At 48.7% G+C, this 43,074-nt stretch carries 35 protein-coding genes and 1 pseudogene; 30 read left to right on the forward strand and 6 right to left on the reverse strand.

Annotated elements, in window-relative coordinates; genetic code table 11:
• Positions 1 to 204, forward strand: a pseudogene (locus tag A6049_RS28515) (amino acid ABC transporter ATP-binding protein); the annotation flags it as partial.
• A gap of 175 nt (positions 205 to 379) precedes the next feature.
• A complete protein-coding gene (locus tag A6049_RS28520) occupies positions 380 to 718 on the forward strand; it encodes a DUF4190 domain-containing protein (RefSeq protein ID WP_063567824.1) in 339 nt (112 codons plus the stop codon).
• A gap of 127 nt (positions 719 to 845) precedes the next feature.
• Here A6049_RS28520 and A6049_RS28525 read toward each other — a convergent pair whose 3' ends face one another.
• Together A6049_RS28525 and A6049_RS28530 are read right to left on the reverse strand one after the other, a co-directional pair.
• Complete coding sequence (locus tag A6049_RS28525) at positions 846 to 3,032, reverse strand: YhgE/Pip domain-containing protein (protein ID WP_063567825.1); 2,187 nt, start codon at positions 3,030 to 3,032, stop codon at positions 846 to 848.
• Positions 3,033 to 3,112: 80 nt separating this feature from the next.
• Entirely contained in the window at positions 3,113 to 3,691 is a 579-nt protein-coding gene (locus tag A6049_RS28530; RefSeq protein WP_063567826.1) for a TetR/AcrR family transcriptional regulator, read from the reverse strand.
• A 385-nt stretch (positions 3,692 to 4,076) separates the two neighbouring features.
• Between A6049_RS28530 and A6049_RS28535 the strand changes: the two genes are divergently transcribed.
• Entirely contained in the window at positions 4,077 to 4,376 is a 300-nt protein-coding gene (locus A6049_RS28535; protein WP_063567827.1) for a hypothetical protein, read from the forward strand.
• Positions 4,377 to 4,650: 274 nt separating this feature from the next.
• On the opposite strand, the gene A6049_RS28540 is transcribed toward A6049_RS28535, so the two are convergent.
• On the reverse strand, positions 4,651 to 5,202 hold the full coding sequence (locus A6049_RS28540) for a CGNR zinc finger domain-containing protein (RefSeq protein WP_063567828.1): 552 nt from the start codon (positions 5,200 to 5,202) through the stop codon (positions 4,651 to 4,653).
• Positions 5,203 to 5,293: 91 nt separating this feature from the next.
• Here A6049_RS28540 and A6049_RS28545 point away from each other — a divergent pair, with 91 nt between their 5' ends.
• The 20 genes from A6049_RS28545 (at position 5,294) to A6049_RS28640 (ending at position 32,178) form a co-directional block, all read left to right on the forward strand.
• Positions 5,294 to 6,202 (forward strand): arginase family protein, encoded by a 909-nt coding sequence (locus A6049_RS28545; RefSeq protein ID WP_063567829.1) that lies wholly within the window; start codon positions 5,294 to 5,296, stop codon positions 6,200 to 6,202.
• A gap of 158 nt (positions 6,203 to 6,360) precedes the next feature.
• Positions 6,361 to 6,570: a tautomerase family protein gene (locus A6049_RS28550; RefSeq protein WP_063567830.1), complete on the forward strand. Its 210-nt coding sequence runs from the start codon at positions 6,361 to 6,363 to the stop codon at positions 6,568 to 6,570.
• A 56-nt stretch (positions 6,571 to 6,626) separates the two neighbouring features.
• Positions 6,627 to 7,544: an ABC transporter permease gene (locus A6049_RS28555; RefSeq protein WP_063567852.1), complete on the forward strand. Its 918-nt coding sequence runs from the start codon at positions 6,627 to 6,629 to the stop codon at positions 7,542 to 7,544.
• A 12-nt stretch (positions 7,545 to 7,556) separates the two neighbouring features.
• Positions 7,557 to 8,435, forward strand: a complete 879-nt coding sequence (locus tag A6049_RS28560; RefSeq protein WP_063567831.1) for a carbohydrate ABC transporter permease — start codon at positions 7,557 to 7,559, stop codon at positions 8,433 to 8,435.
• Between the two features lie 42 nt (positions 8,436 to 8,477).
• On the forward strand, positions 8,478 to 9,515 hold the full coding sequence (locus A6049_RS28565) for a response regulator transcription factor (protein WP_063567832.1): 1,038 nt from the start codon (positions 8,478 to 8,480) through the stop codon (positions 9,513 to 9,515).
• Positions 9,512 to 11,350, forward strand: a complete 1,839-nt coding sequence (locus tag A6049_RS28570; protein ID WP_063567833.1) for a cache domain-containing sensor histidine kinase — start codon at positions 9,512 to 9,514, stop codon at positions 11,348 to 11,350. Before A6049_RS28565 ends, A6049_RS28570 begins: the two co-directional genes overlap by 4 nt.
• A gap of 30 nt (positions 11,351 to 11,380) precedes the next feature.
• Positions 11,381 to 12,148, forward strand: a complete 768-nt coding sequence (locus A6049_RS28575) for an SDR family NAD(P)-dependent oxidoreductase (RefSeq protein WP_063567834.1) — start codon at positions 11,381 to 11,383, stop codon at positions 12,146 to 12,148.
• Positions 12,149 to 12,182: 34 nt separating this feature from the next.
• Complete coding sequence (locus tag A6049_RS28580) at positions 12,183 to 14,552, forward strand: DUF4962 domain-containing protein (protein ID WP_063567835.1); 2,370 nt, start codon at positions 12,183 to 12,185, stop codon at positions 14,550 to 14,552.
• 134 nt (positions 14,553 to 14,686) lie between these two features.
• Positions 14,687 to 16,237, forward strand: coding sequence for an extracellular solute-binding protein (locus A6049_RS28585; protein ID WP_205412052.1), 1,551 nt, complete (start codon positions 14,687 to 14,689; stop codon positions 16,235 to 16,237).
• 23 nt (positions 16,238 to 16,260) lie between these two features.
• On the forward strand, positions 16,261 to 20,607 hold the full coding sequence (locus tag A6049_RS28590) for an alpha/beta hydrolase fold domain-containing protein (RefSeq protein ID WP_240321572.1): 4,347 nt from the start codon (positions 16,261 to 16,263) through the stop codon (positions 20,605 to 20,607).
• Positions 20,608 to 20,834: 227 nt separating this feature from the next.
• Entirely contained in the window at positions 20,835 to 22,820 is a 1,986-nt protein-coding gene (locus A6049_RS28595) for a CotH kinase family protein (protein ID WP_063567837.1), read from the forward strand.
• A 105-nt stretch (positions 22,821 to 22,925) separates the two neighbouring features.
• Positions 22,926 to 23,570, forward strand: coding sequence for a Vat family streptogramin A O-acetyltransferase (locus tag A6049_RS28600; RefSeq protein ID WP_063567838.1), 645 nt, complete (start codon positions 22,926 to 22,928; stop codon positions 23,568 to 23,570).
• Between the two features lie 248 nt (positions 23,571 to 23,818).
• Positions 23,819 to 24,265 (forward strand): hypothetical protein, encoded by a 447-nt coding sequence (locus A6049_RS28605; protein ID WP_063567839.1) that lies wholly within the window; start codon positions 23,819 to 23,821, stop codon positions 24,263 to 24,265.
• Between the two features lie 33 nt (positions 24,266 to 24,298).
• On the forward strand, positions 24,299 to 25,537 hold the full coding sequence (locus A6049_RS28610; protein ID WP_063567840.1) for a sensor histidine kinase: 1,239 nt from the start codon (positions 24,299 to 24,301) through the stop codon (positions 25,535 to 25,537).
• Complete coding sequence (locus A6049_RS28615) at positions 25,537 to 26,223, forward strand: response regulator (protein ID WP_063567841.1); 687 nt, start codon at positions 25,537 to 25,539, stop codon at positions 26,221 to 26,223. Before A6049_RS28610 ends, A6049_RS28615 begins: the two co-directional genes overlap by 1 nt.
• A gap of 203 nt (positions 26,224 to 26,426) precedes the next feature.
• The gene (locus A6049_RS28620) at positions 26,427 to 28,238 is read left to right on the forward strand and encodes an ABC transporter substrate-binding protein (RefSeq protein ID WP_063567842.1); all 1,812 of its coding nucleotides are present in this window, start codon (positions 26,427 to 26,429) and stop codon (positions 28,236 to 28,238) included.
• A gap of 89 nt (positions 28,239 to 28,327) precedes the next feature.
• Positions 28,328 to 29,338, forward strand: coding sequence for an ABC transporter permease (locus A6049_RS28625; protein ID WP_063567843.1), 1,011 nt, complete (start codon positions 28,328 to 28,330; stop codon positions 29,336 to 29,338).
• 1 nt (position 29,339) lies between these two features.
• Positions 29,340 to 30,176 (forward strand): ABC transporter permease, encoded by an 837-nt coding sequence (locus A6049_RS28630; protein WP_063567844.1) that lies wholly within the window; start codon positions 29,340 to 29,342, stop codon positions 30,174 to 30,176.
• A 4-nt stretch (positions 30,177 to 30,180) separates the two neighbouring features.
• Positions 30,181 to 31,317, forward strand: a complete 1,137-nt coding sequence (locus tag A6049_RS28635) for an ABC transporter ATP-binding protein (RefSeq protein WP_090807848.1) — start codon at positions 30,181 to 30,183, stop codon at positions 31,315 to 31,317.
• A gap of 60 nt (positions 31,318 to 31,377) precedes the next feature.
• A complete protein-coding gene (locus A6049_RS28640) occupies positions 31,378 to 32,178 on the forward strand; it encodes an ABC transporter ATP-binding protein (protein WP_063567845.1) in 801 nt (266 codons plus the stop codon).
• 271 nt (positions 32,179 to 32,449) lie between these two features.
• On the opposite strand, the gene A6049_RS28645 is transcribed toward A6049_RS28640, so the two are convergent.
• Both A6049_RS28645 and A6049_RS28650 read right to left on the reverse strand, forming a co-directional pair.
• Positions 32,450 to 32,722 carry an HU family DNA-binding protein gene (locus A6049_RS28645; protein WP_053783990.1) on the reverse strand — a complete coding sequence of 91 codons (273 nt, stop codon included), beginning with the start codon at positions 32,720 to 32,722 and terminating at the stop codon, positions 32,450 to 32,452.
• Positions 32,723 to 32,856: 134 nt separating this feature from the next.
• A complete protein-coding gene (locus A6049_RS28650; protein ID WP_062320808.1) occupies positions 32,857 to 33,057 on the reverse strand; it encodes a cold-shock protein in 201 nt (66 codons plus the stop codon).
• A gap of 169 nt (positions 33,058 to 33,226) precedes the next feature.
• On the opposite strand from A6049_RS28650, the gene A6049_RS28655 reads away from it, so the two are divergent.
• Positions 33,227 to 34,153: a tyrosine-type recombinase/integrase gene (locus tag A6049_RS28655; RefSeq protein WP_063567846.1), complete on the forward strand. Its 927-nt coding sequence runs from the start codon at positions 33,227 to 33,229 to the stop codon at positions 34,151 to 34,153.
• A gap of 66 nt (positions 34,154 to 34,219) precedes the next feature.
• Here the strand turns inward: A6049_RS28655 and A6049_RS28660 are convergent, their stop codons facing one another.
• Positions 34,220 to 34,741: a hypothetical protein gene (locus tag A6049_RS28660; protein WP_063567847.1), complete on the reverse strand. Its 522-nt coding sequence runs from the start codon at positions 34,739 to 34,741 to the stop codon at positions 34,220 to 34,222.
• Between the two features lie 217 nt (positions 34,742 to 34,958).
• Between A6049_RS28660 and A6049_RS28665 the strand changes: the two genes are divergently transcribed.
• The 6 genes from A6049_RS28665 to A6049_RS28690 form a co-directional block, all read left to right on the forward strand.
• Positions 34,959 to 36,578: a response regulator gene (locus A6049_RS28665; protein ID WP_063567848.1), complete on the forward strand. Its 1,620-nt coding sequence runs from the start codon at positions 34,959 to 34,961 to the stop codon at positions 36,576 to 36,578.
• Positions 36,575 to 38,392, forward strand: coding sequence for a cache domain-containing sensor histidine kinase (locus A6049_RS28670; RefSeq protein WP_095206243.1), 1,818 nt, complete (start codon positions 36,575 to 36,577; stop codon positions 38,390 to 38,392). The genes A6049_RS28665 and A6049_RS28670 overlap by 4 nt, the downstream gene beginning before the upstream one ends.
• Positions 38,379 to 39,599 (forward strand): sugar ABC transporter substrate-binding protein, encoded by a 1,221-nt coding sequence (locus A6049_RS28675; RefSeq protein WP_161490653.1) that lies wholly within the window; start codon positions 38,379 to 38,381, stop codon positions 39,597 to 39,599. The genes A6049_RS28670 and A6049_RS28675 overlap by 14 nt, the downstream gene beginning before the upstream one ends.
• Before the next feature lie 121 nt (positions 39,600 to 39,720).
• Positions 39,721 to 40,782, forward strand: a complete 1,062-nt coding sequence (locus A6049_RS28680; protein WP_063567849.1) for a galactose ABC transporter substrate-binding protein — start codon at positions 39,721 to 39,723, stop codon at positions 40,780 to 40,782.
• A gap of 74 nt (positions 40,783 to 40,856) precedes the next feature.
• Positions 40,857 to 42,362: a sugar ABC transporter ATP-binding protein gene (locus A6049_RS28685; RefSeq protein WP_063567850.1), complete on the forward strand. Its 1,506-nt coding sequence runs from the start codon at positions 40,857 to 40,859 to the stop codon at positions 42,360 to 42,362.
• 15 nt (positions 42,363 to 42,377) lie between these two features.
• Positions 42,378 to 43,074, forward strand: a 697-nt coding sequence (locus tag A6049_RS28690) for an ABC transporter permease subunit (RefSeq protein ID WP_063567851.1), incomplete at its 3' end; no start/stop codon positions are given.

Genomic DNA, 43,074 nt, shown 5'->3' on the forward strand with positions numbered 1-43,074 from the left:
CGCGTCATCAAGCAGCTGGCACAGGAGAATATGACGATGATGATCGTCACCCATGAGATGAGCTTTGCCCGCGATGTTGCGGATCGCGTCTTCTTCATGGATAACGGAGAAATCGCCGAGGCGGGACCGCCGGAGCAGATCTTCGGTAATGCCAAGCTGGAGCGCACGCGTACGTTTTTGCAGCGGGTGGAAGTGGAAGGGTAGAGGTTAAGACGAGTTAAGATATGGATTTAACGAGATCCGGATTCGTTAGATCGACGAAAGTCGACGATGAATCCGGATTTTTTTAATAAAATCGGAATATTTACAAATAATGGAGCATATTTTTCCAGTTAATCAAGTATAATAAGACTACTTAATAAACAGGGAGGATTTACCTTTGGATCAACGTCACAATGATGTGGATCGTTATTATAGCGATCCGCTTCCGCCACCACCTTATGTAGTACCAAAAACCAATAGCAAGTCTATCGCAGCTCTTGTCTTGGGGATTTTGTCAGTGATAATTCCATACTTGGGATTTCTGATAGGTATTGTTGCTATCGTATTTGCATCTATTTCTCTTAAAGAAATCAAGCTTCGTATGGAACAAGGAAGAGGACTCGCTATTGCTGGTCTCGTCTGTGGCATCATCGGCACGGCGATTTATGCAATTATCATTTTGTTCATCCTGGCTGCCGCCTTCTTCTACGTTAGCACCGATATATCTACATATTAGAATGATAAGGATAGTGGATAAAAAATTGCCTCTTTACTAAAAAAGCAAGGCCGTGTATAAGCAAACACCCGCTGTTATTGAAGCGAGGGCGTTGCTTACAACAGGCCTTGCTTTTTATGTTTCCATCCTACACGTGAAGCACTGCTTCTCTACTTACTTCCTCGCCTTCATTCGTACGATGCACCATGAAATACGTAAAGGTAGCCGCCAGACCAATCACGGCAAAGAGGCACAAAATTCCGATCTGATCCCAAGCCACACCGAACTGTCCACTCGAAATAACAGCTTTATACCCGGTGACCGAATAGGTCATTGGCAGCCATGGATTGAAACCTTTCAGCCAATTCGGAATGAGCTCCAATGGGAATGTACCCGCACTGGTGGTCAGTTGGAAGATTAACATGAGGATCGCCAGGAAGCGGCCGGGATTCTCCAACCAAGTAACCAGAGCCTGAATGATATACATGAAGGTCAGGCTGGTAACGAAACTGAATAAAAGGAACAAAGGCACGCTTTGAACTTCCAGACCCAAGCCGGACAAGACAAGCCAGGAAGCGAGTAGGGATTGCACGGCACTCATGATCGTGAAAGCCAGCGTTCTGCTCACAAAACGATTCCAGCTGCTCGCATCGGCAACCGAGCTGCCGCGTGTGGGTACAACCAGCGTTGCAATCAATGCCCCGACAAACAGCCCCAATGATAGGAAGTATGGCGAGAATCCTGTTCCATAGTTGGGCACCTCATTATGTTTATGTTCATCCACCTGAACGGGCTCTGCATACATCGTTACAAGTTCATCCGTCTTTTTCACACTGCCCGTTTGATCGGCGGCATCATTCAGTTTGGTGGCAAGCTCACCAGAGCCATCGCTCAATTTGGCGGTACCTTCTTTTAAATCTCCTGCGCCGTTATCCAGCTTGCGGGAACCATCGGCAATGGTGGTGATTCCGTCTGAAAGTTGGTTCAACCCATCAACCAGTTTCCCTGCACCTGCGTTTAATTGACTAGAACCCTCTGAAAGTTTGGCTCCGCCAGCGGCAGCTTCAGACAACTTGGAGTTGAACTGCTGGAGGCCAGTCCCAAGCTGTACCTGTCCAGCGGATAATTGCGATGCTCCTTCTAGAAGCCGCTGCTCACCCTGCACTAACTGGCTGCTGCCTTGGTGCAGCTGCTGTTGAGCAGCTTGCAGGTTTTGGCTGCCTTCGAGCAATTGCTGTCCACCTTGATATACCTGTTCGCTACCAGCGGCAACAGCCTGGCTTGCTGCCAGAAGTTGCTGTACAGCTGGGTTAGCAGCTAACTCTGGACTAGCTTCAGCTAATTGGGCAAGACCTTGCGCAACGGCCTTGGCACCTTCACTTACTTTGCCACTGCCTCCGACTGAAGCCTGCAATCCAGCGGTCAGTTTGGCACTGCCCTCCTCAGTTGCTGCCAGTCCAGCATCCAATTTTGCGACTCCTTCCTGAGCAGATTGAATCCCAACCTGTAACTTTTTGCCGCCAGCTTCAGCCTGTGCTGCTCCGTCACCAAGCTTCGTACCTGCTGCCGCCAATTGGGACAAACCATTGGAAAGGGAGCTGGCTCCTGTATGAAGCTCATCAATACCCTGAGCTAAGGTGTTCGTGCCTTCTTTTAACGGGATAATGCCTGTTTCTAGTTTGTTGGTTCCATCGGCCAGTTTGGATAGGTTCTCTTTCAGCTTGGAGGCACCTTCATCCAGCTTAACCGCACCCTCGTTGATCTGACCTGCGCCGTCTCCGGCATCTGCCAAACCGCTAGAGATTTTCTCTACCTGATCCAGCAGGGTTTCCGTATATGATTCCGTCACTTTCGCAGAGACTTTGGATTTAATCTGTTTGACCGCTGTCCCGCCAATCTGACCCGCAAGGAAGTTGTATCCTTCATTGGGTTCATAGATCAGCTCTGCCGGTTGTGGATGGTCATCCATCAGAGTGGTTGCTTTCTCGGAAAAATCCTCCGGAATAACAATCGTCATGTAATATGTGTTGTCTTCCATGCCTTGCTCGGCTTCTTCTCGGGTCACAAATTGCCAGTTGAAGTCATCACTTTTTTTCAATTCATCGACCAGATTCTGTCCGACTTCCAGCGATTTGTCATTGTAGGTTGCCCCCTGATCCGTGTTGACCACGGCAACAGGCAGTTCATTCATTTTGCCGTAAGGGTCCCAGAACGCATTGAGGAACAGACCGCTATACAGTACCGGAATGAACAGCACCACGAGAATCGGAATAAATACTTTTGGTTTCTTGAAGGCGGATTTCAAATCCTGCCCAAATACAGTGAATGATTTCATCATGTTCTCTCCCCATCATTACGCTACTCGGTTGCTATATCTATCTCTAATCGATAAAGGATTCATATTCACATCTTTCTTTATGTAGGGGATAGTCCACTTTTGAGAAAGAGGCCCACGAAATCCTTGATCTGATCCTTATGCAGCGAAGGATGCGCTTTGTTCCAATCGGAAGTTAAGGTAACATACAGCTTCAGCAGGACAAAAGAGACCAGTCTGGGATCGTCTTCACGAATCTGCTCTAGTTCCATGGCGCGCTGAACTTGGCGTTCCAAATATTCGAGAATCGCGGTCTCTACTTTCTGCAAACCTTCCTTCGCCTGAGGCGTGCCAAACTCGTTTACTTCCTGAAACAGCTTGATCAACAGCTCATGTTCCTCTCTATACTCCAGCAAAGCGTCCATGCTCTGGTGTACGTTCTCAAGAAATGGTTTGTCGTCCTGTACAGTTTGTTCCGTAATCCGCTTCATATCAGTAATGATCGAGTGGAGGATCTCTCCGAACAGTTCTTCCTTATTCTCGAAAAAAGTATAGATCGTACCTTTGCCCACATTGGCCAGTCTCGCAACTTGCTCCATTGTGGTGGCTTTGTATCCAAACAGCGCGAACGATTTCTCAGCAGAGTCAATGACCTGCTGCCTTCGATCGATAGTTTTCATGGCATATGCACCTCCTGATCGTATGCAATGATAAAAGACAACTCAGAGTTGACCGAATTACTTATTTGGTCAATTGGTCGTAAACAAATGTATCATTGAATGGGGAGGAAGGAAGTGATGTTTATCATAATGTTGGATAAAAGCTTTTGAGGGGGATTAAGTGAAGCTAGTATGTATTCAGACAGGTGCTAACGAAAAAAAACGAGTTTTTGATAAGTAAGACTTTTTTTGTTTCAGAGAAGGATAAGATCTAGGGGGAAATGCCGATAACTGAAATGCATCTTATTTTAAACTATGATGGTTAAGAATCACAGATGAAGAATCGATAGATGAAGTTAAATATTATGCATAGATCTCTAAAATTAATTTGATGGTGTTAGATTTATTGGAAGGCAAAACAAAGGTTTTAGATGAATATGTATCATTTATTCTGCAAAGTAAGGAAGAGTTGATTACTGGGCTCTTAACGCTACTTGAAGCAAACCGATTAAGTGGGTTACCAATAAAAGAATATGAAAGTTTATTTGAAGAAAATATACAGATCATTGACTGGAAGAACATTTCAGATACTGATGCCTCATATTATCTAAAATTCTGCTATGAACTGGCGATGTATTACGGAAGGAGTGGGAGAAGCACCCAAGCAGTAAGAGTATTATTAAACTGTACTGTAAGTCATACGTAGTTGAAATATCATGTTTGTCTAGGTTGAATAAGGTTTTTAAATAGAATAAATAACGTGGCTGAGTTACACTTGGCTTTGTAGGTGACGATAAAAAATGACTTTTATTGATTAGAGATTAACTTTAGTTTTATGTATGACTCATAGCGCAAGGATAACGCTTGTCGATTTTCAATGAAGGCCGCGTATTAACTGAGTATCTGTTCGCCCTCCATACGGAGAGCGAGCAGAAGGTCTTATAACAGTTAAAAGAAAATTTCATAAACCAATAACTACTTCACAGATTGCCGAGCTGTCTGTGTTTTTTGACATGATATCGGGTGGAGCAACGTTTACTACAGAAGCGTTGCAGCCCGTTTTTGGAATGATCCATAAATATTTCCTCGCAAGGTGCAGAAGCACACGCTTTAAGGCGTGATCTACCGTATTCGGTTAATTCCATCCCTAATACCAATGAGCAGATGGAAAGCAGTGAATCGCTCAACGAATATCCTTTTCCTTCCGGTTGATCATATACAAACAAGAATTGCCCATCCGTAGTTGTAGATATGCTGGATTGGATTGGGGCACGTAAGAGATGTGTGTTTAGGAAAAGAGAGAGTTCTTCGTCCGTTGCCGTTCGAATAAGATCACGAAAATTATCGCGATACTCATGTACAGCTATTAAATCTTTCGAGGCAGGTAACTTGGTTGAAAGCAACCCATGTTTACTCAGAAGTTCTGTGAGTAGAGCCACGCTACCGAGTCTTTCGGGTTCTTCGTAAAAGGGATCATAGGTGTTGATTAGTTCAAATGTGAAAGAAAACCATGCTTCGTTGTAAGACTTCATATTTGTTTGACTCCTTACATATTTCATTATATAGTAATGCTTAAATTATGTTTAAGTACTTACATAAAGTCAAGTGAGGAGATAGAAATCGATGAACAAAACCATTCAAATGATACATGCACCTACGAATCTGGGGCTCCGTAAACATCCAGATGGACGTGAAAGAGGTTGTGACAAGCTTCCAGATACACTTGAGCAGTTGGGCTTGCATTCAGCTATTGATGTGAAAGTTACTCAACGAATATCCAAGCCTGAGCATCCTATCGAAGAAGTTTTCGATGAAGGAACATTAAATGGCCGACAAGTGGCTACTTACTCCGTTAATTTAGCTAATGTGGTCCAAAAGGTAATAGAAGATGACGATTTTTCATTGGTATTGGGTGGGGATTGCAGTGTCCTGGTGGGGAGCGCTCTTGCCCTCTCGCGGAAGGGGACATATGGATTAATTCATATCGATGCTCATCCGGATTATTATCATCAGGGGAACAGAAAACAGGCTGTTGTTGGCGGAATGGATCTGGCAATCGTTACTGGAACGGGGACAAAGTTTCTTACCAATTTAGAGGGAGGAGCTCCTTATATTCAACCAAAACACGTTCTTTCGATAGGTTACCGAGAATCTGATCCTGAACAGGACATTATAGAGGAAGCCACAATAGCTGGTATTTCTTTTTGCAGTGCAGAACAGATCAGGCGGGAGGGGCTAGAGAAGACGACAACGTTAATACAGAACTATATGAACCGAACCAATGAAGTTGAAGGTTATTGGCTTCATCTGGATGCAGATGTGCTGGATGCTTCGATTATGCCTTGTGTGGATTGCCCGGAATCCAATGGTCTTACCTGGCATGAACTGGAGCACATACTCCAGACGATTTTGGCTTCCAATCTAATTATAGGGATGACGGTAGCTATTTTGGACCCCGATTTAGACTTTACTCAAGAGGTTTCTCGAAAATTTTGCAATCTGCTTATTAAAGTGCTGCAAGGCAAAGAGTAAGCCCATCCGAAATATTAGTTATTAGCCCTCTCACCATCATCCCCACCTAAAGAAAACACAAGTGAACGAAAAGACAGTCCATTGTTGCTCTCTCACAGGAACGCTAAGATGAAGTTGTTGAAGCGTTTACATTATATGGTGAAGGGAGCTTAACTCGGATGCCAGAAATTACGATCAGGCTGTATGAAGGCAGGACGGATGAGCAAAAGCAGGAGATCGTGGAGGTGTTCACACGCGAGCTATCTCGTATTATCGACCGTGAGCCGGATTATATTTCCGTTGAATTCAATGAAATCCCATGGGACGAGAACGTTCCTGATAATTTGAAAGCCATGCAATCACAGAAGCAAGGAGGGGAGAAGACGTGAAGCCGGCGGACATTGCGCCGCCAAGCCGGGGAACAGCCAGACTTAACTCGTCTGGTCTGGGCACTCGGCTCGGAGATGCGGGACGTTATCTGTGGCGATACCGGATACTATATCTGCTCTCCGTACCGGGCATTTTGTATTTTTTCCTTTTCAAATATGTGCCTCTGTTCGGCTCGATCATTGCTTTTCAGAACTACAACATTTTTAAAGGCATTACCGGAAGTGATTGGGTAGGCCTGGAGCATTTCCAGAAGATGTTCAGCCATTATGACTTTTTACGAATTCTCAACAATACACTTCTGCTCGGACTATATGATCTGGTGATTGCATTCCCGGTTCCGATCTTACTGGCCATTCTGTTGAATGAAGTACGCATGATTGTGTTTAAGCGTTTGTTGCAAACGATTGTTTACATGCCTCACTTTCTGTCCTGGGTCGTCATTAGTGGTATCTTCATGGGTATTTTCTCGATGGATGCCGGGGTGGTGAACAAGGCACTTGGATTTCTGGGCATGCAACCGATCTACTTTCTTGGAGAAGACTCGTACATTCGTTCCATTCTGATCGGTTCCGGGATCTGGCGTGACTCCGGTTACGGAACGATTATTTTCCTGGCTGCCATTGCGGGAATTAATCCCGATCTGTATGAGGCGGCAGAGGTGGATGGAGCCGGACGTTTGAAGCAAATATGGTCGATTACCCTGCCATCCTTACTGCCGACGATTATGATCCTGCTACTGCTGCACATCGGAAAGTTCCTTGATCTGGGCTTTGAGCGTGTGTTCGTATTCCTGAATCCGCTCAATCTGGAATCTGGAGAAATTCTCGATACGTATATTTACAAAGCTGGCCTGCTCTCACAGCAATACAGCTATACAACGGCTATCGGATTGTTCAAGTCGGTCGTGGGTTTGATGCTTGTTCTACTCGGTAATTTCTTCAGCAAAAAAACAACCGGCGAAAGCCTGTATTAGGAGGCGAGATAGATGCGTACCCCCAGTGTCCGTTACCGTATATTCCGCATTGGAAATCTCGTTTTTCTTACGCTGCTCTCGTTGACGATGATTCTGCCTTTCATTAATGTGCTGGCTCAATCTCTTAGCAGCTCGGAAGCGATCATGGGCGGAAAGGTCAGCTTCTGGCCTGTTGCTTTTACCTGGATCAATTATGAATATGTATTCGGCGATGCTTCGTTCTGGCGGGCATTTGCGGTATCGGTTGGGGTGACGTTGTTCGGGACGCTGGTCAATCTCGCTGCAACGGCATCGCTGGCGTATCCCGTTTCCCGTCCAGAGTACAAGGGGCGCTCCCTGGTTGTCATGTTTGTCCTAGTGACCGTTGTGTTCTCGGCGCCGCTCATTCCGAACTTCATCTTGATGAAGGAACTACATCTGGTCAACAATCCGCTGGTACTGATTGTGCCAGGAGCGATTAATGCCTTTAACTTTTTCGTCATGCGCTCGTTCTTCGCACAGCTGCCGGGTGAACTGATCGACGCTGCCCGTATTGATGGCTGTGGGGAATTTGGCATCATCTGGCGTATCGTCATTCCATTGTCCAAACCGGCCATGGCATCACTCGGCATTTTCTATGCGGTGGGCCACTGGAACGCCTATTCCACCGCGCTTTATTATCTGAATGATCCGGCCTGGTGGCCGATCCAGGTAACACTCAAGAAGCTGTTTGAGAGTGACGATATTTCCGTCGATCCAGGTTCTGCCGTCTATAGCACCCTTGCACATACATCGCCGGAAGGCATCAAAATGGCAACCATCATCATCGCCACCTTGCCGATTATTATCATCTACCCTTTCCTGCAAAAGCATTTTGTAAAAGGAATCATGGTCGGCTCCGTCAAATCTTAAGTACAAGAAGCATACAGATCTGACGGAAACGGGGGAATGGCGATGTTCAGAATCTTGATTACGGACGATGAACCGATGATTCGGATGGGTCTGGCAAAAATGATCAAGCAAGCGGGGCTGTTCGACTGTGAGATAAGACAGGCAGCGCATGGGGAAGAGGCCCTTCAGGTGGTAGAGGCCTTTCGGCCACACATCCTGTTTACGGATATCCGCATGCCAACGATGGATGGTATTGAGCTGTGTCGACGTTTATCCGAGCAAGGCAGTACGATGCGCATTATTGTGGTTTCCGGTTATTCGGACTTTGAATATGCAAGAGCTTGTATGGATTATGGGGTAAAGCGATATCTGCTGAAGCCTGTGGGACGACAGGAGCTACATGAACTGCTGCTCAAATTGCTGGCATCCGAAGAGGATAAACCTACGGTGTCCCTTGTACCCGTGAGGGAGCTGAATGATTGGGCGATGCGTCTGGAAGAGGCTATATGGGAGCTGAGACAGTCCGATGTCACGGAGCTGCTCGCAGCATGGTCTGGTCGCTATCCGGCATATTCGTTAATGCCTGAGCAGACAGCGGAGCTTTTTCAGGAATTGCTGGAATTGATTGTGGCCCGAATGAATGCACGTGGCAACGGAACGATGAGTACATCCTGCGAGATAAATGAAAACGCTTCCTCAAAAGAGTGCTTCGAGGCTTTGGGCAACGAGATCCACACTTTAATGAAGACGATCAAGGAAAAGCGTAGTGGCAAGCGCAAACATCCGGTGGAAGAAGCAAAAGCCTATCTGGAGAAGCACTTGCGCCGTGAAGTTTCACTGGACGAGATTGCTGCCAAGCTGGGCCTTAACCCGTCTTACTTCAGCCAGCTGTTCAAGCAGACGACAGGCCAGACCTTTATCCAATTCCGGATACGCAGCAAAATGGAACTGGCCAAACGCATGCTGGAACAGCCGGGCAACCGGATTACGGATATTTCCTACGAAGTGGGGTATGCGGATCATCCCCATTTTACGAAGACATTCAAGAAAATTACCGGACTGACCCCGTCCGAATATCGTAGCAAGTTGGGCATTGAATGATGAAGCGCAGCCTGTCCATCCGTCTGTTCTTTCATTTTGCCGTCGTGATTACGTTGTCACTGTCCGCCATCGGCCTGTTCACCTATACCTATGCCTCGACTGAAATGAACGACCAGCTTGCGGACAACATCGCCCAAACGATGCGCAATACGGCGTACCAGACCGATCTGTATTTGCAAAATTATGATCGTGCGACCTACTCCATTCTCTCGAACGGAAGTGTGAAGCATTTCCTCGATATGAATTCGGAGGACAGTTATGCCTATTACGAGTACAGCCGTCAGATTAAGACGAACGTGTTCCCGCCTGTTTTTATGTTATACCCACAGATCAAGTTCCTGTATGTTATCGGGGATAACGGGCGTGTTGTGATTGATGACAACCAGAATTCAGCTGGTATACCGGAAATCGACGCGGCACAGCAATATAAGGAGTTGCTGGCTGCAACCCCTGCAAATGGAGAATCGACGTTGCTTACCCGCAGTATTCGCAGTGGACAGAGCGCCAATGTGATTACGATCGCTCGCCGGATTAGAGGGGTATCCTCCTATACGCCAAACGGAGTACTGGCGATGGAAGTAAATGTGCTGGAGCTTGACAAAATATGGGGAGAACTCGACCTCGGTCAAGGTGGGTATCAGTATGTGATGGATCAGAACGGAACTGTAATCTACACACCCGGGGACGAAGAGGCGCAGACAGCGATGCCGTCCAACACTGTGAACAGGCTTATGCACATGGATGCAGGATCACTGGAACAGAACACGGATGGCACCAAACGGCTGCTCATATCGGAGCTTTCTGCATATTCGGGTTGGCGTTTTGTCGCTTCCGTGCCGCTGTCGGAGCTGCAAAGACCGATTGCAACGATCCGTTCAGCCACATTATGGGTTGGTGCAGGGACCTTGCTCGCCGCGCTTGTCGTGGCCTACCGGATCGGAGCATCTCAAGTGGAACCTATTCGTGTGCTGATGAACGGAATGAGACAGACGGAGAAGGGAATCTGGAACAAGGTGGAGATGAAGGAAAGGCGCGATGAAATTGGTGTGCTGATCCGCAGCTATAATCTGATGGTCAGCCGCTTGTCGGACATGATTGAGAGTGTATACGAGTCGGAGCTGCGCCGCCAGAAGTCGGAAATCGAGCTTCAGCAGGAGGCGCTGGAACGGCACCGTGCGGAATTTCAGGCGCTTCAGTTGCAGATCAATCCGCATTTTCTCTACAACACCCTGGAAACGATCAAATGTTATGCCGTCGTACAGGACTCCGAAGAAATTGCACAGATGGTGGAATCCATGGCTCATATGCTCCGTTATTCCATTCAGACCAATCTGGAGGAAATTACGGTTGCTAATGAGTTGAAGCATGTGCTGGCCTACCTTTCCATCATGAAACATCGCATGGATCGAGAGCTTGAAGTTGAGGTTATCATTGCGCCGGATCTGTTGTTGGAAAAAATGGTTCGACTCACCCTTCAGCCACTGGTGGAAAATGTGTTACAACACGCATTTCCGCGAGGCATGGAGCCCGGTCACTTTATCCGCATTGATGCTCGGCGCCTGGAAGATCGCTTTCTTGTCATCGTCCAGGATAACGGCATGGGCATGAGCGAGGAACGCCTAGAGAAGCTGCGTGACCGTCTGGAATTGAATCGTCTGGCAGGCGAAGATTCCGATGATGTCTACCATCGCGGAGGTATCGGACTCATGAATGTCCATCGGCGGATTCAGCTTGTATTTGGAGAAACGTATGGCTTGATGATTGAGAGTGAGCGAGGCTTGGGAACGACCATTACGATGGCGCTTCCCGCAGATCAGCATAGCAAACGGATTTAATTGAACCTATAACAGGGAGGAAGATAGAACATGAATATTAACTTGCAGAACAAAATTGCGCTGGTTACCGGCTCCAGCGGAGGAATTGGTGCTGCCATTGCTGGGGCATTGGCTCGTTGCGGAGCAAAGGTGGCTGTGAATGGCCTGCATAATATGGATCGGGCGGAGGAGGTCGTGGCCGCCATCCGGGATGCTGGCGGTGAAGCAGCTGCATTTCAGGCAGATGTGACCGATACGAATGCCATAGAATCAATGGTTGGGGAGATTACGCTCCGCTTTGGCGGTCCGATTGATCTGTTGATTAATAATGCAGGGCATCTGGTGGAACGAAGCCCCATTGAAACGATGAGCGAGGAGCTTTACAGCCGAATTATGGATGTCAATCTGAAGAGCGCCGTATTTGTCTCCAAAGCGGTCATTCCTGGTATGAAAGCGGCTGGAGGCGGCCGAATTATCAATCTGACCTCGGTAGCGGCTCATAACGGGGGCGGTCCGGGTGCAGCTATTTACGCAGCCTCCAAGGCGGCTGTCATTGCGTTAACCAAAGGACTTGCCAAAGAACTGTCTCCTGGCGGGATTACAGTTAATGCCCTATCACCGGGCTTCATCGGGCAAACGGCATTCCACGCAACGTTCACCTCGGCGGAAGGTCGATCTTCTGCGGTAAGCAGCATCCCGCTTGGACGGGAAGGGACTCCCGATGATGTCGCAGGAGCGGCGCTGTACCTGTGTTCCGAGCTGGGTTCTTTTATAACCGGAGAAACGATTGAAATCAATGGCGGAATGTACATGCGTTGATGCTACACCATTGCGATAAGGAGGGGACGATACGATGGAAGTGAAGCGGAAGCTTGCAGAAAGACCGTTGTACCAACCAATCAGCGGGCCGTTCCATGTGGACTATGCTCCTGATGAACATACCGTTCTGGCAGAGAATCCGCCGAGATTTACCTGGATGGCGGCGCAGCAAGAGGATGAAAATGCCTATCTGCTGCAGATTTCGGTGGGGCCTTCTTTTCAGGAAGAAGGGACGATGACCTTTGCGCCGCTCTCGTATAACTTTTTCACGCCTGATCGGGTGTTTGAACCTGGGGAGTATTATTGGCGATATGCGCTGCTTGTAGATCAACCAGTGCAGCAAGATAGCGAAGCCAAAGCGGACGCTGTGCTGGGTAAGCAGCAGGAAATGTCGGCATGGAGTGAGGTGAGGCGGTTCACGGTACCAGCGGGATTACCCGAGACACCGATACCTTCTCGGGCACAGCGATATGTTGCCACGGAAACGTCTCACCCTCGGCTATGGCTCGGAGAGAGCGGGCTAACGGAACTTGCGGATGCCATTGCGTCAGATGCTACATATTGCGGCTGGGATGTGTTTATGGCAAATTCCGTGGAGCCGTGGGCCAATCGGGAACTGATCTGTGAACCGCTGCCTTACCCGGAGAACAAACGTGTCGCCCCGCTCTGGAGGCAAATGTACATTGACTGTCAGGAAACGTTATATGCGATTCGTCATCTCAGCATCGCAGGGCGGGTCCTACGTGACGAACGGTTGCTTGAAGCAGCCAAAACCTGGCTGTTGCATGTGGCGGCTTGGGATACGGAGGGAACGACCTCCCGTGATTATAACGATGAGGCGGCTTTTCGGGTCGCCGCCGCGCTCGCTTGGGGCTATGACTGGCTGCATGATGAGTTGACCAGTGATGAGCAAGAGGTGGTAAGGCGCAGCTTGCTGCGGCGGACAGAACAGGTGGCCCAGCATGTGATGGTTCGCTCGAAAATCCATCATGTGCCTTATGACAGTCATGCTGTGCGTTCATTGTCTTCCGTGCTTGTGCCCTGCTGTATGGCCTTGTTGCATGAGGAGCAGCAGGCTGCAGAGTGGCTGGATTATGCGATCGATTATTATGCTTGTCTGTACTCCCCTTGGGGAGGAAGTGATGGAGGTTGGGCTGAAGGTCCGATGTACTGGACAACAGGCATGGCCTATGTGACCGAAGCGATAAATTTGTTGCGAAACTATGCGGGCATCGACTTCTTCCGTCGGCCGTTCTTCCAGCGTACCGGGGATTTTCCGCTCTACGTGTACCCGCCCGATGCTCGGCGCGCCAGCTTTGGAGATCAGTCTACGCTGGGTGACCCGGTAAACTTGAAAACAGGCTATCTTGTCCGCCAACTGGCGGGTGTTACAGGCAACCGCTGGTACCAGTGGTACTTTGAGCGTGTCCGCCAATCCGATCCGGGGACAGAGGGAGCTTTTTATAATTACGGTTGGTGGGACTTTAACTTTGACGACTTGGTATACCGCCACGATTATCCGCAGGTGGAGGAAGAGTCGCCTGTGGACATTGAGCCGCTCAAGTGGTTCCGTGATGTGGGGTGGGTAGCCATGCATCACCGGATGGACGATCCGGATGAGCATATTATGCTTCTTCTCAAATCGAGCCGTTATGGTTCCATCAGCCACAGTCATGCGGATCAGAACAGCTTTACCCTGCATGCATTTGGTGAGCCGCTTGCGGCGGATACGGGCTATTATATCGCGCACGGCAGCTCCTTTCACCGGGAATGGCGCAGGCAGACACGCTCCAAAAACAACCTGCTGATTGGCGGAGCAGGTCAGTATGCCGAGAACAACAAGGTGCTGAACATGGCTGCCACCGGGCAGATCGAAGAGGCCTATTGGCGGGATGGCGATGGGTATGTGCGCGCGGTAGCGACCGATGCCTATGCCAGCACCGTACCCCATGTGAAGCGTGTTGTACGGGAGATTCATTTTCTGCAATCCTCCTATTTCGTCATTGTGGACCACATTGATCTGGAGAAGCCGGACAGCGTTCAATGGCTGTTCCATGCACTGCACCCGCTACAGCTGAAAGGGCAGAGCTTCCGTCTGAACGGTAATAAGGCGGGGCTTGAAGGGACGTTTGTATATGCTTCCTCCGGTGAGTTGTCGCTCAGCCAGACGGATCAATTCGCAGAGGTGGACCCGGCAGAGTACGAAGGGTTGGAAAGACATTATCATCTGAGCGCAGAAACGCGGCCTGCCTCAAGCCATAGAATTGTAACGCTGCTTGTGCCATATAAGATCGAGGAGCCGAAGTATATCCCTTATTTCATTGATGACCAGGATCACGGCATTCATCTCTATTTTACCGACAACGGTGTAACGAAGAAGATCGAGGTATCCAAGACGTACTAGGGAGTGCTGACCTAAAGAAAACGCAATCTCATCTAAAACATCCCCATTGTTGCAGGCGGTGGGGATGTTTTAACATCTATTTGAAAGCGCTTCACCAATGAGTAGTACCTAATCAGGATGAAAAGAGGGGTAGCATGAAAAAGTGGATGGTCTCAGGCATGGCGCTATTGCTGGCGGCAGCTGTCATGACGGGGTGCAACAAAGGGAGTGGGGCAACATCCGGTGAGGGCGGGGGAGACGGCAAAACAAAATTCTCCATTTCACTACGGACGCTGGCGTATACCTATGTGGAGAAGTCACCGGACATTAACAAGGATCAATGGGTGAAGAAACTGGAGGATCTGACCAATACCGATCTGAAAATTGTCCTGGTGCCCCATAAGGAATATGAACAGAAAATGGTCCAGATGTTTGCCACAAATGATATTCCTGACGTGGTGCAGGGTGACGGCGGCGTCAACGGCAAAGAGATGGCCGGCTCGGTCGAAGCTGGAGTATTTCAGCCGCTGGATGAACTGTTACAGCAGTACGGGCAAGATTTGCTCAAAGCCGTGCCTAAGGAAGCCTGGGACCAGGTAACTCATGACGGCCATATCTATGCCATCCCTGAATATTTATCCAATCCATCCCGCCGGGCAACCTGGATTCGCAAAGATCTTCTGGATCAAACGGGACTACCGGTGCCAACTACAGTTGAGGAAACGATGGACGTTTTGCGCGCCTTTAAGAAGCTCGGCGTGGAGAATCCCTATATGGGACGTGAGGATTTCAAATATGCAGACACCTTTTTCGGTGCCTATGACGTACAGCAGTTCCTGTCCATGATGGAGCAGCAGGGCGACCAGGTTGTTCCGAAGTTCATGGATAATGAGAATATGCAGCAAGCCCTAACTGTCTATAAGACGATGTACGAGGAAGGGCTGATCAACAAAGAGTTCGCGACCATCAATTCCACCGTATTCAAAAATACAATTCTCTCAGGCAAGGCGGGCATGTGGTCCATGAATGCCAACGAACTGATCCAATGGGAGAAGCAGATTAAAGCGTCGGTTCCCGATGCCAAAATCGAGATTATCCCTTCCCCTGTCGGCCCGGACGGAAAGGGCGGTTATTATTTGTACGGTCCGGTGACACGTGCCTACTTTATTAATAAGGATGCGGCTGATCCGGCTTCCATTATCCGTTTCTTTAACTGGATGGTGTCTGACGAAGCGGAGAAGTTCTTCACGTACGGTACAGAAGGAGAGACCTATACAGAGGATAATGGCGTGATTTCATATACAGCTCCAACAGACTCTGCTGGCGTGGACGAAGAGCGTTACCGTCAGTCGTTCTTATGGTTCGTACAGGACACGACGTACAATAAAGGCTCGTTATCGCTGACAGAAGAAGGCAGAAAGCTGATGAATATTTACGATACCATCTTAGCCAAAGAAGGTAGGGATGGCATCAACTTTGATCCGCGTTTGGAAGCTTTTGTACAGAATCCCGATATTGCTCCCAATTCGGATACACCTCCTCAGGTATTGCTCACACACATGATCAAGATGGTTTATGGTAAGGAGCCAATTTCCGATTGGCCGAAAGTGGTAGAGGAATGGAAATCCAAGGGCGGCGATCAGGCAATCGAAGAAGCCACGGAGAAATTTAAAAAAGGTGAAGGCGTGTCCGCACCTCGTCGCTAACTAAGCGGGATGGAACCAGTGTAGTGAGTCAGCTGAATACGGAGGGGATACAAGTGAATGACGTGTTCAAAACGTGGAAGAAGCGGGTTGTACTTGTTGCCATGTCTGTCATACTCATTAGCGGTATTACCGTTCCCGTGCATGAAGTCCGGGCGATGGAAGACGCTGATCCTCATTCTATTTTAAATACTACGCAGGAAGAAAATATCCCAGATCCAGAGGGCCCAGAGCTGGAGATTTACGCGGAAAACTTTGATGACCCGGACAATTTTGGCTCTACAGGCGGAATTGCACTGAGAGCTCCCTGGCTGCAGGAAGGAGTAGGTGGAAGCAAGGCCAAAACATCATCTTCCACAACTGCACCCTCGCTGCCCAACATGATCAAGATTGACGGAACCGATGCACTCGCGCTGCCACTTGATCTGACTGGATACGGAAATATTCGGCTGAGCTACTACACACGTGCGTCGTCCTATATAAGCGGAAGCATCATTATCGAATGGTCGAAGGATGGAGGCAGTTCCTGGGCAACGCTGGAGACATTTGAACTTCCCCCAGGCACTCCAGATGTGAAGAACAAGGAAGGGAATACGCTAAAAAGCTGGACGCTGGGTTCGGAAGCGAACAATAACAGCACGGTGAAAATTCGTTTTCGGACAGGAGATGCCATGCAGGCCAACATGTATATCGACAATGTTGCCATTTATGGTCAGGCTATTCCCGGTATAACGCCTGCCCCATCGCCAGTTCCGCCTGGAGAGGAGAATACTGAATTTACGCCACCACAAGGAGTGACTTTATACGAGGATGTGGAGATTGGCACGGCTGGTGGGCGAGCAATCTATTCATCCATTGCTGTTCCTGAGACAGCGGCAGCTGAACCGATGCCGGTCATGGTCTATATCCATGGAGGTGGATGGAATCACGGGGACCGAAAGCAGGCATTGAACTCCATTTGCAATTATGTACTCAAACGCGGTTACATCGGTGTATCTCTGGACTACCGGCTGACGCCTGAGGCGCCTTTCCCTGCCCAGATTCAGGATGTAAAGCTTGCTATCCGATATTTGCGGGCAAATGCGGCGCAGTACAACCTGGACCCGAGTCGTATAGGCGTCTGGGGATCATCTGCGGGCGGCCATCTGGCTGCATTGCTCGGTACAACAGGGGACATTGTGGCTGGTGACACTGTAATGCTCGATACAGGAGTGACGGTAGATGCACCTGATCTTGAAGGTTCTGGCGGATGGCCTGAGTATTCCGACAAAGTGCAGGCGGTCGCAGACTGGTACGGACCCGCTGATTTTACGACGACATTTGCCAATAATTATAGCTCGGTCACAGCTCTGCTTGGCGGGCATCGTGCGTTCGATGTTCCGGAGCAGGCCAGACTTGCCATGCCGGGCACGTATGCTTCACCGGATGATCCACCGTTCTGGATTCGGCACGGTTATGCTGATGCCACCATTCCCTATACCGACAGTGTTACTTTCGCAGGACAGCTTCAATCTGCGGGTGTCCCGATAGTGGATATGAAAGTCGTACCTGGTCAGGGCCATGGATTTACAGGGACGGCTTCCGAGGTTGCCAATGCGGAGGCATGGGCCTTTCTTGATGAACATGTGAAGAACCGGATCGTTACGGAGCCCATTATGTTCAAAAACAATCCCGAAGACACTTCGCCTGGAGCCGAAGAAGAAAAACCGTTGATTGAAAAGGTCATCGCCAGCAAGCTGCCAAGTGACGATGCGGCGATTGACAGCAGCAAGCCTGATCTGAATTTCAATCAGGCAACGGGCTCCAGCACCGGATTACTAAGCATCTCTTCCACTTCATCGACCAAGAAATATGTGTATTTCAAATTTGATATGTCCGGAAATGAGCCCGAAGGAGATCGGTATCGACTACGGATTGCCGCCAAAAAAGGCACATCAAATATCAATACAGAGTTGTCTCTTTACGGTTTGAATTCAACAGACTGGAGCGAATCATCGTTAACCTGGTCGAATGCTCCGGTCCAAAGTCTCAGCGAAAGTTCGCTGCTTGGCAAATTCCAGGTCACGGCAGATCGTAGTGGAAGCCCGGCCGTCTATGAAGTGGATGTAACCGATGTTGTGAAGAGTCGTCCAGATGCGGGGCAGGTTGCATTTTTGCTCGCAGATGCGGAATCAACAGGTGTTTCCGTGAACGTATACACCAAGGAAGCCAACGGAACGAGCAATCCGCGTCCACAGTTATCGGTCATTGCTTTAATCGAAGAAGGCAGTGATGCGCAGTCACCAGAATGGGAGCAGGGAGCTATACTTGAGATTCGCAACTGGGGAACGGATTTTGCGGAACTGAGATGGCCCACTGCCAGCGATGATACAGCTGTATCTGCATACCGGATATATCGGGATGGAGTTTTGCTGGCTGAACAAAGTAAGCAGTCATTTCGTGACAGCGGACTTGCAGCCGGAACATCGTACACGTTTCAAGTGAGGGCGATTGATGAAGCTGGCAACGTCAGCAGTGCCCTATCATCCGATTTGACCACCCTTACCGTTCCGGTATCGTCCCTGCCTGTTGCCTCCGTCTCGGCAAGCGGTAGCGACGGCAACCTGGCGACTAATACCATCGACAATAACAGTTATACACGCTGGTCTGTTGCCGGAGAGGGGCAATGGATCACATTTGATCTGGGGCAGGCACAGCAAGTGGGCTATGTTGGGATTGGTTTTTACAAAGGGGATGTCAGGAAGACCTTTTTTGAAATAGAAACGTCTGTTGACGGTGATCATTGGACCAAGGTATATGGCGGCGAAAGCAGCGGGGATACAACAGAAATGCAGGCATTTGATATCCCGGATACTTCTGCACGTTATGTACGGATCACCGGACAAGGCAATTCTGATTCAAGTATTTATACAAGTCTGACCGATGTGCATTTGTATGCTCCTTTTGCAGGGGGAGGGACGCCTGTTGCCCTGATTCCATACATTGAGCCTCAACCACCGGAGGGAACAGAGCCCTTTATCGCTCCAGGTCTGACGGAGACAGATGGAACACCACATGCAGTCCATCCTCCTCATGCTGTAACCGGACGTACGATTGATGTACGGGATTACGGAGCAGATCTGGCTGATAATACGAGCGATGACCGACCTGCAATACAGGCTGCCATTGATGAGGCCGGCGTTGGTGATGAAGTATTTTTGCCTGATGGAGTGTACAATTTGTTGTCCGGGCCGGATGGAACTACCAACCTGATGCTCAAATCCGGGGTGAACCTGAGAGGAGAGAGCAGTGGAGGGACCGTGCTCAAGACATCGTTGGATCAGGTGACGGGCAGCGCCGTCCTGAAAGCATCGGCTCAGCACAGCATTCTCGTATCCAATATGACCCTAACTTCATCCTGGTCTGGCAGTTACACGACCGATCACAAATCCAACAATCCCTCCGCAGGGGGGCCGGATAGCATGATTCACATCGCTAACTATGGTGAGGAACCATCGTATGACATTACGATCGACGGTGTAATTGTGGAGAAATTCAAACGAATGGCTATCCGCATCGAACACAGCCGAGATGTCTTTGTGAAGCATGCAACATTCCGTAATGCAACAGATCTGGGCCCTGGGGGTTCAGGCTACGGAATATCCATTCAGGGAACGGCCAAGACTGATCGGCTCGGCTTTGACAATGATACGATATGGAATGTGGTGGAGGATAGTACGTTTGAGGGCCCTTATCTCAGACATGGAGCGTTGATCCAGTTTGTTGCCCATAACAACGTACTGCGTGGCAATACATTTAACGGAACAAAGCTGGATGCTATTGATCTTCATGGTGAACTGGAGTATTTGAATGAAATCTCGGGCAATGTGATTACGGATGTGCTGACAGGCGCAGGGATTGGACTTGGCAATACAGGGGGTTCAGCACCCAGCAACCACAGCAAGTCGGGCAAAGGAAACTACATTCATGACAACACGATCAGGAACAGCCAAATCGGCATTTCGGTAACCATGGGCACCCCCGATACTCTAATCGAGGATAATCTCATCGAGAATACAACCACGATTGCAGATGCGTCAGGAATCAAAGTGCTGAATGGACCGGGCACGGTGGTTCGAGGCAATGTGATCCGTAACAATACCGCCAGCGACTACTGGGGCGTGCGTCTTGAGCGCGACAAAGGCGATGCCGGAGCCGGCAATATTGGCGAAGGAAACCCCGAGAATGTGTTAATTGAAAATAACCGAATCGAAGGTAATACAAACGGAATCGGACTCTTTGCCGGAGTCGGTATTCTGCTGAAGGCCAACATTCTAAACAATGTGAATGAGGACTATTACAAAGCAGCAGGTGTTACAGTTACCGAGCTGTAAAGGATCAGAGCAAGCAGCCTAGCAGGCGTCTATATAAGTTGAAGCTCAATTTTACACCATACTGCAATCGGAGTGATCAGGTGTACCATTTATAGTTCAACTTATGTAGCCTGATGGGCTACTTTTTGTTGTGAATCATTTATTTAAGATTCATTAAAGGTTTGTCCTCTACCATGGTTTCATAAGCCTAAGTTGCTTAACAGAAACCAAGAAGGAGGATTCATCATTTGAATAGTTTACTACGTAAAGTTGCAGTAACGGCCTTGTCCGTGACGATGGTAACTTCATCTTTTGCCCTGGTAGGAAGCCCGAACGCTGCGTTTGCCGCAGAGGATACAAGCACTAGCACAGGCGTCACGCAAGCCTATGAATCGTTGTTCCAAACGGACAACGTCATTGATGTGAATGTTACGATTGATGATGCAGACTGGAAGAGCATGCTCGAAAGCCCGCTGGATAAGGATTATAAGAAGGTAAGTGTGGAAGTGGACGGCAACAAGCTAGATAACGTTGGTTTCTCCACCAAGGGTAATCTGACTTTGAAATCCGTAGCCTCCATGCAAGATTCTGACCGTTACAGCTTCAGACTGAAGTTCGATAAATACGACAAAACACAAACCTTGCTCGGTCTGGATAAAATGGTCCTGAACAACAACTATTCCGATCCATCGTACATGCGTGAAGTTCTTCACTATGAAGCGCTGCGCAGCATTGGCATGGATGTACCGATGACGAACTACGTTAATCTGTATATCAACGGCGAACTGGTTGGTTTCTATACCGGGGTTGAAGCAGTAGATGACAGCTACCTGGAACGAAATTACGGTGAAGATTATGAGGACGGTGTCCTCTACGATACGGATGAGAAGAGTTACCTGCAATATTCAGAAGGCAGTGACTACAGCACCATCACCGAAGATTTGGGTACGGACGAGAATAAAACCAAACTCAAAAACTTCATCAAAACGCTGAACGACATGCCTGAAGGTGAAAAAGGTGATATCGAGAGTGTGCTGGATGTGGATTCGGCACTGAAATATATCGCGGGCAACATGGTCTTTGGTAACTATGACAGCTATAGCGGCGACAAAGGGCATAACTACATGCTTTACGGAGATGCGGCTGGCAAATTCACCGTTGTACCTTGGGACTTTAACATGTCCTTTAATGGATACTCGGGTGGAGGCGGACGTGGTACAACAACAACTGGATCAACCACGACCAACACCAATGCAACGAACGTATCCGTGGACGAGCCAGTACTGGGCATTAGCATGGAAAATGTACCGATGATCAACAACCTGTTGGCCGTGCCTGAGTATAAGGAAAAATACTTGAGCTACGTCAATGAGTTGACGGATTATATGGAAGGCATCCAGGATCGCATCACAGGTCTGGCTGACATCATTCGTCCATATGTTGAAGCAGATCCAACGAAGTTCTACACAACAGAGCAGTTTGAATCCAACATTGCATACTCTGCCAACGCTGATGCAACAGGTGGTATGGGTGGCATGGGTGGTACACCACCAGAAGGATTCGAAGGCATGACACCACCAGAGGGCATGGAAGGTATGACGCCTCCGGAAGGTTTTGAAGGCATGACACCTCCCAATGGTACAACACCGCCGGATGGCACAACGGGAACAGGAACAACAGACAACACAGGCAATACCCAAACACGTCCGGGCGGTAACTTTGGCGGAGGTGGAGGCATGGGCTCCATGGCAGCGGGATCGCTGACGACGTTTGCCCTGAACCGACTTGCCAATCTGCAAGAGCAGCTTGGACGTGAAGTAACGCCTTTGCCAGAGACTTCAGAAGATACAGGCACGGATAACGGAACAGGAACGACGGACAAAGCGATTACCGTAACTCTCGATGGCAAAGCGATTACGTTCCCGGATCAGGACCCGCTAGAGCAAAGTGGCCGGGTTATGGTACCAGTGAACGCCATCCTTGAAGCTTTGGGTGCAGAAGTAACGTGGGACAAAACAGCGAAAACGGTAACAGCTGTTCTGAATGACCAGACGCTTGTGCTCCAGATCGGAAGCAGCACAGCAACGGTGAATGGTGAAACGCTCGAAATTGATGCACCAGCCATTATCAAAAACAGTCGCACGCTTGTGCCGGTACGCTTCATCTCTGAAGGACTGGGACTGACCGTGGATTGGAATCAAACGGCTGCACAAGTAACACTTACATCCAAATAATATCTCTCTTGTAGAGAAACGTTGTTCTACGGAGAACGAGAAAAGGGATTCGATGATCAGATCGAATCCCTTTCTGGTACAATGAGGGAAAAGGAGGGAACACATATGGCTCCCGATAAAACAAAACTTTTCCCTAACGATAATATTCGTACCGTTTGTTACATTCAGAATTTGCCGCCGCGCTCTAATGTGCTGATCGGTGATTATACGTATTATAGTGACAACAGTCGTCCACCCGAACAATTTTATGACCGCATTCAGCATCATTATAATTTCCTAGGCGATCGTCTGGTGATCGGTAAGTTTTGTGCAATTGCTGAAGGTGTGACATTCATTATGAATGGTGCCAATCATCGGATGGAGGGCATGACAACCTATCCCTTCAATATTTTTGGTGGTGGTTGGGAGAGAGTGACCCCTACGCTGGATCAACTGCCTTTTAAGGGTGACACAGTATTGGGCAATGACGTCTGGATTGGGCAAAATGTAACCATCATGCCGGGTGTCACGATTGGAGACGGTGCCATCGTCGCTTCCAATGCGACAGTCACCAAGGATATCGAGCCTTACACCATTGTGGGTGGCAATCCGGCCAAACCAATCAAAAAGCGTTTCGACGACGAGATCATTGCTTTACTGCTGGAACTGAAATGGTGGGATCAAGATGAGGCGTGGTTGGACACACATTTGGAACGACTGGTCTCTACATACGATCCGCAGACATTGCGTGAGCTTCTGAAGAGTAAGTAGGTTGGTGTACGTAAATTGATTTGCAAAAAAACGAGACTATCGCTGGTTCCTTATGGAGCCAGTTTTTTTATTTTGCACTCCATATGCTCATCATCATCACACTTCATGGAACCTTGCATATCCACAATAAGCCCCTGGATGGAAGAAGTTAAGAGAGCCAATCCATCTATAGGTGGACTTAACTCCCGTTAAATTCGGCTACACTAAATGTAGATCAGAGAACACGTGGAGAAGGTGAGGAAAAAAACATGATGAATATTGTTATTGTAGCTGTCATTGTTCTATTGTTATCGCTAAGGGAGAAGGAAGTGAAGACATCCCGTTTATGGGTCTTTCCAGCGATTATTGCGTATTGGGTGCTTTCGAGCGTAGTAAATACACCATTAACGGTGGGCAACATTCTGTTATATATTGTTTTTCTCATCATAGGTTGCGGGATTGGTGCGTGGCGGGTACATCTGGAACAGCTTCGAATCCATCCAACTACAGGTAAAATGATGTCTAAGGGATCGCTGGCCAGTAGCTTGCTTCTGATCGCGGTTATGGTGTTAAGACAGCTCGCCAGCCAATGGGATGTGCATCATACGGTGGTTTCACTGAGCAATGCTCTTTTGTTTCTACCTCTGGGAAGTATTGCTGCCCGGCGTTATTTTCTGTATGCCAAAGTCCAGCGCTTTCAAGGCAGAGGTGTATAATCATTTCAAACTTTAGGATTGGAAAGGATAGCTATGCAGAACGATTCGAAATGGATGCAGATTCGAAAGGTGGTACTGGATCATACTGCAGATCTTATTTTAACGTTGCTGCTGCTCTCCAGTCTGATCGAGCCCTTCAAAGAATTGGCGTGGGTCGATTTGGGTGCAGGACTGGTCGTTAGACTGCCCTACCTTATATTGGTTTGGGTTCCACAGTCACTTCGAAATGAGCGGATGCGAACGTTAGGGATATTGGTTATTTGGATGGTGACGCTGCTCTATGCCCAGTTCTTCCAGGCCGAGTATCGTATATTTGAATTAACCTTTTATCTCATCGGATATACTGCGCTAAAATTGCCCATCCATCGTTCTTCGTTGCTTGGCTTCGTTATCATCATTGGGAATGCGGCGCTGCTCTATATGGATGAATACGAACCCAATCAGATTCTGGTGTATTCGATGGCTCACGCTGTAACCTATATTCTATGCTGGGCTGCGAGAATCAGGCGGGAAAGCAGACAGGACAGCAAACGACATTATGAGGAATTGCAGAAGGTGCACGCTGAACTGACACATGCCCATCAGGAGCTTCAGGATACACATCAGGAGTTGGAGCAGGCTACCGTGCGATTGATGCAGTATGCCGTACTTGAAGAACGAAGCCGAATCTCAATGGATTTGCATGACAGTGTTGGTAACCGATTGACATCCATTATTGTTCAGCTTCAGGCATTGCCATATATGATGAAGATGGATGCAGCGGAAGCCGACAAAGCGATGGGTACGGTGCTTGAAGTAGTCCGACAATGTCTCCAGGAGGTTCGGACTGTTGCTCATCAGATGGGCAGCAATGAAGCAGGCCTCGGGCTGGTCGCCTTGACGAGTCTGGTGAATGAGATACGGGAGATGGCAGGTTTCACGATCAAACTGACCCCCCAAGAGCAGACGAGTCATTGGACGCCAGAAACGTCCGAATTATTGTATCGTGTACTTCAGGAAGCGTTAACGAATATCATTCGTCATGCCCAGGCTTCGCAAGTGAAGGTGGACATCTTGGAGAAGGAGCATCAGCTACATATGATTGTGGAGGACAACGGAATGTATCGCAAAGAGAATCCGATCTCTCCCGGTTTCGGACTGTCGAGTATGAGAGCAAGATGTGAAAGGGCAGGCGGTTCCTTATCCATTGATGCAGTCGATCCACATGGAATGAGGTTAACCCTTACCATTCCTCAAGATGTGAAGGAGATTATGGGAGGTGATGAACAATAATGGAGCAAGACATACAGGACATACGTGTACTCCTCGTGGATGACCAGCATCTGGTCCGGCATGGTTTACGTTTTATTATTAATGCACAGCAGGATATGGAAGTGGTAGGCGAAGCGGGCGGGGGACATGAAGCAGTCCTTCTGGCAGCAGAGCTTCGTCCACATGTCGTATTGATGGATGTGCAGATGGAAGCAGGAGACGGACTGGAAGCGACAGCGGAGCTGATGAAGATACTGCCTGACTGCAAAGTGGTCATCCTGACCACATTCGATCATGAGGACTATGTGTACAAAGGAATACGTGCCGGAGCTGTTGGTTATCTGCTCAAGGATGCGGCGCCGGACGAACTCGTTGATGCGGTTCGTGCTGCATACCGGGGGGAGGCGATCTACCGCACGGCGGTGGCAGCCAAGGTGATCGGTCTTGCTATTCGTTCAACTCCGAGTCATTCGGATTCAGTGAAGGAGACGGTAGCAAACAAACCATTGCCGGAACCGTTTACGGGACGGGAATTGGAGGTTTTGCAGCAGATGGCATATGGATTACGGAATGAGGAGATTGCTCGCAAGCTTTTTATCGGTGAGAGTACGGTCAAGACTCATGTACATCGCATTTTGCAAAAGATTCAGGTGGAAGACCGCACACAGGCGGTCGTCTTTGCCATTCGTAATGGATTCGTCAAGTAAACCGTTCTTGATCTTCTGTGGAGTAGTGATCCAAATTCAGCAAATAACCAGCTGCCCCATGCGGAGCTGGTTATTTTGTATGATCGCATAAACAATGTCTCAAAATTGAGAAAAGAGATGGAATGTTGTGTGAGATAAGTCATAGAATAACTTTAAGTAAGCGCTTCCAATAACATCAATATGAATTCACGGAGGGGTTCAGAATGCGATTTAAGAGAGCTGCCACACCGCTCGTCGCTCTGTTCATGTCGGTCACATTGTTTGCCGGATGCCAAAGTGTTCAGCCGCCATCAGTAAGTGAACCACAAGGGACGGTGGATACACCGACCACGACAACCCAGAACGAACCTGCACCTCAGACCAACAAGGAGACACCACGTAATGAGACCTTGTATATCAATGGGTTGCAATGGGGGCCACCAACCAACTTCAATCTGTTGAGCGGAAATCCCGCATTTCCAGTGAATTACGGCAACTCCAGGGAACTGGTGTACGAAACCCTGTTTATGGTAAACCAGCTGGACGGTGGCCTTGAACCTCTCTTAGGCAATTCGTATGAATGGACGGATGAAACGACTCTGCGCATTGAGTTGAATGCGGATGCGAAGTGGAGCGACGGAACGGCTTTTACTGCAGATGATGTTGTATATACCTATGAACTGGGCAAAAAATACGATATCAACTGGAGTAGCTTCTGGACCTACATCAGTGAAGTGAAAGCAGATGGAGCGCAGGCCGTGGAAATTAAGCTGAACCCTGAAAACCCTAACAAGCTGACCGTACTGGACAGCATTGAACTGATCCCGATGCTGCCGAAGCATATCTGGGAAGAGATCGAGAAGAAGAACAATAATGATCTGACCGCGATTCGTAAAGAGGTTAATGATAATCCAGTGGGAACCGGAGCCTATAAGCTTCATTTTTACAACGACCAGAAAATTACGATTGTCCGTGACGATAACTACTGGGGGCAGAAATTGTTCGGCAAATTGCCCGCACCGAAGTACATCACTCACGTGATCTACAAGGATAATGCCGCAGGTGATCTGGCGTTCAAGAGTGGGCAAGTGGACGTCTCCCAGCAGTTTATCCCTCAAGTGTGGAAGATGTGGGAAGGCGGGGCTGCTGTCAAAACGTATCTGAAGGATGCGCCGTATTATCTGCCCGGTTCCATGCCAAGCATTTTCTTTAATCTGTCCAAAGCCGGACTCGATAATGCTGACGTTCGCCGTGCGATAGCCATGAGCATCAACTATGACAAAATCTCGGAGCTGGCAATGAGCGGATATTCCGCACCAATGCAGCCTTCCCTGACCTTGAACTCGGACGCCGAGTCCAAATATATTGACCAAGATGCCATCAAGTCGTTGCAATGGACGATGGATATTGAAGGAGCCAATGCTCTGCTAGACAAGATTGGAGCAACCAAAGGTAAAGACGGCATCCGTGTTCTTAACGGCAAACGCCTTGGACCTTTCGAGGTTGAATGTCCTTACGGCTGGTCTGACTGGAACGCTGCCCTGGAGATCGTAGCGCAGAGCGCCAAGGCCATAGGGATTGAGATTCGCACCAAATTCCCGGAATCCCCGGTATGGACCAATGATCTGCAAACCGGCAAATTCGATATTATCATGAATACGCCTGCAGGCGGGGTAAGCCCAAGCCAGCCGTGGAACCGTGCGATGACGATCATGTACTCCAAAGGGGTTGCTCCAATGGGTGAGATGGCTTTCTGGAACTGGGGACGGTACCAGAATGACCGTGCAGACGCCATTATTGAAGAGATTCCATCCGTGTCTGACGAGGCGAAGCTGAAGTCACTGTACACTGAACTGAATACCATCTGGCTGAAAGATATCCCTTCTATTCCGCTAATGTACAGACCATGGGTGTTTGACACCGTGAACGAATCGGTTTGGAAAGGTTTCCCGACAGAAGGAGATGGCACCAACATTCCGCCGCAAATCTCGATGGACGGCGCAGGTATTAAGGCATTGTATCAGATCCACAATTAAGGAACTCATATTGAATCAGGACACGATGAATTGACACGCCACTTCAGACATAAGGCCCTTATCCGCTAAACTCGGGGGTGCTAAATCCTATGAATGCCTATTCCAGATATGTCGCCAAAAAAGTATTCTGGTACGGCCTGACCCTGGTCATTGCCATCGGACTGAATTTTATTTTGCCTAGACTGATTGAAGGTAACCCGGTGAGCATGATCGCTTCCAAAATGACGTCAGGGATGACTGACTCGGATTCCATCAAGCGGGTGTATGAGACGTTTACGGTTGAATTCGGCATTGATCAGCCACTATGGACCCAATTCGGCATCTATTTGAAAAATCTGTTCACAGGCAATCTGGGCACGTCCTTTGGACTGTATCCGAAGCCTGTGACGGACATTCTGGCCTCCGCCGTCCCTTGGACGGTGGGGCTTCAACTTCCGGCCATCCTGGTCGGCTGGATCATTGGTAATTTGCTCGGTGCGATTGCAGCGTACCGGAAAGGTGTTTTTGATAAAGTACTGTTTCCGGTAGCTTTATTTATCAATTCCATTCCTTTTTTTACTCTGGCTATTATTATGCTGTATGTCTTTGCGTTATCACTGAAATGGTTCCCTTTATCGGGCGGATATGACTTCCAGATGGTACCGCAGCTGAGCTTCGACTTTATCATGTCCGTGGTTCGCCACCATACCTTGCCGTTCCTCTCCATCGTGCTTGTGACCATTGGTGGTCAGGCCATTGGCATGCGGGAGATGTCCATCTATGAGCTCAATTCAGACTATGTGTTATACAGTAAACTGCTGGGTATTCGCGACGGCCGAATTGCGCGTTATGTGTTCCGTAACGCTATGCTGCCGCAAATTACGGGACTTGCGCTCTCCATCGGTACGATGGTCGGTGGGTCACTCATCTGTGAGATTGTCTTCAGTTATCCAGGCATCGGCACATGGTTGTTCACGGCCATAAGGCAACTGGATTACCCACTAATCTCGGGGTGTACGCTGCTGATTGCCATTGCTGTATTGCTGGCAAATTTCACTATTGATGTCATCTACGGTTTCATTGACCCGCGCATCAAGGCCGCTCAAATGGAGGAACAGTGATATGAAGCATTCGATCTCTATTTTGCTGAAGTCACCCAAATTCATGATCGGCGCGGTGACTTTTGTCGGCATGCTGCTCTTGGTTACGATCTATCCGCTCATTAATCGCAGTGATCCCCTTGAGATGATTGCGATGGCGTTCCAGCCACCTGGCGATGGCCTGCTATTAGGATCGGACAATTTTGGACGGGATATTTTCCTTGAATTGATGTATGGCATCCAGACATCCGTACGTGTGGGGCTGATTGCAGGTGTGTTTGCAACCGTTATCGGTCTGGTTATGGGCCTGGTGTCGGGATATATCGGGGGAATGCTAGATAACTTTCTGACGGCGATCACCAATATTTTCATTGTTATTCCTTCGTTCATCATCCTGATCTTGATCTCGGTCAGCATTGATTCACGCAGTTCCCTGGTGACGGCGATCATTATCGGTATAACCAGCTGGCCTTGGACGGCCCGGGCTGTGCGAGCCCAGACGACATCTCTGCGTAGCCGGGATCATGTGCATATTGCGAAAATTTCGGGACACAGTACGCCGCGTATCATTATCCATGAGATTTTGCCCTATATCGCGTCTTATGTGGTGATGGCTTTTGTGCTCCAGACGGCATCGGGCATTCTGTCCGAAGCATCCATCTCCATGCTGGGACTGGGGCCGTATAATACGATCTCGCTCGGCATTCTTATGAACTGGGCACTGGTGTTTGAAGCGCCAGTAGCAGGGGCGTGGTGGGCGTTCATTCCTGCGGCGCTGGCGATTGCCGTCATTACCTTCTCGCTTTATCTGATGAATACGGGCATGGACGAAATTTTTAATCCGAAAATAAGGAGCTAAGACCATGAACCAACCTATACTTCAGGTCAGCGGTCTGAAAACCTATTACCGTACCCGGCTCAAGGAGAATGTATTTGCCGTCGACGGGGTGGAGTTCGGACTGAAAGAAGGGCAGACGCTGGGCATTGCAGGTGAATCGGGCTGTGGAAAATCGACGCTGGCGCTCAGCCTGATGGGCTTTTATTTCCCGCCGCTTCATTATGGCAGTGGTTCGATCCGGATTAATGGTACCGATATTATGCAGCTGAACAAAGAGCAGCTTCGTTCGCGCATTCTGGGCAAGGAAATTGCTTATATTCCGCAGGCTGCCATGAATGCACTGAACCCAACGCTGCGTATTATCAGGTTTATTGAAGATATCATGAAGGAGCATCGTCCGGAGATGAAACGGTCGGATGTGCGGAAGATGGCTACGGAGCGCTTCCAATCACTGAACTTGTCGCCGGATGTGCTGGATATGTATCCAAATGAATTATCCGGCGGCATGAAGCAGCGAACGGTTATCGCCATCTCAACAATTCTGAATCCCAACGTGCTCATTGCGGATGAACCTACTTCGGCACTGGATGTAACCTCCCAGAAGGCGGTCATTCGTCTATTGAAGGATTTGTTGAAGCGCAAAGTAATCAAATCACTGGTGTTCATCACGCATGAGCTGCCGCTACTGTACCATGTCACGGATGAAATTATGGTGATGTATGCCGGTGAGATTGTGGAACGAGGCACGGCAGAGCAGATGATTTTCAATCCGCTGCATCCGTACACTCGCAAACTGATGGGTTCCATCATTGTTCCGGAAGAGGGCATGAAGGAGCATAAATTGGCTGCGATTCCCGGTGCACCACCAAATCTGAAGAATGTGCCGGAAGGCTGCCGCTTTGCAGAGCGCTGTACACTGGTGACCGACGAGTGCCGCCAGGGCAAAATCGAGAACATTCATGTCGATGGGCGCCTATATCGCTGTCTCCTGACACCAGAAATGCTGGAGCAGATCAGGGAGCAGGAGCAGGACAGTCACTTACAGCAGGAGAGCATGAACGAAGAGCCCCAGGAGAGGGAAGAAAATCAGGAGGAGAATGACTCAAATAAAGAAGATGTCCGAGATGTTCAATCTGACACAGACGATATCGCAGACCAATGAAATGATTCTTTCTGGGCGTAATGGGCTCGGATCAAGGCTCCCCGAAAGGAGTGAGGTAGTATGGCGATGGGCAAGGTGCTGATCAGCGGCCGCCATCTGACCAAGGTGTACGGTACTGGCAATCGCAAAAAGGCAGCCGTGGACGATGTGAGCTTTGATTTTCATGAAGGGGAGATTATCTCCATTGTCGGAGAGAGTGGCAGTGGCAAGACGACACTCGCGAAAATGATCATGGGCTTGCTCAAGGAAACGGGTGGAGCGATTGAATACGATGGCAAGCCCAGACAAATGAAGCGGTACCGTGAGCGTAAAGCCTATTGGAAGGATATACAGGCCATTTTCCAGGACCCGTTCTCTTCGTTCAACGTATTTCACCGGGTGGAAAAGCTGCTGGTGGACTGTATCAAACTTCAGGGGCTGAAGCTGAACAAGGACGAGGAATATGCCAAAATGAAGGAAGCCTGTTCTTTCGTCAACTTGAAGTTCGAAGAGTTATACAACAAATATCCGTTTGAGCTGTCCGGTGGACAGATGCAACGGCTCATGATTGCCCGCATTTTCATGCTGCATCCTAAGGTGTTGATCGCCGATGAACCAACGTCCATGGTGGACGCATGCTCGCGTTCAACGATTCTGGATATGCTGCTCAAGCTGCGCGATGAGAACCGCATGACGATTGTGTTTATTACGCACGACGTGGGTCTGGCTTATTATGTGAGCGACACGATCTGTATTATGGAGCATGGACGAATGGTGGAGGCGGGGAGAGCGGAGGAAGTTATTCACCATGCGGAGCATCCCTATACCAAACAATTAATCAATGACGTACCCAAAATTCATTCTCCCTGGGTGCTCGATTGACACAAATCAAGCCCTGGACCGTTTTGAGCGGAACAGGGCTTCTTATTGTCCAAGATGAAAGGTTCGTTTTAGCGAGTGGGTAGTTGTGGTGTCTGTGCAGACTCTGTTGATGGGGGTGTTGAATGGGTGTGATCTTCCGCGTTATTCTGGTCTGTCTGCTTGCCCGAATAAAAGTTAATGATATCATCAACCGTAGAAAACACGACATTTACATCAAAATGTTCGTTGTGTGTTTGAATAAAAACCTCTTTTCCGATCTTGTTGTTGCTGTTTAGTTTAGAGCTTCTTTCATTGTTAATCCTGCTGTGAATACAGGAACTTTACCTGCTGGAAGTTGAATTTCCTTACCAGTTCGACGGCTTTTACCCATACGTGCTTCACGATTACGCACTTCGAATTTGCCAAATCCAACCAGTTGAACCTCTTTACCTTCTTTTAAAGCTTCCAAAATCGAATCCAGTACAACCGTTACGGCCTTTTCAGCGTTCTTTTTGGAGAATCCGCCGTTTTTGGCTACTTCTGTGATCAATTGTTCTTTATCCATTTGTCATACCTCACTTTTCGTTTTTGGATGATAAGTTTATGAAGTCAGCATTTTGAAAGACGCTCTTTGAATCTATGCAAAATGCTCATGTAATAAAACAAAAAGCTGCCTTGTACAAGGCAGCTTTAATATAATTAAACTTTAGTAACGTTCTCAGCCTGTGGACCACGGTTACCTTGAGTTACTTCGAATTGGACGCGTTGTCCTTCATCCAATGTTTTGAAACCGTCGCCTTGAATTGCACTGAAATGAACGAATACGTCTGTTCCTTCTTCAGTTTCGATAAAGCCAAATCCTTTGTCCGCGTTAAACCATTTCACTGTACCTGTTTGCATGTAGTTCCTCCAAAAAATAAGTTTTTAAACGACCATTTTGAAAAGGTTAATTTTAGAATCAACGCTAATCAGGTATATTCAACCCACAGACTTGATGTCCGCTAATGTATCGATTAATATGATAATACCATGTCCGCTAATATAAGTCAAGATTTGGAGGTTTTTTCTAATGGATAAGGGTTGTGGTACTTCGGTACAAGGGGAAATGGTTGTTCAGGAATTCATACATATGCTTACGAACCAGGGAGAATTGACTCCCAAAACCTTGAAGGAATATGCGAGTGATTTGAAGCATTTTACCGAATGGTATATAGGGAACGATTCTCGGAGTGAAGAGATCTCATTTCGAATCGAAGACGTGCATACATCGACTTTGGTCCGTTATCGGGAAGATTCACAAAAGGTAATGCAATTGAAGCCGTCTACCATTAATCGCAGACTGATTACATTGAAGCGTTTTTTTAAGTGGGCTTCATCGGAAGCCAGGATTAGCAGTAATCCTTCCAAACCTTTGAAATTCATTCCGGAAGACAAGGTTAGCCCCCGCCGAATGACCACCGAGGAAGAACAATCATTCATATCTGCCGTCGAAGACGGTAACTCGCTTCGGGATCAGACCATCCTTACCCTCATGTTTCATACCGGTATACGAACGATGGAGATATGCAACCTCGCTCCCGGTGATATTGAATTGGGCAAAAGAAGCGGGCAACTTACCGTGCGGGCCGATAAACGAAACGGTCAACGGAAAATTCCGCTGAACATGACATGTATTGCTTTGTTGAAGATGTACATGGTTGGCCTCGCACCGGATAGTCCTTACCTGTTTCCTTCCGAGAAAACCAGTGATCGCTTAACGGAGAGGGCGCTGCGCCATTTGATCAAAAAGGTGATGACTACAGCCGGTCTGGAAGGGCTAAGTTCCCATGATCTGCGTCATCGGTTCGGATACGCTATGGCCGAGCATACACCACTGCATCGCTTGGCAGAAATGATGGGGCATATCAACCCGGATACCACGATGATTTATGTGAAGGGGTTAAATGCCAATTTATCTTTGTCAGCAGAAGAGGATGGAGAAACGGAACCGCATTAAAGTACATGCAGCACTCTTTATGAGGGAGTACGAATGGATATAGGATCAATGATGCCCTGACCCACTTCAAGTGGATGAGGGTTGTTTGGTTATCCAAGAATGACTTACATCCCATTCAGACTTGTTGTTTGCATTGATTTGCAATTCTAATGTAATCATGGCATAGGTGCCATCAAGCTTTTCCCAAAAAAGTATCGCCTTTGTATGATCGGGATGTAAAAGCAAGGCAGGCATGACATCTCCGTTTTCCAGCATGGTTCTTCGTTCGTTACTATAATAGGCAGCGATGAAGGAAGAGTGCTCTTCACGGGGAAGGGTGTTTAATGAATCCTCCAAGCTGTAAAACAGGTTCCATTCAGTTATATTCTCCTTCTCACTATTCTCATTCAGCGTGGTACGTATCGCCTTTATTCCTCCCCTCCATGATTTTGTTAATTTCTCTTGAAGTTCTTGAGGTTGGTTCTCCCAGAGTGAAGACTCGGTGGATGCTTCAAATCGATCGGTTCGAATCGTCTCCGTGATTGCACCGCTGCAATTTAATATTGCGGCAATACCGGTCGTTATCATTCCGGATTTCAAGTAATTCATCAGTTAATGGATTCCTTTCCTATTTCTCAATTTACTCCTTTCAATAATTTACCTTATATTTCGTTTGTGAGCGCTCATTATATCAATCTTATCATCTTAAAAGTAAGCGATTACATAATTAAATTTATATTGTATATTATGATGGCAACCTTGGATCATATCGACATATACATTATTGCTTGGGCTTATGGCCCCTTAAATAAAGGAGGAATCTGACGTGTACCGGGTATTGCTGGTGGATGATGAAGAGGATGTACGCGAAGGGTTGGTTGTAGAGGTAGATTGGGAAGCGCTCGATCTGCGCATAGTTGGTCTGGCGGAGAATGGACGTGAAGCACTGGAGATGGCCGAACGAGTGGAGCCGGATATTGTGGTAACGGATATCAGCATGCCATTTATGGATGGACTTGAACTTGCTCGAAGGTTGCGGGAGCGCAATCCGCTTGTGAAAGTGGTGATTTTGACTGGATATGATGAATTCGACTACGCCCGACAAGCGGTCTCGCTGAGTGTGGATGAATATTTACTGAAGCCATTCTCGGCGGGACATCTGACAGAACTGCTTACAAGGTTGCGTGCGCAGATGGCGGCTGAAGTGGCCGAACGAGAGGATGTACAGCAGCTGCGCGACCATTATTATACAAGCTTACCCTTGTTACAGGCGGACCTGATGGCCACTTTGCTGCATCGGCAAAAATCGCCGCAATATATCCATGGCAAAGCAAAGCAATGTGGACTGGATCTGCACGGTGAACGTTATGGTGTATCCGTATTAACTCTGCATATGGACGGAGAACAATCCGCGGATGCGGAGCTAAAGCAGTTTGCTGCGCTAAACATTGCCGCAGAGGTATGGACGGAACACGGGGCCGGACATGCTTTTATGCATCAGGAGACGATTGTGCTGCTCTATGTAGATCGGTGGGGTGGAGAAGATGGGGAGAAACGACAGCAGCAGGCGCTGGAAAATGTAATGCGCAGCATCAATCATTATTTGCGTATTCCTGCCACTGTTGGATCGGGCTCAATCGTGAACACACTGGCAGGTGTGAAGCATGCCTATGAGGATGCACTACTGGCACTGGATTATCGACTTGTACCGGGGACCGATCCCCTTATCTATATTGCAGATGTGGAGCGGCAGACGGCGGGCAAATTGCGTTTTGACGAGTTGAAGCAGCAAACGCTGACACGTTGTCTGAAAGCGGGTACGCAGGCGGAGCTGGAGGACGCGCTAGAGATCATTTTCCGGGAAATTACGGTGGAGCATGGGCGAAGTGACATTCAACTGTATCTGATTGAAGTTTTAACAAACGTTTGGAAGGCAGCTCAGGCATCGGGCGAGGCCATGGAGGACATTTTTGGGGCAGGGTTCCAGTTGTATGCCGATTTGTTCCGTTTGCCTGGGTTGTCTGAGGCACAAGGTAAGGTGCATGAGGTTTGTCTGCTCGTTCAACATCGCATTGCCAGCGGAAGGCAGCATGTATACAAGGATATTGTGGAACAGGCATTGTCGTTTACCAAAGAACACTACGCCGATCCGGATCTGTCCATTCAGAAAGTATGTGGGCATCTGCATATCAGTTCGGGTTATTTTTGTGGCATTTTCAAAAAAGAAGTACAGCTTACCTTCCTGCAATATCTGATGCAAATCCGTATGGAGGCGGCCAAGGAGTTGCTTCGATCCACGGAGATGAAGTCGTTTGAGATTGCTGGTCAGGTAGGTTTCGCGGAACCGAATTATTTCAGTTTTTGCTTCAAAAAACATATCGGCGTCTCGCCCAAAGAATATCGCAAACAGACTGCACTAACAGCTAGTGAAGGCACAAGTCGATGAGAACGTTTGCCGGATGGATAAGATCCCTTTGGCTCAAGCTTCGGTCCAGGTTGCGTTCATCCAGAGTCAGTAGTATCCGCTTTATTATTACGTGGTCCTTCTCTGTCTTCATTGTATTGGTGCTGACCATCATGGCGATGCTGCTGCACGACAAATTCACGCAGGCCGCGGAGCGAAGTGCGGAGCTGACGACGAGGCAGATCGTGGATCAGGTCAGTTACAATCTGGAGGATTATGTTCGCAGTATGTCCCATCTGTATCGAGCCATCGAAGAACATATGCTGCGGGATGGCACGTGGGAAGGGGATCAGGTAGATAAACAGCTCGACACGCTGCTCAGCAGCCGCGAAGATATCATCTCCATTACTTTGTTGGATTCAACAGGGCATTTGCTCAAGAACAGACCTTCAGCTGAATTAAAACCGAGTGCGCATGTAACACAGCAAGGGTGGTTTCAATCTGCACTCCGAGTGCCGGATCACCTTAGTTTCTCACTGCCTCATATCCAGAACATGTACACAGGCCCATACAAATGGGTCGTTTCTATGAGCAAAGGCATTACTGTACGTCAAAATGGTCAGGATCGGCAGGTCATTCTGCTGGTGGATATCAACTTCAAACAAATGGACGAACTGAGCCGCCGAGTCAGTCTGGGGCAGCGGGGATACGTCTACATTATCGACGAAAGTGCAGGCAATATCGTGTACCATCCGCAGCAGCAATTGATGTACATGGGGCTCAAGAGTGAAAATATCGAACAGGCACTGGTTGCAACCGGCAGTTATGAAGATGAGGCGGATGGGCAGAAAAGGTTGAATGCGGTCAAGTCTGTCGCCAATATTGGATGGAAAATCGTAGGTGTGGCCTATCTGGATGAGATCATGACAACCCGCCAGGAGGTCAATGGATATCTGATTCGGGTACTGCTGGTTGTGCTGGTACTGGTCATCCTCGTCTCGCTGTTCCTCTCTTCCAGTCTGACACGTCCGATCCGGCGGATGGAACGAAAGATGAAGGCTGTGGAGCGAGGGGATTTTAACGTGGAGCTACCGATCGAAGGGCCGCTGGAAGTGGAACGTTTATCCCGTCGTTTTAACCTGATGGTCTATAAAATTCGGACCTTGATGAATGAAATCATTCATGAACAGGAGCAGAAGCGTCGTCTCGAACTGGAAGCTTTGCAGGCTCAGATCAATCCACATTTCCTCTACAACACGTTGAATTCGGTCGTGCGTATGGTGGGCATGAGCCGGAATGAGGAAGTCATTACGATGATCACTTCGTTATCCCGATTGTTTCGCATCAGTCTCAGTCAAGGCAAAACGATTATTACGGTCAGGGAAGAACTTGAGCACGCCCACCATTACCTGACGATTCAGCAGATGCGGTTCAAGCGCAAATTTAATTTTAGCATGAAGGCAGATGAGGATACGCTGGACTGCCTGACACTTAAGCTGGTGCTTCAGCCACTCATTGAAAATGCGATCGTGCATGGCATTGAATATCATATGGACGAGGGATGTATTGAGATTCGTGTATACCGGGAGGACGACAAGCTGGTATTTCGCATTACGGATAATGGGGTCGGCATGACGGAAGAGCAGATGTCGAAACTTCTAATGGGCAGTCCTATCGTGAAAAGTGGTGCAGGATCAGGTGTAGCTGTACGCAATGTACATGATCGGATTCAGCTTTATTATGGCGAAGCTTACGGTCTTGAATTCGAAAGTGAGCTGGAAGAAGGCACAACCGTCTGGATTCGGATTCCGATCCAATCGGAACGAGAGGAGGACGATGCGCATGATGAACAATAAAGGGAATAGCACGTGCGCCAAGGGAACCAGCAAGGTGAATAACATCGATAGAACGGATGGGATCTCGAATTGGGTTTTGAAAATAACAATCTGCAATCGCGTGGAAGTCATACGGATGAGAGTCCCCATCCTTCGTTATATGGGCATGTCAGCAGCAATCTTCTGCCTGTTGTTATGTATGGCGTGCGGTATGTCCAATGCTGATCCGGCGGGATCACAGCCGCGTATTGCACTGATTACGCCAGCGGGAACCGGAGAACTTGCAGAAGCGATACGTCTTGGGGCCGAAGCGGCTGCCAAAGAAGCGGGAGCGGAGCTCATTACGGTGGAGGCTTTTCCCTCAGAGGGGTTAACTTACGCGCCATCTAACCCCGACTTCACAGCAGGACAGGGAAAGGTAAAGCAAGAGCATTTGCAAAATGGGACTTATTCACTGAGCGAGCGTGAACAAGCCCAGGTGGATGCGGTATCACTGGCACTGGAGCAGGGAGCATCGGCCCTATTGATCGATCCCTTGAGTGAGAAGACACTCAGCGACATCATTGAGAAGGCACAGACTAAAGATGCCAACGGAGTGATTATCCCCATCATTTTGTTGAATGACGAGTTTCCTGTAAAAGGCATAACAAGTGTTATCTCGATAGATAACGTTGAGGCTGGACGGCAGGCGGGTCAGGCCATGGCTGTGCTTCTGGGTGGACGAGGACGTATAGCCTTGCTTGGTCCTGATCCTGTAAATCCTGTTCTGATTAACCGGGAGCTAGGGATAGAGGAATCACTGGCTCAATACCCGGACATTCATGTGGAGACCCAATCCGTATGCAGCACGCGGGATGCTTGCTGGCAGGCGGCGAAGCAACTGCTTGACCAGCAGCAGGTGGACGGATTGATTGCTCTTCAGGAACCTGCTTCTTTGGGGGCAGCGGATGAATCGAATCGACGTACGTCCGAGAACAAGGGGAACAAGGTGAGGATTGTGGGATTTGGCAGCGAACAGCAGCAGTTAGAGCAGTTACAGGAAGGGAGAATTCAACACTTGATCGTGCAAAATGGATTCAGTGCAGGTTATCTTGGTGTGAATCAGGCCGTTGCACGGTTGAACAATCAACAGGTGCAAGCCAGGGTAACGCTAGAAACGAAGCTTGTCAGTACGGACAATATGTTCTGGATGGATAATCAGAAGTTGTTGTTTCCTTTTGTACAATAAAGGCTCAATTGAGGAAGATTTCGATAAAACAGAGGAAGATATTGTATTCGAATTTATTGTAAACCCTTTCATAATAAAGACATCGGTAAAGCCGAATGAACTTGGGGGAGGTCATTAGGATATGAAGAAAACGTGGATGACATTGTTGCTTACAGCGTGTATGGTTGCGGCGGCGGGGTGCAGCAGTGGCGGAGACAGCGCAGGCGGAAGTACAGGAACAGATACAGGAGGCAAGACGGCGGCAGGGACGGAAACGCCGAAGATTGGCGTGGCGATCTATAAGTTCGATGACACGTTCATGACGGGTGTGCGGAATGCAATGACCGCAGCAGCGGAAGGCAAAGCCACACTCGATATCGTGGATAGCCAGAACGCACAGCCGACCCAGAATGAGAAAGTCGATCTGTTTGTATCCAAGAAATACAACGCAATGGCCGTGAATCCGGTTGACCGCACCGCAGCAGGTGTCATTATTGATAAAGCCAAAGCGGCCAGCATTCCAGTTGTCTTTCTGAACCGTGAGCCGGTTGCTGAAGACATGAACAAGTGGGATAAAGTGTATTACGTTGGAGCCAAGGCGGAAGAGTCCGGCACGATCTCCGGTCAGCTCATTGTGGACTACTGGAAGGCCCACCCGGAAGCAGATAAAAACGGTGACGGCAAACTGCAATACGTCATGCTGAAAGGCGAGCCGGGCCACCAGGACGCTGAGCTGCGGACCAAATATTCCGTTCAGGCCATCCAGGATGCCGGAATTGAAGTGGAAGCATTGGCGGAAGACACCGCGATGTGGGATCGGGTCAAAGGACAGGAGAAAATGCAGGCGTTCCTTGCCTCCCACGGAGACAAAATTGAAGCGGTATTGGCTAACAATGATGACATGGCACTTGGAGCCATTGAAGCGTTGAAAGCAGCGGGATACTTCAAAGACGGCAAAACGATGCCGGTTGTCGGCGTCGATGCAACGGCTCCGGCCATTCAGGCCCTTCAGGACGGAACGATGCTGGGCACGGTGTTGAATGATGCCAAGAACCAGGGCGCAGCTACGGTTGCACTGGCTTCCGTACTTGCGAAGGGTGAGACGCCAACGAAGGAAAACACGGGTTATGACATTACGGATGGCAAATACGTCTGGATTGCCTACAAAAAAATTACGAAAGACAACATTGCCGACGCCCAATAACAGCAGCAAACAGGGACGTCCGTCATGAGATGGCGTCCTTTTTTTGCCGGGTTTACGGAAGGGGAGGATGAAAGATGGAATCACCTTACCTGCTTGAGATGGACGGAATATCCAAAGCATTTCCGGGTGTGCAGGCACTAAGCCAGGTCACATTGAAGGTAAAGCCGGGTACGGTTCATGCGCTGATGGGAGAGAATGGTGCGGGCAAATCCACGCTGATGAAATGTCTATTCGGTATGTATCGCCCGGATGAAGGAACGATTCGGATGGACGGCAATCAGGTGGAAATTCCGAGTTCGAAAGCGGCGCTTCAACATGGCATATCGATGATTCATCAGGAACTGAACCCGGTGCCATACCGTCCGGTGATGGAGAACATCTGGCTGGGGCGGTTTCCGATGAGGGGGTTGTTGGTGGATGAGAAACGAATGTACGCTGATACACTAGCCTTGTTCAAGGACCTGAATCTGGACATTGATCCCAAGGCTCAGGCGGGAACTTTATCCGTTTCCAAAATACAGTCGATGGAAATTGCCAAAGCGGTCTCTTTCCAATCTAAAGTTATCGTGATGGATGAGCCAACTTCCTCGCTCACGGGCAAGGAAGTAGACCAGCTCTTCGCCATTATTAATCAGCTGCGCAGTCGCGGGGTGTCTATTATCTACATTTCGCACAAGATGGAGGAAATTCTGACGATCTCGGATGAGGTCACGATTATGCGGGATGGTTTTGTAGTGGGTACCTGGGATGCTGCTGATTTAACGACCGATCTGATCATTACCCGCATGGTTGGACGTGATCTGGATGAACGGTTCCCGGAACGGACGAACGTACCTGGAGAAGTGATTTTGAAGGCAGAAGGCTTAACCTCCAGCCAGCCGAATTCGTTCCGTGATGTGACGTTTGAATTGAGGAAAGGCGAAGTTCTTGGAATTGGCGGCCTTGTTGGGGCACAGCGGACGGAATTGATTGAGTCATTGTTTGGCTTACGCGGACTTGCTTCAGGGACGATCTCGATTCATGGGCGCAAGGTGAAGATCAAGTCACCTGCCGCAGCAAAGCGTCATAACATTGCCATGCTGACCGAGGAGCGAAGAGTCACAGGAATTTTTCCAGTGTTGTCTGTGTATGAAAATACGATTATCGCGAGTCTCGGACGTTACCGGAATCGGATTGGTCTGCTGGATGAGAAGAAAGGCCGAGATGAGGCACGTGAGCAGACTCTGAAGTTTAGAACTAAAACCCCTTCAGTTAACACGCTAATTCGCAACCTGTCTGGTGGTAATCAACAGAAGGTACTTCTGGCTAGATGGCTGTTGACTGACCCTGAAATTCTACTGCTCGATGAACCGACACGTGGGATTGATGTGGGCGCGAAATTTGAAATCTACACCATTATTACGGAACTGGCCCGCCAGGGCAAAAGCATTATTATGATCAGCTCGGAGATGCCCGAACTGCTGGGCATGTCGGATCGAATCATGGTCATGAGCGAAGGGCGGCTTACCGGAATCGTCGACGGTGCTGAGGCAACAGAGCAGGATATCATGAGGCTGGCCGCACAGCAGCGGATGGCTTAGTCAGGAGGGAAATACATGAATACACAAGTTATCAATCAGGTGAAGCAGTATGTGGCGCAGCGCGCGATCTTTATTGTGCTGATCCTACTCGTCATTGGCATTGCCATTGCCGATCCGCACTTTCTTGCTTTCTCTACACTGCGGGATATATTACAACAGTCCTCCACACGGGCCATCATTGCGCTGGGTGCTGCTTTTATCCTGGTAACGGGCGGGGTCGACTTGTCGGCAGGACGGGTCGTTGGTCTAACGGCTGTTGTATCCGCATCGATGCTGCAAATCGACGAATATGCCAATCGGTTCTTTCCCGATCTGCCACATTTATGGGTGTGGGCGCCCATGGTCTTCGGGATTATTGCCGGACTGGCAGTAGGACTGGTGAATGGTATCATAGTAGCCAAATTACATGTTCCACCCTTTATCGCGACACTGGGTACGATGGTTGCGGTATATGGTCTGAACTCGATTTACTTTGATACAGAGCCCAATCAGTCACAACCGATTGGTGGATTGAGACCTGATTTTACCGTTATTGGATCTGGTTACATTGATCTTGGTGGTGGTTATTCCATTCCGTATATCGTATTGATTGCTGTAGCGGTTGCGCTGATCTGTTGGGTCGTCTTCAATAAGCCCCGCCTTGGGAAGAAGATGTATGCCAGCGGTGGCAATAGTCAGGCTGCGCATGTGGCCGGCCTTCATGTGGCACGCA

Source organism: Paenibacillus sp. O199 (genome assembly GCF_001636635.1).
GTDB classification, from domain to species: Bacteria; Bacillota; Bacilli; order Paenibacillales; family Paenibacillaceae; genus Paenibacillus; species Paenibacillus marchantiae.

What these genes read in the sequence shown, in the direction of transcription:
- A6049_RS28620 (WP_063567842.1), top strand. Translation starts at nt 26,427, where the DNA reads ATGCGATTTAAGAGAGCTGCCACACCGCTCGTCGCTCTGTTCATGTCG.
- A6049_RS28645 (WP_053783990.1), bottom strand. Translation starts at nt 32,722, where the DNA reads ATGGATAAAGAACAATTGATCACAGAAGTAGCCAAAAACGGCGGATTC.
- A6049_RS28655 (WP_063567846.1), top strand. Translation starts at nt 33,227, where the DNA reads ATGGATAAGGGTTGTGGTACTTCGGTACAAGGGGAAATGGTTGTTCAG.
- A6049_RS28610 (WP_063567840.1), top strand. Translation starts at nt 24,299, where the DNA reads ATGCAGAACGATTCGAAATGGATGCAGATTCGAAAGGTGGTACTGGAT.
- A6049_RS28585 (WP_205412052.1), top strand. Translation starts at nt 14,687, where the DNA reads ATGAAAAAGTGGATGGTCTCAGGCATGGCGCTATTGCTGGCGGCAGCT.
- A6049_RS28640 (WP_063567845.1), top strand. Translation starts at nt 31,378, where the DNA reads ATGGCGATGGGCAAGGTGCTGATCAGCGGCCGCCATCTGACCAAGGTG.
- A6049_RS28685 (WP_063567850.1), top strand. Translation starts at nt 40,857, where the DNA reads ATGGAATCACCTTACCTGCTTGAGATGGACGGAATATCCAAAGCATTT.
- A6049_RS28670 (WP_095206243.1), top strand. Translation starts at nt 36,575, where the DNA reads ATGAGAACGTTTGCCGGATGGATAAGATCCCTTTGGCTCAAGCTTCGG.
- A6049_RS28600 (WP_063567838.1), top strand. Translation starts at nt 22,926, where the DNA reads ATGGCTCCCGATAAAACAAAACTTTTCCCTAACGATAATATTCGTACC.
- A6049_RS28650 (WP_062320808.1), bottom strand. Translation starts at nt 33,057, where the DNA reads ATGCAAACAGGTACAGTGAAATGGTTTAACGCGGACAAAGGATTTGGC.
- A6049_RS28570 (WP_063567833.1), top strand. Translation starts at nt 9,512, where the DNA reads ATGATGAAGCGCAGCCTGTCCATCCGTCTGTTCTTTCATTTTGCCGTC.
- A6049_RS28525 (WP_063567825.1), bottom strand. Translation starts at nt 3,032, where the DNA reads ATGAAATCATTCACTGTATTTGGGCAGGATTTGAAATCCGCCTTCAAG.
- A6049_RS28550 (WP_063567830.1), top strand. Translation starts at nt 6,361, where the DNA reads ATGCCAGAAATTACGATCAGGCTGTATGAAGGCAGGACGGATGAGCAA.
- A6049_RS28635 (WP_090807848.1), top strand. Translation starts at nt 30,181, where the DNA reads ATGAACCAACCTATACTTCAGGTCAGCGGTCTGAAAACCTATTACCGT.
- A6049_RS28575 (WP_063567834.1), top strand. Translation starts at nt 11,381, where the DNA reads ATGAATATTAACTTGCAGAACAAAATTGCGCTGGTTACCGGCTCCAGC.
- A6049_RS28565 (WP_063567832.1), top strand. Translation starts at nt 8,478, where the DNA reads ATGTTCAGAATCTTGATTACGGACGATGAACCGATGATTCGGATGGGT.
- A6049_RS28540 (WP_063567828.1), bottom strand. Translation starts at nt 5,202, where the DNA reads ATGAAGTCTTACAACGAAGCATGGTTTTCTTTCACATTTGAACTAATC.
- A6049_RS28660 (WP_063567847.1), bottom strand. Translation starts at nt 34,741, where the DNA reads ATGAATTACTTGAAATCCGGAATGATAACGACCGGTATTGCCGCAATA.
- A6049_RS28630 (WP_063567844.1), top strand. Translation starts at nt 29,340, where the DNA reads ATGAAGCATTCGATCTCTATTTTGCTGAAGTCACCCAAATTCATGATC.
- A6049_RS28615 (WP_063567841.1), top strand. Translation starts at nt 25,537, where the DNA reads ATGGAGCAAGACATACAGGACATACGTGTACTCCTCGTGGATGACCAG.
- A6049_RS28625 (WP_063567843.1), top strand. Translation starts at nt 28,328, where the DNA reads ATGAATGCCTATTCCAGATATGTCGCCAAAAAAGTATTCTGGTACGGC.
- A6049_RS28675 (WP_161490653.1), top strand. Translation starts at nt 38,379, where the DNA reads ATGATGAACAATAAAGGGAATAGCACGTGCGCCAAGGGAACCAGCAAG.
- A6049_RS28605 (WP_063567839.1), top strand. Translation starts at nt 23,819, where the DNA reads ATGATGAATATTGTTATTGTAGCTGTCATTGTTCTATTGTTATCGCTA.
- A6049_RS28545 (WP_063567829.1), top strand. Translation starts at nt 5,294, where the DNA reads ATGAACAAAACCATTCAAATGATACATGCACCTACGAATCTGGGGCTC.
- A6049_RS28580 (WP_063567835.1), top strand. Translation starts at nt 12,183, where the DNA reads ATGGAAGTGAAGCGGAAGCTTGCAGAAAGACCGTTGTACCAACCAATC.
- A6049_RS28560 (WP_063567831.1), top strand. Translation starts at nt 7,557, where the DNA reads ATGCGTACCCCCAGTGTCCGTTACCGTATATTCCGCATTGGAAATCTC.
- A6049_RS28680 (WP_063567849.1), top strand. Translation starts at nt 39,721, where the DNA reads ATGAAGAAAACGTGGATGACATTGTTGCTTACAGCGTGTATGGTTGCG.
- A6049_RS28530 (WP_063567826.1), bottom strand. Translation starts at nt 3,691, where the DNA reads ATGAAAACTATCGATCGAAGGCAGCAGGTCATTGACTCTGCTGAGAAA.